This window comes from Bordetella muralis, from assembly GCF_965139205.1.
GTDB lineage: Bacteria > Pseudomonadota > Gammaproteobacteria > Burkholderiales > Burkholderiaceae_B > Bordetella_A > Bordetella_A muralis.
In genome coordinates, this window is record NZ_CBCSIU010000008.1 from 1 (window position 1) to 41848 (window position 41848).

40 protein-coding genes are annotated in these 41848 nt (G+C 59.7%); 23 read left to right on the forward strand and 17 right to left on the reverse strand.

All coding sequences use genetic code 11. The annotated features are described in order from the left end of the window. Window positions 1-490: 490 nt before the first annotated feature. Both ACNA0I_RS13175 and ACNA0I_RS13180 read right to left on the reverse strand, forming a co-directional pair. Entirely contained in the window at window positions 491-1087 is a 597-nt protein-coding gene (locus ACNA0I_RS13175; RefSeq protein WP_415806463.1) for a thiamine pyrophosphate-dependent enzyme, read from the reverse strand. Continuing rightward, a complete protein-coding gene (locus ACNA0I_RS13180; RefSeq protein WP_415806464.1) occupies window positions 1087-1623 on the reverse strand; it encodes a phosphonopyruvate decarboxylase in 537 nt (178 codons plus the stop codon). Before ACNA0I_RS13180 ends, ACNA0I_RS13175 begins: the two co-directional genes overlap by 1 nt. Before the next feature lie 113 nt (window positions 1624-1736). Between ACNA0I_RS13180 and ACNA0I_RS13185 the strand changes: the two genes are divergently transcribed. The 3 genes from ACNA0I_RS13185 (at window position 1737) to ACNA0I_RS13195 (ending at window position 3998) form a co-directional block, all read left to right on the forward strand. Continuing rightward, entirely contained in the window at window positions 1737-2666 is a 930-nt protein-coding gene (locus ACNA0I_RS13185) for a LysR family transcriptional regulator (protein ID WP_415806465.1), read from the forward strand. Between the two features lie 166 nt (window positions 2667-2832). Beyond that, the gene (locus ACNA0I_RS13190) at window positions 2833-3735 is read left to right on the forward strand and encodes a DnaJ C-terminal domain-containing protein (protein ID WP_415806466.1); all 903 of its coding nucleotides are present in this window, start codon (window positions 2833-2835) and stop codon (window positions 3733-3735) included. Further along, complete coding sequence (locus ACNA0I_RS13195; RefSeq protein ID WP_415806467.1) at window positions 3732-3998, forward strand: chaperone modulator CbpM; 267 nt, start codon at window positions 3732-3734, stop codon at window positions 3996-3998. The genes ACNA0I_RS13190 and ACNA0I_RS13195 overlap by 4 nt, the downstream gene beginning before the upstream one ends. On the opposite strand, the gene ACNA0I_RS13200 is transcribed toward ACNA0I_RS13195, so the two are convergent. Further along, window positions 3995-4765, reverse strand: a complete 771-nt coding sequence (locus ACNA0I_RS13200) for a ChbG/HpnK family deacetylase (protein WP_415806468.1) — start codon at window positions 4763-4765, stop codon at window positions 3995-3997. The two genes, ACNA0I_RS13195 and ACNA0I_RS13200, sit on opposite strands and share 4 nt — an antisense overlap. 78 nt (window positions 4766-4843) lie before the next feature. Here ACNA0I_RS13200 and ACNA0I_RS13205 point away from each other — a divergent pair, with 78 nt between their 5' ends. Beyond that, complete coding sequence (locus ACNA0I_RS13205) at window positions 4844-5239, forward strand: GtrA family protein (protein ID WP_415806469.1); 396 nt, start codon at window positions 4844-4846, stop codon at window positions 5237-5239. Here the strand turns inward: ACNA0I_RS13205 and ACNA0I_RS13210 are convergent. From ACNA0I_RS13210 to ACNA0I_RS13225, 4 genes are all read right to left on the reverse strand, one after another. Beyond that, a complete protein-coding gene (locus ACNA0I_RS13210) occupies window positions 5187-6782 on the reverse strand; it encodes an ArnT family glycosyltransferase (protein WP_415806470.1) in 1596 nt (531 codons plus the stop codon). The genes ACNA0I_RS13205 and ACNA0I_RS13210 overlap by 53 nt on opposite strands. Further along, window positions 6779-7837 carry a glycosyltransferase family 2 protein gene (locus tag ACNA0I_RS13215; RefSeq protein WP_415806471.1) on the reverse strand — a complete coding sequence of 353 codons (1059 nt, stop codon included), beginning with the start codon at window positions 7835-7837 and terminating at the stop codon, window positions 6779-6781. The genes ACNA0I_RS13210 and ACNA0I_RS13215 overlap by 4 nt, the downstream gene beginning before the upstream one ends. Window positions 7838-7945: 108 nt before the next feature. Continuing rightward, window positions 7946-9247 (reverse strand): sensor histidine kinase, encoded by a 1302-nt coding sequence (locus tag ACNA0I_RS13220; protein ID WP_415806472.1) that lies wholly within the window; start codon window positions 9245-9247, stop codon window positions 7946-7948. Next, the gene (locus ACNA0I_RS13225; protein WP_415806473.1) at window positions 9244-9954 is read right to left on the reverse strand and encodes a response regulator transcription factor; all 711 of its coding nucleotides are present in this window, start codon (window positions 9952-9954) and stop codon (window positions 9244-9246) included. Before ACNA0I_RS13225 ends, ACNA0I_RS13220 begins: the two co-directional genes overlap by 4 nt. Before the next feature lie 275 nt (window positions 9955-10229). On the opposite strand from ACNA0I_RS13225, the gene alaS reads away from it, so the two are divergent. The 5 genes from alaS to trmD all read left to right on the forward strand — a co-directional run bounded on the left by alaS (window position 10230) and on the right by trmD (window position 15037). Beyond that, window positions 10230-12851, forward strand: a complete 2622-nt coding sequence (alaS, locus tag ACNA0I_RS13230; protein WP_415806474.1) for an alanine--tRNA ligase — start codon at window positions 10230-10232, stop codon at window positions 12849-12851. Next, window positions 12838-13131: a sulfurtransferase TusA family protein gene (locus ACNA0I_RS13235; RefSeq protein ID WP_415806475.1), complete on the forward strand. Its 294-nt coding sequence runs from the start codon at window positions 12838-12840 to the stop codon at window positions 13129-13131. Before alaS ends, ACNA0I_RS13235 begins: the two co-directional genes overlap by 14 nt. 207 nt (window positions 13132-13338) lie before the next feature. Beyond that, entirely contained in the window at window positions 13339-13599 is a 261-nt protein-coding gene (gene rpsP / locus ACNA0I_RS13240; protein WP_094820518.1) for a 30S ribosomal protein S16, read from the forward strand. 44 nt (window positions 13600-13643) lie between these two features. Then, window positions 13644-14270, forward strand: coding sequence for a ribosome maturation factor RimM (gene rimM / locus ACNA0I_RS13245; protein WP_415806476.1), 627 nt, complete (start codon window positions 13644-13646; stop codon window positions 14268-14270). Beyond that, window positions 14270-15037 carry a tRNA (guanosine(37)-N1)-methyltransferase TrmD gene (trmD, locus tag ACNA0I_RS13250; protein ID WP_415806477.1) on the forward strand — a complete coding sequence of 256 codons (768 nt, stop codon included), beginning with the start codon at window positions 14270-14272 and terminating at the stop codon, window positions 15035-15037. The genes rimM and trmD overlap by 1 nt, the downstream gene beginning before the upstream one ends. A 40-nt stretch (window positions 15038-15077) precedes the next feature. Here the strand turns inward: trmD and ACNA0I_RS13255 are convergent, their stop codons facing one another. Beyond that, entirely contained in the window at window positions 15078-15959 is an 882-nt protein-coding gene (locus tag ACNA0I_RS13255; protein WP_415806478.1) for a LysR family transcriptional regulator, read from the reverse strand. A gap of 91 nt (window positions 15960-16050) precedes the next feature. Between ACNA0I_RS13255 and ACNA0I_RS13260 the strand changes: the two genes are divergently transcribed. Together ACNA0I_RS13260 and ACNA0I_RS13265 are read left to right on the forward strand one after the other, a co-directional pair. Continuing rightward, window positions 16051-16917: a TauD/TfdA dioxygenase family protein gene (locus ACNA0I_RS13260; RefSeq protein ID WP_415806479.1), complete on the forward strand. Its 867-nt coding sequence runs from the start codon at window positions 16051-16053 to the stop codon at window positions 16915-16917. Beyond that, window positions 16914-17912 carry a Bug family tripartite tricarboxylate transporter substrate binding protein gene (locus ACNA0I_RS13265; protein WP_415806480.1) on the forward strand — a complete coding sequence of 333 codons (999 nt, stop codon included), beginning with the start codon at window positions 16914-16916 and terminating at the stop codon, window positions 17910-17912. Before ACNA0I_RS13260 ends, ACNA0I_RS13265 begins: the two co-directional genes overlap by 4 nt. Window positions 17913-18019: 107 nt before the next feature. On the opposite strand, the gene ACNA0I_RS13270 is transcribed toward ACNA0I_RS13265, so the two are convergent. The 8 genes from ACNA0I_RS13270 to ACNA0I_RS13305 form a co-directional block, all read right to left on the reverse strand. Then, window positions 18020-18919 carry an SDR family NAD(P)-dependent oxidoreductase gene (locus ACNA0I_RS13270; protein WP_415806669.1) on the reverse strand — a complete coding sequence of 300 codons (900 nt, stop codon included), beginning with the start codon at window positions 18917-18919 and terminating at the stop codon, window positions 18020-18022. A gap of 93 nt (window positions 18920-19012) precedes the next feature. Then, window positions 19013-19954, reverse strand: coding sequence for a 3,5-dioxohexanoate:acetyl-CoA acetone transferase (gene kce, locus ACNA0I_RS13275; RefSeq protein WP_415806481.1), 942 nt, complete (start codon window positions 19952-19954; stop codon window positions 19013-19015). A gap of 14 nt (window positions 19955-19968) precedes the next feature. Further along, entirely contained in the window at window positions 19969-20691 is a 723-nt protein-coding gene (locus tag ACNA0I_RS13280) for an ABC transporter ATP-binding protein (protein ID WP_415806482.1), read from the reverse strand. After that, entirely contained in the window at window positions 20688-21443 is a 756-nt protein-coding gene (locus ACNA0I_RS13285) for an ABC transporter ATP-binding protein (RefSeq protein ID WP_415806483.1), read from the reverse strand. The genes ACNA0I_RS13280 and ACNA0I_RS13285 overlap by 4 nt, the downstream gene beginning before the upstream one ends. Further along, a complete protein-coding gene (locus ACNA0I_RS13290) occupies window positions 21440-22726 on the reverse strand; it encodes a branched-chain amino acid ABC transporter permease (RefSeq protein ID WP_415806484.1) in 1287 nt (428 codons plus the stop codon). The genes ACNA0I_RS13285 and ACNA0I_RS13290 overlap by 4 nt, the downstream gene beginning before the upstream one ends. 4 nt (window positions 22727-22730) lie before the next feature. Continuing rightward, the gene (locus ACNA0I_RS13295; protein WP_415806485.1) at window positions 22731-23672 is read right to left on the reverse strand and encodes a branched-chain amino acid ABC transporter permease; all 942 of its coding nucleotides are present in this window, start codon (window positions 23670-23672) and stop codon (window positions 22731-22733) included. A gap of 10 nt (window positions 23673-23682) precedes the next feature. Next, window positions 23683-24927, reverse strand: coding sequence for a branched-chain amino acid ABC transporter substrate-binding protein (locus ACNA0I_RS13300; protein WP_415806486.1), 1245 nt, complete (start codon window positions 24925-24927; stop codon window positions 23683-23685). 58 nt (window positions 24928-24985) lie between these two features. Continuing rightward, window positions 24986-25807 (reverse strand): SDR family oxidoreductase, encoded by an 822-nt coding sequence (locus ACNA0I_RS13305; protein ID WP_415806487.1) that lies wholly within the window; start codon window positions 25805-25807, stop codon window positions 24986-24988. A 133-nt stretch (window positions 25808-25940) separates the two neighbouring features. On the opposite strand from ACNA0I_RS13305, the gene ACNA0I_RS13310 reads away from it, so the two are divergent. After that, window positions 25941-28013, forward strand: a complete 2073-nt coding sequence (locus tag ACNA0I_RS13310; RefSeq protein ID WP_415806488.1) for a helix-turn-helix domain-containing protein — start codon at window positions 25941-25943, stop codon at window positions 28011-28013. Between the two features lie 4 nt (window positions 28014-28017). Here the strand turns inward: ACNA0I_RS13310 and ACNA0I_RS13315 are convergent, their stop codons facing one another. Next, entirely contained in the window at window positions 28018-30903 is a 2886-nt protein-coding gene (locus tag ACNA0I_RS13315; protein WP_415806490.1) for a valine--tRNA ligase, read from the reverse strand. Window positions 30904-31057: 154 nt separating this feature from the next. Between ACNA0I_RS13315 and ndk the strand changes: the two genes are divergently transcribed. The 11 genes from ndk (at window position 31058) to hflX (ending at window position 41768) form a co-directional block, all read left to right on the forward strand. Further along, window positions 31058-31483 (forward strand): nucleoside-diphosphate kinase, encoded by a 426-nt coding sequence (ndk, locus tag ACNA0I_RS13320; RefSeq protein ID WP_415806491.1) that lies wholly within the window; start codon window positions 31058-31060, stop codon window positions 31481-31483. A gap of 27 nt (window positions 31484-31510) precedes the next feature. Then, window positions 31511-32656, forward strand: a complete 1146-nt coding sequence (gene rlmN / locus ACNA0I_RS13325; RefSeq protein WP_415806492.1) for a dual-specificity RNA methyltransferase RlmN — start codon at window positions 31511-31513, stop codon at window positions 32654-32656. Beyond that, window positions 32653-33165 carry a helix-turn-helix domain-containing protein gene (locus tag ACNA0I_RS13330; protein ID WP_415806493.1) on the forward strand — a complete coding sequence of 171 codons (513 nt, stop codon included), beginning with the start codon at window positions 32653-32655 and terminating at the stop codon, window positions 33163-33165. The genes rlmN and ACNA0I_RS13330 overlap by 4 nt, the downstream gene beginning before the upstream one ends. A gap of 12 nt (window positions 33166-33177) precedes the next feature. Continuing rightward, window positions 33178-34464, forward strand: coding sequence for a flavodoxin-dependent (E)-4-hydroxy-3-methylbut-2-enyl-diphosphate synthase (ispG, locus tag ACNA0I_RS13335; protein ID WP_415806494.1), 1287 nt, complete (start codon window positions 33178-33180; stop codon window positions 34462-34464). Between the two features lie 59 nt (window positions 34465-34523). Continuing rightward, window positions 34524-35804, forward strand: coding sequence for a histidine--tRNA ligase (hisS, locus tag ACNA0I_RS13340; protein ID WP_415806495.1), 1281 nt, complete (start codon window positions 34524-34526; stop codon window positions 35802-35804). Between the two features lie 7 nt (window positions 35805-35811). After that, on the forward strand, window positions 35812-36450 hold the full coding sequence (locus ACNA0I_RS13345; RefSeq protein ID WP_415806496.1) for a YfgM family protein: 639 nt from the start codon (window positions 35812-35814) through the stop codon (window positions 36448-36450). A gap of 4 nt (window positions 36451-36454) precedes the next feature. After that, entirely contained in the window at window positions 36455-37603 is a 1149-nt protein-coding gene (gene bamB, locus ACNA0I_RS13350; protein WP_415806497.1) for an outer membrane protein assembly factor BamB, read from the forward strand. A gap of 21 nt (window positions 37604-37624) precedes the next feature. Next, on the forward strand, window positions 37625-38980 hold the full coding sequence (gene der / locus ACNA0I_RS13355) for a ribosome biogenesis GTPase Der (protein ID WP_415806498.1): 1356 nt from the start codon (window positions 37625-37627) through the stop codon (window positions 38978-38980). A 2-nt stretch (window positions 38981-38982) separates the two neighbouring features. Next, complete coding sequence (hisC, locus tag ACNA0I_RS13360) at window positions 38983-40053, forward strand: histidinol-phosphate transaminase (protein WP_415806499.1); 1071 nt, start codon at window positions 38983-38985, stop codon at window positions 40051-40053. Window positions 40054-40207: 154 nt separating this feature from the next. Then, the gene (hfq, locus tag ACNA0I_RS13365; RefSeq protein ID WP_012248943.1) at window positions 40208-40444 is read left to right on the forward strand and encodes an RNA chaperone Hfq; all 237 of its coding nucleotides are present in this window, start codon (window positions 40208-40210) and stop codon (window positions 40442-40444) included. Window positions 40445-40661: 217 nt separating this feature from the next. Beyond that, complete coding sequence (hflX, locus tag ACNA0I_RS13370) at window positions 40662-41768, forward strand: GTPase HflX (RefSeq protein ID WP_415806501.1); 1107 nt, start codon at window positions 40662-40664, stop codon at window positions 41766-41768. Window positions 41769-41848: the final 80 nt, after the last annotated feature.

The following is a 41848-nucleotide window of genomic DNA, read 5'->3' on the forward strand; positions in this document are numbered from 1 at the left end:
GTCCGCNCNTTCGNGNCTNCCTACGNNGTCCGCTCCACTCGGCTTTGAGGCGCCCTCNCGGCCCGATTGCCTCGGCTCGACTCGCAGTNANTCAAGCTCATCACATCGCTGGCACCAGCCTCTTGCTTGGCGTTTTTTTGTAGCACTGTTGGCAAAGAGGAAGATCTTGCAGGGCTGCCATTTTCGGGTGCCCTGCACCCCCGAAAATGGCGATCNGTCCGGGCATGCGGCGGGGTGGCGTGGTGCCAGGTTGGAAGATCTGCTTGGTTAGAGTCGATGCATGCGACGATGATGCATGGAACGTATGATGAGATGTAGAGCGTCATGACGCATAGAACGATGGTACGTAGAACGTCACTATGCGTAGGACATCGGGATACGCAGAGCGTGCGAAGAGGCGTCTCCCATCGTTGGATATCGCGAAATCGTCATTCGAAAGATCCCTTGCTTGTCCACTAGAACTCATCACCTCACCGGCCAGGGACAACAATCAGAACGGTTCTAATCCTAGTGCACCACGAAACCGGTTCTTGATAAATGGCCCATCTCTGGGCGGCAGCATACGCGGAGGCTCATTCGCCTCGATAAACACCTGCGCGAACGTGACCTCGTCGCGGGCTTGAACGCGGCGGATGACCTCATCGCAGCCCTCCAGACTGTCGGTAGAGAACGCGCCTCGGATACCAAAACCCTTGGCGACTGCGACCAGATCCGTACCCAGGCTGGAATGACTGCGCTGCATGCCGGTTTCACCGAAATGGCCGTTGTCCAGTACCACGATGGTGAGATTGCGCGCTTGCTTTGCTGCGATCGTGGCCAGGCTGCCTATGCCCATGAGCTGCTCGCCATCGCCCGTGATGACGACGACTGATTTGTCAGGTTGTGCCAGCGCCAGGCCTAATCCCAAAGGCGCTGCGCCACCCATGGCGCCCCACAGATAATAGTTGCTGTCGCGATCGCCAGCAGCATAGACGTCGTATGAGGCCGAACCCAGGCCCGTTACAACCAATGCATCGGGAACGCCCGCCAGCAGTCGCGCTACGAACTCCCGGCGTTGGACACCGGGTTTTTGTTGAGTCTGATTCATCAGTTGCGCTCCCATTTTTTTCGTCCGATCAGGTTCTGTCCCAATAGCACAGCGACTTTATCGCCTGCGCCAAAGGCGGCGTCGAATCCGGCACTGACAATCTCCTCTGCCTCTTCGGGACGGGAGACGCGCAGTACGTGTATGCCCATCAATTCCAGCGCGGCCTGTGTGGCTCTGCCCATCGGGCCTTGCCAGGGATTGAACTCCGCATATTCGCCACGCATGGTGACCAACGTGAAAAACGGAAAATCGGCCGCCTGCAGCAAGGAAAACATATTGACGCAGTTACCCACGCCGCTGCTTTGCATCAGCAACACCGCGCGCTGGCCGCCCAGCCAGGCGCCGCTGGCCAGCGCAACTCCTTCTTCTTCGGTCGTCAGCACGATGTCCTGGATATCCGGGTCGGCGATGGCGCTGCGTATGACGTGTGAATGGCCGGCATCTGGCACGTAGGCGATCTGCCGTACGCCGCCGTTCTTTAATACATTGAAAACGGCTTCCTGCCAGGAAGGCGTCGTAGTGGATGGTTGGTTCATTGGGGGAGATCCCTAGAGTTGAACGACGTAGAAATCATAAAATGTGATGGATGTGTAAATAAAATAGAAATTTGGCATGATCCAATCAAGATTCCTGATCGAGGCATAGCAAGATGGATTTGAAACAACTGCGCGCTTTCCTGACGGTTGTCGAAACCGGCAACGTGACGCGGGCGGCCGACGTGCTCAATCTGGTGCAGCCCGCCGTTTCGCGTCAGATCCGTTTGCTGGAGGAGGACATCGGCACGCCCTTGTTCGAGCGCGAGCGCCGCGGTATGGTCCTGACCGAGGCAGGCGAGGTACTGGTGGGCTATGCGCGCCGGGCATTGCTGGAGCTGGACCGGGCAAGGGTGGAAATCAACGGCGTGGGGCAGGGCATCAGTGGCCTGGTGACGCTGGGGCTGCTGCCCAGCAGCATCGACATGCTGTCCAGCCCATTGGCATCGGCAGTGGCGGCCGCTTATCCAGGCATACGCGTACGGATCGCCATGGGATACGCGGGGACGCTCCAGCGCTGGCTGGCATCGGGCGAGGTGGATGCTGCCTTGTTATATGGAGTGGAACGGTCGCCCGATATCGAGTCCACGCCACTGATCGAGGAGCCGCTCTGGGTCATCGGGCCGAAGCACAGTGCACTGCGTCCAGACCGTCCAGTTGCGCTGGCGGATCTGGTTGGCCAGAGACTGGTGCTGCCCAGTGCGCCGCATGGCATCCGCACGCTGATGGAGCATGCATGTGCTGTTGCGCACGTTACGCTCGATGTGTCGGTGGAAACCAACGCCTTGAGCGTCCAACGCAGCCTGGTATTGGGCGGGCATGGCTGGACGATTCTGCCGCCTATTGCCGTCGCAGACGACTTGCGCAGAAATCAATTGAGAGGTGCACCCTTGGCCGAGCCGGACATCACGCGCACGATCGTGCTGGGATTGCCGACCAATCGGCCCATTTCCCGCGCTGTTCAATGCACGGTGGACATATTGACCGACGAAGCGCGCAACGCAGTCGTTTCCGGAGCGTGGATAGAGGGGCGGTGGTTAGGGTGACAGGACACCGCCATATTCTTCAGGCCAGGACGCATGTAAACTAATTCCAGGTAACGACGGATGATGTCGTGGCTGCCGGGATGGGTTGGTGTACGGCAGCAGATTGGAACGGCCGACGGCAAGCTTGCATCGTGCCCGTGTCAATGCATAGCGCCTGGAGTGAACCTTGACTAATCCCTACGAAGTTCTCGGAGTAGCATCGACGGCATCACTCTCCGAGATCAAACATGCGTATCGCAGGCTGGCAAAGAAATACCATCCTGACCTGAACCCCGGCGATAAAGCCGCCGAGGAAAAGTTCAAGGCGATTGCGAGCGCCTATGCCTTGCTGGGCGACGATGACAAGCGCAAGCGTTATGACGCCGGCGAAATCGACGAGACGGGACAGGAACGTCCGCAGCATCACTACTACCGCGATTTTGCTTCGTCGGATCAAGCCCATCCCTACGCAGATGCGTCAGGCTTTGCAGACTTTATGCACGATGACGCCTTTGCGGAGATTCTCAGGCGTAGCCAAGAGGCGCAGCGCAATCGCCGTGGACGGGACATGCACTATCGTTTGGAGATTCATTTCGCCGAATCGATTACTGGGGCGAGCAAGCGATTGACCTTGCCTGGCGGCGACGTGCTGGACGTGACGATTCCGCCGGGGCTGCTGAGTGGGCAAGTGCTTCGGTTAAAGGGCAAGGGCGAGCCGGGTGCGGGCAGTGGTGGTCCGGGAGACGCGCTCATCGAGGTCGAGGTGCTGCCTGATGTGCGCTTTACGCGCAAGGGCGATGATATTTCGCTGGAGCTGCCCGTCTCCCTGTCCGAAGCCGTGCTAGGCGGCAGCGTGACGGTGCCTACTGCGACGGGCGATGTCGTGATGACCGTGCCCAAAGGCTCAAATACCGGAACCACGCTGCGCCTGAAGGGCAAGGGCGCTCCCCGTCGTGGTGGTGGATTCGGCGATCAGTTAGTCAAACTGAAAATTGTGCTGCCGAAATCGCCGGATCCGGATCTCGAGAGTTTCGTGTCGAATTGGACTCGGGGCAAGGACTTCAACCCCCGGGAGGAAGGGAAGTCATGAAGATGACCAAACAGGAGTTCCTGGTTTCTTGCGATCTGCCTGCGCCAACGTTGGAGCTGTATATAGAGCAACAATGGATCATCCCAGAGCAGTCCGCCGCAGGCATTACATTTTGCGAAATGGACATCGCACGCGCACATCTGATTCAGGATCTGAGAGTCAATATCGGCGCCAACGATGAGGGCATCGACATCATTCTGCATCTCATCGATCAGGTGCACGGGCTGCGTTATGCGCTGGCACAGGTTCAGAAGAAACCTTAATGCCACAACGGCCGATCAATCTGTACGCCATTCTGGCGCATCCATTGGCCCAGTTCAGGCCGGGCCAGTACGTTGAATTCCGCGGCGCGCTGGCTGCCTAGTTTATCCCCTGCGCCGGCAATCGCGGGATGGCACATCAAGAGATCGCCATCTCGGGCATTGCTTAGCCATTGGTGGAGCAATCCGGCGTAGTGACGCGGGCCGCCGTTCAGGCCGTACACTCCCAGCAAACGGCGGTTGGTACGCCAGCCCTCACGTTGTGCAGCGCGCGCAACGGCGCTGGCGCCCAGGGCTCCGATGACATGGGCTTTAGCGGATTCCTGGATGGGAATGCCTGCTTGCATACCGGGGGCGGTATATCGTAGCCATGGCCGATAACTGCCATACCGGTTTCGCAACAAGTGCAGCAAACGCGGCAGCACATGAGGCAACTGATGTACATGCTGATGCCCATCAACATAAGCGGGGGCGCGTCCCAATACCCGTTCGAAAGCGTCAAACTGGCGAGTCAGCTGTGCGTCTATCAGCTCATCACTCAAATAGCCCGCATAGGCACGGGTAACGAGCGCAGGCAACGGCAGGACTGCCAATTGGTCTCGATGACCAAATGACTCCGTCAGGTTCAGATGCAGGCCAACGTCGACATTCACGTCGCGCAATAGTGGTGCATTGGCAGAAAAGGTGGGCGCCTGTGTGAGGCAGCTGATGGCGCTGAGCCGCCCCAACTGCGCGAGTTGAAACATCCCCGCATCCACGCTCGAATTCATGCCAAAATCATCGCCACAAACGACGACGTGTTTCCAGCATCGCCCGTCATCCGTTCGACCATTCTCATTCAAGCCTTCATGCGAGCTTTGATTAAACAGATTGCCTGGTTTGTCGTCGTGGGCTGTGCCGCCGCCGCTACGCATTGGGCGGTCGCGGTGGCCTGCGTCGAAGGCTTGCATATGTCGCCACTCGCCGCCAATGCGGTGGGCTGGCTGATAGCGTTCGTTGTATCGTTCTCGGGTCATTATCGACTTACCTTTCGCCACGGGTCCTCACACTGGATGACGGCCGCGCGGCGCTTTTTTCTCATTTCTGCTTGCGGATTTCTGCTGAACGAGGCCTCGTATGCCTGGCTGCTGCATGCCACGTCATTGCGTTATGACGTATTACTTGCGTTGATCTTGATCGGGTTGGCCGTGCTTACTTTCCTGGCGAGCCGGCTGTGGGCGTTTCGCCGCAAAGCCGAGCTTTGAAATCTTGATCGATGTCGATTCGCCATACTGCGTAATGGCGGTCGGAAAACTTCGGTGTCAACCCTCGCAAAGCGGGATAATGCTGTGCGTCTTCGGGCTCGCCCCATATCCAGAACCGATTGCCTGGCGTCGCAGTACACAGACGCGACAGAAATGTCTCAGGCGATATCAGCAGACGTGCGGCCGCCTGCGGTGCAAATAGCCCAGCGTCATACAGCTCTTTGCGCCAGTTATCCCGCTGGGAGATCTTCGGGTTGCTCCAGTCGTCGACTACCCAGGCCGGTTGTGTCGCGCCTGTATAGATGCCCAGATCGAATGGATAGGAGTGCAGCGTCACCAAGGTATCGCTCGTCTGCATGTCCGCGGCGATCTGACGGCCTAGCGGTTCTGCGCTACGGCGCGGGTTGGCTACGAACACGCCCACCAGCACGACACATAATAAGAACGAGCCCGCCGCGCACCGGTAGAGCCACAGACGGGCTTGTCCGGTCGTGCTTTGGCTGATCGCGCGTTGTATCACTTCAGCCAGGATGACAGCCAGCGGGGGCAGTGCAGGCACGACGTAGCCAATGAGCTTTGAGCTGGGAATCGAGAAAAAGCCGAGTATCACGACAGTCCAGATCGCCATCAAACTGCGCAGTCCGGCGGGGTCCGGCATCTGCCAAAAATCTTTGCGCAGCATACCGCCACCCCATAGTGACCAAGGCAATATGAGGCCGACAGTGACAGGCAGGTAAAACCAGAACGGTTGCGCGTTATTGAATCCCGATTGCGCAAATCGTTCGAAATGCTGGTACACAAAGAAATAGTGAAAAAAGCCCGGAAATCGCGCCTGCATCATCCAAAACCAGGGGACGGCGACGAGTGCAAACATCAGCAGCGCGGGCGGCCAGAGCAGCACCCGAAAGCCGTGCCACCGCCGGCTCAGGATCAGCCAAAAGAAAATCGTGGCTCCGGGCAGGACCAGGCCGATCAATCCTTTAGCCAGTACAGCCAAACCAGCAAGCGCCGCGGCTGCCAATGACATCAGTCTGTAGGGACGCTGGGCTTGTGCGCGCAGCACACTGTCTGCCGCCGCCAGAACGGCCAACGTAATCAATCCGGCAACCAGCATGTCCGTGTTGGCAAACTGCGCACCACCATAAAAAAATGGGGTGGTGGCCAGGATTACGACAGCAATCGTCGCCGTCGCAGCATCCCGGTAACGCCGCACGAACGCATAAAGGCCCGACAACGCTGCCCAGGCGGCCAACCACGACGGCATGCGTGCTGCCCATTCGTTCAAGCCGAATAGCTTGAAGCCGACTTCCGTCAGCCAGTAGTACAGCGGAGGTTTATGGAAATACGGCATGCCATCCAACAGCGGCACGGCATGTGAGCCGCTGCGCAGCATTTCCCAGGCCACACCCGCGTAGCGGCCTTCATCCGGCAGGGTGAGTACGCGAGCCCATGACAGACCGGCCAGCCAGATCCCCAGGCCCAGGAGCAGCCACGCAGCGGGCGGCACCCAGGGATGGGTGCCAGTATTGTTGCGGGTCCTCATGGTTGCACCCGGGCGGAATTGGCATGGCGGGCGCGCCCACGGCGCTGACGTACGACAAAGAGCGGGCGGCCTTTCACTTCGTCAAAGATGCGAGCCACATACTCCCCGACGACACCCAGGGAAATCAGATTCACGCCGGCGAAGAACAACAGCGCAGTGACGATGGTCGTCCAGCCGGAGATATGGTTGCCGTTGACCAGATAGTCCAGGACCAGGTAACCGCCATAGGCAAACGACAACAGCGCAAAAACGCATCCCAGCAAGCTGACCATGCGCAATGGCCAGGTTGTAAACGCAGTCAGTCCGGTCAAGGCGAGACGGACCAAGCGCCAAGTGTTGTAGCGGCTCGCGCCATTGGCGCGTACGTCGGGCGTATAGGGCAGGGGTTCGCTACGGAATCCGACCCAGGCATACAACCCCTTCATAAAGCGGGTGCGTTCCGGCAAGGCCATCAGCGCCTCGATGACGCGCCGGTCCATCAACCGAAAATCGCCGGCGTGGGCGGGCACTTGTACGCCATGGGTGCCGCTGAGCAGGCGATAAAACCATTGGCTGCCTGTACGTTTGACCCACGATTCGTCGTCGCGATGTTCACGTACGGCATAGACCATGTCTGCGCCCGAGCGCCAGCGTTCGAGCATGGGACCGATCAGCGCAGTGGGGTGCTGTAGATCCGCATCCAGGCAAATGACGACGTCGCCGTCGGCCGCCTCGAATCCCGCAGACAAGGCCGCCTCTTTGCCGAAATTGCGCGACAGCTGCAGGTATCGCATACCGTCATGCGCCGTCCATTCGGTCATCAGGTCCTCGGTGCCGTCGGTGCTGCCATCGTCTATGACAATGATTTCCCACTGCGTCGACAGCGACTTCAGCTCCTGGCGCAATGCCGGCAGCAACAGGTGCAGGTTGTCGCACTCATTCAGGCAGGGGACGACGCAGCTGATGCGTGCGTCGTCAAATTTGTCGGCTCTGGACGAGGTGGTGATCAAGGGCGTCGCGATGGACGGCGTGGGCAAGACATGGGCTTGCGCGTTTAAACGAAATTCGAGGGCCATACAGGGGTACCCTGGCAGTGCAAGAGCGCCCAGTATGCGTGGCAGCTCGTCGAATTTTCGTTAAATGGGGTATGGAAAAACGTAAATGGGACAGTGGGATAGCGATGTTCAGTCAAATCTCAGCGTGAAACAGGTGCCCGACTGCGGGCCGCCGCGCTGCGATCTGACATCCAGTTCCCAGCCCTGCATGTCACACACTCGTTTAGCAATAGCCAGTCCCAATCCATGCCGCAGGCCACCATGATCCGCAGCCGGTGCAGACGCGTCCGCCAGCCGCCCGCTGTAATAGCGTTCGAATAAGAAAGGCAGCTCCGAGGTCTCGATTCCCCTTCCTGTGTCGCGCAACTCGATAGCACCATCGACCGTCAGCAACGCCGTCAGTGTGGCCGGCGCCGCGTGGTCTATGGCGTTGCGGACCAGATTGCGCAACACGGTCAGCAGGGCGTACCTATCGAGCATGCGCACCGTTTCGGGTGGGATGTGATTGCGAAACACGAGATCGCAAGCCTCTGCGATCGCTTCGAGTCCACGCCATGCGTCGTCCATGCAGCCATTCAGATCCACGGGTTCGGCTGGGCGAGGCTGGTCGCGGGCCATGGAATGTGCGCTCTCCAATGACGCGGCAATATGATCCACGTTGGCCACAATGCGCGTCAGGCGCTCCTTTGGGTCGGAGGACAGCGCCGTGTTGAGCAGCATGATTTCGCTATCGGAGCGAATCGCGGCCAGCGGCGTGCGGACTTCGTGGCTGAGGTTGGCCGCAAACTCGCGTTCGCGCGCGATCGAATGATCGACCTGGTTCTGAACACGATTGAACGCTTCAATAAGGCGGCCTGCTTCGTCATCGCGAGTGATGGCGATGTCTGGCGATCCGGGCGCCCAGTCTGATAAACGCGTCGTCAAGTCCAGCAGCGGGCCCACGGCCACGCCGGCAATCCGACGCGACAGCGCATAGGCGGCAATGATGCACAGCACGCCTACGCCCAGCACGATCAAGCCGAACTCACGCACGCGGGCTTCGTGCGCGGTAGCGTCATACAGCACATACAGCCGTCCGCGCGCGGTGTCTTCAACCATGACGTGCCAGGTTTCACCGTCGGGCTCCAACTCATGTAAGCCGGGGAGCAGGTCGCGCAGTGGTGCCGGCATGCCCTGGGGAATGTCATTATGGATCAGCCAAGCGCGAATCGAGCCTGTGAGTTCAGACGACTCTTGCGGCACCGCATAATTCGCATCGGATTCCAGGTGCTGGACGATGCGGTTGCCCTCAGAGGTCAGGATCTGTTCGACCAACCCGTCTTCCATCTGATCGAAGGCCAGGTAGGCCAGCAGTGCCAGGACGGCGACAAAAATAGAAACCACGCCCGTCAGCGCCCAGATGACACGCTGGGTGAGGGTGCCGCTTTTCATGCGCCTGCTCCGGGCTCGACCATCCGCCATCCCACGCCATGTATCGTTTCGATGCCATCAAAACCAGCGTCGGAAAGCGCTCGTCTGAGCAAATGCACCTGGCTGCGCAAGGCGTCGCTTGAGGGCGGGACATCGTTCCAGAGAATCGCCTCGAGTTCCTCTCTCGACACCACCTGGCCAGGGGTGCGTATCAGGGTTTCGACAATGAGGACTGATTTCGGTGTGAGGTGCAAGGCTTGGCCGGAAACCGATACCTCTCTGGTGCGTCCATCGAATTGCAGCGGACCGCACGTTTGTACGGCGTCGACGACTTTTCCCTTGGCACGGTGTATCAGCGCCAGCAGCCGAGCCTTGACTTCGGCCAATGCAAAAGGTTTGGTCAGGTAATCATCCGCGCCATGGCCAAAACCGGTCAGCTTGTCCTCCAGCGTATCGCGAGCCGTCAGCATCAACACGGGAATCGCCTTGCGCCATTCGCTGCGCAGCGTGTGCAGAACCTGGTAGCCGTCCTTGCCGGGCAGGCCGATATCGAGCACGACGGCGTCAAAATGCTGGCTCTGGAGCATACGCAATGCGGTCGTGCCATCATAGGCGACGTCCGGGGTAAAGCCGCTGAGCTCGAGGAATTGATACAGGTTTCCCGCGATGGTCAGATCGTCTTCGACGATCAGTACTTGGTAGTGCACATTGGCCGAAACGGTTTTCATGTGAGCTGATGCTGGCAGTGACGTGCGCGGTTAAAGGCAGGCGCTCCATGCGCCAAGGGCGTTGGTGACGGTTTGAGGATTATTGAGCATGAAGGGCCCGCCGTCGAATTTTCGTTGAATTTACCGAGGGAAGATCTCGCCGACATAGGGGGCCTGGGCACCGGCGGCGTGTCGGGACCCGCCGGTGCGTCTTGCGGCAGTCCGGGGGCCTCGGTGGCGTTGGGCAGACTAGCCTCTATAATTAAAGATTCGCCTTATTTCCGGTTCGTGCACGCATGAAATCCTCAGAGATTCGCCAGAAGTTCCTGCAATTTTTCCAGTCCAAGGGGCACACGATCGTGCCTTCGGCGTCGCTCGTGCCGGGCAATGACCCCACGCTGCTCTTTACCAATTCCGGGATGGTGCAGTTCAAGGACGTCTTTACCGGCAAGGAAAACCGTTCCTATTCGCGCGCGACCTCCTCGCAGCGCAGCGTGCGTGCCGGCGGCAAGCACAACGACCTGGAAAACGTCGGCTACACCGCCCGGCACCATACGTTCTTTGAAATGCTGGGCAATTTCAGCTTTGGCGACTATTTCAAGCGCGATGCCATCCAGTACGCCTGGGAATTGCTGACCACGGTATACAAGCTGCCGGCCGAAAAGCTCTGGGTCACCGTCTACCAAGAGGACGACGAGGCCTACGACATCTGGGCCAAAGAAATCGGCGTGCCGACCGAGCGCATTATCCGCATTGGTGACAACAAGGGTGCCCGCTACGCGTCGGACAACTTCTGGCAAATGGCCGATACCGGTCCGTGTGGACCGTGTTCCGAGATTTTCTACGACCACGGCCCCGAGATCTGGGGCGGCCCCCCGGGCTCGCCCGAAGAAGACGGTGACCGTTACATCGAGATCTGGAATCTCGTGTTCATGCAGTTCGAGCGCGACGTGGCCGGCAACATGAATCCGCTGCCCAAGCCGTGTGTCGATACGGGGATGGGCCTGGAGCGCATCGCCGCGGTGTTGCAGCATGTCCATTCCAACTACGAAATCGATTTATTCCGCCATCTGATCCAGGCGGCGGCGCGTGAGACCGGGGTGAGCGATCTCGCAGAGAACTCGCTCAAGGTGATCGCCGATCACATCCGTGCATGTGCTTTCTTGATCGTCGATGGCGTCATTCCCAGCAACGAGGGCCGTGGCTATGTGCTGCGCCGTATCGTGCGCCGCGCCTTGCGTCACGGTTACAAATTGGGTCAGACCAAGCCGTTCTTCTACAAATTGGTGCCGGATCTGGTTGCCGAGATGGGCGAAGCCTATCCCGAACTGGCTCAGGCCGCCGACCGCGTGGCACAGGTGCTCAAACAAGAAGAAGAGCGCTTTGGCGAAACTCTCGAACACGGCATGAAGATCCTGGACGGCGCCTTGGCGGGCGTGCCCGCTGGCGGGCAACTGGACGGCATGACGCTGTTCACGTTGTACGACACGTATGGCTTCCCGGTGGATTTGACGGCCGACATTTGCCGCGAACGCAATGTCGATGTCGATATGGCCGGTTTCGAGGCGGCGATGACGCGTCAGCGCGACCAGGCTCGCGCCGCCGGCAAGTTCAAAATGGCCGAGGGTCTGAGCTACGAGGGTGCAGAGACGCGCTTCGAGGGCTACGAAAAGCTTGAGCTGGATGACGTGAAGGTCACGGCGCTCTATGTGGACGGTACTCAGGTCGATCGCGTCCAGGCCGGCCAAAAGGCCGTCGTGGTGCTGGACGCCACGCCGTTTTACGCCGAGTCGGGCGGCCAGGTCGGTGATACCGGTCTGCTCGAAGGCGGTGGCGCCCGTTTTGCCGTGGCGGATACGCTCAAGATCCAGGCCGGTGTCTTTGGGCATCATGGCGAACTGGAGTCCGGCGCTTTGGCCGTTGGCGATACGCTCCTGGCTCGTGTGGATGCCGTGCGCCGCGCCCGTACCGTGCGCAACCACTCGGCGACGCACTTGATGCACAAGGCGCTGCGCCAGGTGCTCGGCGGGCATGTGCAACAGCGCGGCTCGCTGGTCGACCCGGACAAAACCCGTTTTGACTTTGCGCATGACGCGCCGATGTCCACCGAGCAAATTGCTCAGGTCGAGGCCATCGTCAACGCTGAGGTATTGGCCAACCAGCCGACGCAGGCTCAGGTGATGGCCTATGACGATGCCGTCAAGGGGGGCGCCATGGCGCTTTTCGGCGAAAAATATGGCGATACGGTACGCGTGCTGGATATAGGTTTTTCGCGCGAATTGTGTGGCGGTACGCACGTGAGCCGCACGGGCGATATCGGTTTGTTCAAGATCGTCGCCGAGGGCGGCGTCGCGGCTGGTGTGCGCCGGGTCGAGGCAATTACTGGCGACAACGCGTTGGTGTGGGTGCAGAACCAGCAGGCCCTGCTGCTGCGTGCGGCGGGCGTGTTGCGCAGCACGCCGGCTGATCTCCCCGAGCGTATCGCTCAGGTGCAGGATCAGGTCCGCGCGCTGGAAAAGGACCTCGAGCAGGCGCGCGGCAAACTGGCCGCCAGCGCGGGCAACGATCTGGCTGCCAAGGCCGTCGACATCAAGGGGGCCAAAGTGTTGGCCGCTAATGTCGGTGATGTGGACCCGAAAGCCTTGCGCGGGATGGTCGACAACCTCAAGGATCGTCTGAAATCTGCCATTGTGTTGCTGGCCAGCGCTGGCGCCGATGGGAAAATCAGTGTGGTGGGCGGTGTGACCGCGGATTTGACGGGCCGCGTCAAGGCCGGCGAACTGGTGGGCTTTGTGGCCAGCCAGGTTGGCGGCAAGGGCGGTGGCCGTCCTGATATGGCGATGGGTGGCGGGACCGATGCTCAGGCATTGCCGGCCGCGATCGCCAGTGTGGCAGGGTGGATCGATGAGCGCCTCTGAATTGCCGAATGCCGCTGGAGCGGCGGGGGCTCCCGCATCGCCGGAGAACCTGCCTGAGTTCCAGAGCGAGGTCGATGCCAGCGGGCTGACATGCCCGCTGCCCATCCTGCGCGCCAAGAAGGCCCTGGCGCAAATGGAGAGCGGGCAGGTGCTGCGCGTCACCACCACTGATCCAAAGGCCGTGCGCGATTTTCAGGCGTTTGCCAAACAAAGCGGCAATGGCTTGGTGGCTCAGCACGAGGCTCAGGGCTCGGTGTTGCATTTTTTACGACGCCGTTAGGCTGTCGCAGTGTCGGCTCGTGGATGGGTCATGAGCCGGATTTATACTGATTTCGCTGTCTGGCAGTAAAACGGTGATGACAGGTTTGTTTGTCTTTGACGAGCGGCTTTTCACACTATCGTTGCTGTGGCCAAGGTAAGGCTTGCTATGGCTTTCGAATTAATGCTAGAATCTTCCGTTTTTCACAACTAATTCAAGGGATTACCTATGGTGGTGATTCGCATGGCCCGCGGCGGCTCCAAGAAGCGTCCGTTCTACAACCTGGTAGCTACCGATTCGCGCAATCGTCGCGATGGCCGTTTCATTGAGCGCGTGGGTTTCTACAACCCCGTCGCCAGCGAAGGCTCGGAGCAACTGCGCATTGCGCTGGATCGCGTCCAATACTGGACCAACAGCGGTGCACAACTGTCGCCCGCCGTTGAGCGTCTGGTCAAAGACTACTCGGCCAAGGTTTCCGCTGCCGCCTAAGGGCTGGCAGGAAACCCTGTGCGTCGTTTTCGGCTGTAGTCCTGATGCCGTCTGATGCCATTACCCGCAACGTAGCGCCCGACGACTTAGTCGAGTTGGGCCGCATTACCGGGGCGTATGGTGTCAAGGGTTGGGTCAAGGTACAGCCGCATTCCGCACAGGCTGATGGTTTACGCCGGGCAAAGACCTGGTGGCTGACTCGCCTCGCCCCTGAAACGGCGCGAGGCGTTGTCACGTCTGTACCGGCCGCCCATCGAGTGCTGCAGGCCAGGCCCCAGGGCACGGCCGTGGTAGCGCAGCTCGATGGTGTTGCTGATCGTGATCAGGCCGAGGCCATGCGTGGCTACACCGTGCAGGTGCCGCGCAGTGAGTTTCCGGCGACTGCCGACGACGAGTATTACTGGGTCGATTTGATCGGTTGCGCATTCTATTCGGATGCGGAGGGCGAGCCTGCTCGCGTCGGTATCGTCGAGGATGTCATGGATAACGGCGCCCACGCGATCTTGCGTGTGGTGTTGCAACGTGCGCCCGCGCCTGGCGCAGAGCCTGAGCCCAGGCTCGATCCCAAGGGACGCCCGATGGAAATGCTGGTGCCTTTTGTCGCTGCGCATATCCTGGCGGTGGATCTTTCCGCGCGTCGTATCGACAGCAACTGGCCCACGGAAATCTGATGCGCTTTGACGTCGTCACGCTATTTCCGGATATGTTCGGAACCGTGCGCGACTTGGGCGTTACCGGCAGAGCACACGCGCAGGGGCTTTGGTCGCTGCGTGCCTGGAATCCTCGCGACTATACCCACGATGTGCATCGCACGGTCGATGATCGCCCTTATGGGGGTGGTCCGGGCATGGTGATGATGGCGGCCCCATTAGAGGCCGCTGTTGCTGCTGCGCAGTCGGATCGTGCAGCGCAGGGTTTTGGCGTCGCGCCGGTGGTGCTGTTGTCGCCGACGGGCCGTCGCTATGATCAGCAGGGCGCTCAGTCGCTCGCGGGCGGCGAGGGCGTTATTCTGATTTGCGGCCGGTACGAGGGTATTGATCAGCGGTTTATTGATCGCTGTGTGACGGATGAAATCTCGCTTGGCGATTTTGTATTGTCGGGCGGGGAAATTGCCGCGCTCGCGGTGATTGACGCTGCCGTGCGACTGGTGCCGGGCGTGCTGAATGATGGTGATTCCGCGCTTCAAGACTCTTTCAATGACACGTTGTCAGGGTTGCTTGATAGTCCGCATTACACGCGACCAGAGGTGTATGACGGCGAGAGCGTGCCGCCTGAATTATTGAGCGGCCATCATGCCAATATCGCGCGTTGGCGGCGGGAGCAATCCCTGAGCTTGACTGCACAGCGTCGCCCTGATTTGCTTGAACGGGCACGGGCTAATGGGTGGTTGACTCGCGCCGATGAAAAGTTTCTTGCGGCGTTGGCGGCTGCGGGGTAGGGGTCTCTGCTGCAAAGCACTAAAGCCTTGCCTTTCACGCCTACTCCCTTAATGCCTGAACGATCTGATCCGCACATGCTTGGGCTGCCGGACTGAGTCTCTTGCCGTTCACGGTGACAATGCAGATCTGCCGCGTGAGGATGCCTGGACGTATAGGCAAGACCTGGTAATCAACGTTCTCTTCCTTGGGTACGCATATCGTGGGCAAGATCGCGGCGCCGAGCCCCGCCTCTACCATGCTGATGACAGTTTGGTGATGGGTGAGTTCGATCTTGGGTCGATACCGCAGGCCCGCATTTCTAAAGACAAGTTCTACAGTGGCCCGCACCGCGGTGTCATGGGATAGCGCGAGCTGATCGATCTGGTTCAACGCCTTCAGCGTGATGTATTTCCGGTTGGTAGCCATGGTACGAGGCAGGATGGCGACGAATGGGTCATTGACGATGGCCTTGTGATCCAGATCGTATGAGTCCTCGTGCTGGGGGGCAACGGCGAAATCGGTGACACGCTCGCTCAGGTCCCTGTGAATCTGATTGATTGGACCTTCGTGCAGTTCCAGGGTGATATTCGGATATTTGTTTTTGAATTCACCTAGCACCGCAGGCAATTTCAAGCTGGAAATCGACGGGACTGTGCCAATCGATACGTGGCCACCACGCAGTTCCGATCTGTCTCCGAGTTCTCGTGAGACTTCCATCAACTCGCGAACCACCGTCTGACAGCGCGTATAAAACAGCTGCCCCTCGGTCGTCATGGAGACCTGGCGCGTCGTGCGATCAAAAAGCGGCACTCCCAGCTCGGTTTCGAGCTGCTGTATATGGGTGCTGATAGCGGCAGGCGAGCGATGCAGTTTGGTGCCCGCAGCGCTAAAGCTGCGCAGCTCCGCCACCGCAATAAAGCTCTCGATACGACGCAGATTCATAATTTTTAGAAAATCTGAATAATCTTTCTAATATTACCGATTATCAAAATCATCGGCGAGTGATTCAATGGCCCGCAAAAGGAGACAAAACATGGCCATTGAATGTAGACCCCTGTCATTCGCCTTGGGCGCCGAAATCCTGGGGCTGGATTTACATTTTCCGATTTCGGATAGCGATTGGGAAAGCGTGCATCAGGCTTTTCTGCAATATGGTGTGCTCTTGATTCGAGGTCAGTCTATTTCTCGCGAGCAGCACATCGCGTTCAGCCGCAGGTTCGGAGACCTGGATGAACACAAGTCCTTGCCTATGGACCGAAATGCCACGTTTCCAGAGCTGCTGATGGTGACAAACGACCAAAAGCCGGATGGCAGCCCCTCGAACTCCAGATACACAGGGCAGATGTGGCATTCCGACATGTCGTTCACTTTGGCCCCGGCGCTAGGGTCGCTTTTGCGTGCAGTCGAGGTTCCACCTGTCGGAGGGGATACGCTGTTTGCGAACATGTATGTCGCTTATGACGCACTATCAGAGCGGATGAAGCAGATGATCGAAGGGCTGAACGGCATTCATCATTCCGAGCGGAAAAATTCGGGGCTATCGACCTCTTGGGAAAAGGAAAATCAGCGTTTAAACCCGCCGGTCGCGCAGCCCGTCGTGCGCGTGCATCCCGAAACGGGCCGCAAGGCGTTGTACATTGGCGAAAAGGTCAAGTGCTTCGAGGGCATGACGCCAGAAGAAAGCAAACCATTGATCGACTTCTTGGTGGGCCACGCTACGCGACCGCATTTTGTGTACCGCCATAGCTGGCAGCCAAAGGACCTGTTGATCTGGGACAACCGTTGCACAGCACATCTGGCATTGGGCGACTATGACCCCCGATACCGGCGGCACTTGGAGCGAACCACTGTGCTGGGTACGCCTTCCGGCCATATTGCGGAAATCGGGGCGGCAGCATGAGATCCCCCTCCTGTACTCGACGAGCCCTGCTGCGTGCGTTAATTGCCGCCGGCATGATGGGGCAATCTATCGCATTGGCTTCCGGGCAAGGCAGCTTTCCGAACAAGCCTGTTCGCTTGATTGTGCCATTTGCGCCGGGAGGCTCCACGGACGTTTTGACGCGATTGATCGGTGCGCAGATGTCGACGCGATTAAAGGAACCCGTCACGGTGGAAAACCGGACGGGGGCGAGCGGCAATATTGCCGCCGACTATGTAGCGAAAGCGCCTCCCGACGGCTATACCTTGGTGATGGGCTCCATTGGTACGCATGCGACCAACTCGCTCATCTACCGCAACATGCCATACGACCCGGTAAATGATTTTGCTCCCATCGCGTTGGCGGGCGAAGTCACGCTCGTGCTGGTGGTCCATCCCGACCTGCAGGTGCAAAGCGTCAGCGAGTTGGTGCAATTACTGAAAAATCGTCCGGGCTCTATCAGCTATGCATCCGGAGGCGTAGGCGCCTCTCAGCATCTTGCCGCCGAGTTGTTCAAATATTCGACGCATACATCGATGCTGCACGTGCCTTATAAAGGCAGCGCGGGTGCGCTGGTGGACTTGGTCAGCGGGAGAGTGCCTGTGATGTTCGCGGACTTGCCGCTGGTATTGCCGCACATAGAAAACGGTGCCTTGCGCGCGCTGGCCGTTTGCGATCCCGTTCGCAATGCTGTGATTCCTCGGGTGCAAACCATGCAGGAAGCCGGTGTTGCTGATTACGTAGCGACGGCATGGTATGCGTTGTTCGCTCCAGCCCAAACACCGGCAGATCACCTGCAAATATTGCAGCGCAATGTGGCTGATATCTTGCAGGCCCCTGAAGTGATCAAGGCCATCCAGGATATTGGCGCCAAGCCTGGAGATGCTGTGGGCGAAAAGCTGCGCGCGTTTCAGTTAAAAGAGATTGCGCGTTGGAAAACGGTAGTCAAGGTCGCAGGGATCAGTATGGACAACTGATTCGCCTCACAGGTAATGGCCGCAAACAGGCGAGTGCCCGCACGGACCGCATGGTGCCGTCGAGTGGTAACCCTGCACTACACGCCGCGCGCTCGACGAAGCGGAGCTCAGGGCAGCCGCATGTCAAAACCAGCTTTAGCCAGTTCGAATTGGCATTGCTCAAACCCTGTGCTGGGTACCAGTTCGCCCGTGCGATCACGGATTTGGTCCATCTGGGCATGGATCAAGCCCGCCGCATCGTCGGCCGCATCGGTGAATATGCCCTGCGTCATCGTGATATTCGCGCTTTCGACGGCGCCGCCACCGGCTAACAGGATGCAGCGGGTGGGGGCATCGTCTCTCACCAATGCGGTCAGGGCGGGACTTACGGCCTCAGGGGCGAGGCGCGATAACGACTCGGGGGTCAGGATGCCCGCGGTCATGGCTGTGGCCGCGGTGGGGGCCAGGCAATTTACGCGTATGTCGTGCTTGGCGCCTTCGAGTGCCAGTGTCTGCATCAAGCCCACGAGCGCCATTTTTGCGGCACTGTAGTTGGCCTGGCCGAAATTGCCATAGAGGCCCGATGATGACGTAGTCATCACGATGCGTCCGTAGCGCTGCTCGCGCATGGTGTCCCACACCGCTTTGATGCAATGCACGCTGCCCATCAGATGCACATCTAGCACCAGACGGAAATCGTCGATCGACATCTTGGAAAAGCTCTTGTCTCGCAGAATGCCGGCGTTGTTGACCAGGATGTCGATGCGTTGCCATTGATCCACCACGCGGGCTGCCATGTCCTGCATGGCGGAAAAATCGGTCACGTCGCCGGCGATAGCGATGGCGGTTCCGCCTTCACTGACGATTTCGTCGACGACTAAACTGGCAGGCGATCCGGGGTGCGATCCGGCCACATCGTTGACGACGACGCGTGCGCCCTGGCGGGCGAGTTCCAATGCATGTGCCCGGCCCAGGCCACTGCCGGCTCCGGTGACGATGGCTACACGATCCAGCAGGTACTTTTTCATCATTTAACTCGAGAGACCTCGGCATTTACGCTGAGGGATAAAGGTGGGCAGCAAGGCTGCAGCATGGGTTGGTGTACAGAGTCCGGACAGGAATCAAAAAGCGACGGCGTCCCGGCCTTTCAGTCCCAGCATGGTGCGCGCCTCGTCCGGTGTGGCGACGTCGAGCGAAAGCTCATTGAGAATACGCCTGATTTTGCGCACTTGTTCGGCACATGAGGTGGCGAGCTGGCCTTTAGCCACGTAGAGGCTGTCTTCCAATCCCACGCGCACGTTGCCGCCCAGGATCGCGCCCATTGTGACCAGAGGCATTTGGTGTCGGCCTGCGCCTAGCACCGAGAAACGATAACCGTCGCGGCCAAACAGGCGGTCTGCGGTGGTTCTCAGGGTGACCAGGTTTTCCGGGTCAGGCCCCATGCCGCCCAGGATGCCGAATACGCCTTGGATGAATAAGGGTCCTTGTATCAAGCCTTCATCGACGAAATGCGCGAGGTTGTACAGATGACCCAAGTCATAACACTCGAACTCGAAGCGCGTGCCACACTCATCGCCCAACACTTTGAGGATGTGCCGGATATCGCGAAAGGTATTTCGAAAGATCAGGTCTTCCATGCCTTCGACATAAGGCTTTTCCCAGTCGTATTGCCATTGCGTAATACGCCGTGCAGCAGGATGGATCGAGAAATTCATGGAGCCCATATTCAGCGAGCACATCTCCGGCTTGGCGCGCAGCGGGTACGCCAGCCGTTCTTCCAGTGTCATGCGAGTGCTGCCGCCGGTGGTGATGTTGATCACGGCGTCGGTAGCGTCGCGTATGTGCGGAACAAACGCGTCGAATATGGCGGGGTCCGCCGTGGGACGGCCATCGACGGGATCGCGTGCATGCAGATGCAGGATGGCCGCACCCGCAGCCGCGGCCTCGATGGCCTGTTCGGCAATTTGCTCAGGCGTCAGTGGCAAGTGCGCCGACATGGTCGGCGTGTGGACCGATCCCGTGACTGCGCATGAAATGATGACTTTGTTCTGGCTGTTTTTCATTTTTTGCTCCGAAGTCAGACGGCCAGCCATTGCGACAGCAGCTCGTCGTTGGCGCTCAGTTCCTGCGGGCCGCCTTCGAATACGATGCGGCCGTGGCCCATGACGCAGACACGTGTAGAGACCTTTAGCGCGATAGTGAGCTTTTGTTCGACCAGCAGCACCGATACGCCTTTGCGATGCATGTCCTGTATGCATTCGCCGACCTGGGCGACGATTCGGGGTGCTAGCCCCTCGGTGGGCTCGTCGATCAATATGACGAGCGGGTTGCCCAGCAGCGACCGGCAAATGGTCAGCATTTGTTGTTCACCGCCGGACAGGCTGCCTGCCTTGGTGTTGCGCCGCTCCTTCAGGCGCGGGAAATAGTCGAACATTTGCTCCACCGTCCAGCGATGCGCGCCCGGCACCGCGGGTTGTTCGCCCATGCGCAAGTTTTCGTCCACGGTGAGATTCGCAAACACCTCACGCTCCTCTGGCACGTAGGCAATACCCGCGCGGCACATGGTGTAGGGGCGCGCACCTGTCAGGTCGCGGCCCTGCAGGCATATACGGCCAGAGGTTGGCGCCACCAGACCCATGATGGTCTTCATCGTGGTCGAGCGTCCAGCCCCATTGCGACCGACCAGACTGACGACCTCGTTCTGTCCAACCTGCAGATCCACGCCATGCAGCACGTGGCTCTTGCCGTAGTGGGCGTGCAGATTCTCTACATTGAGCAGTGTGGTAGCGGCGGTATTCATGAGCTTGCCTCGTCGCCCAGGTAGGCCTCGCGCACGCCTGCGTGGTTGCGGATTTCTTCGGGTGATCCGGTCGCGATGATCTGGCCATACACCACGACGCTGATGCGATCGCTTAACGAAAAAACGACGTCCATGTCGTGTTCGACGATCATGAGCGTGCGGCCAGCAGATATTTCGCGAATCAACTGCGAGGTGTATTGCGTCTCGTCGTGCGACATACCCGCCATGGGCTCGTCCAACAATATCAAGCGCGGATCGGACGCGAGCGTCATCGCGATCTCTAGTGAGCGCTGTTCTGAATAGGCCATTTCACCGGCGATCGCATCTGCCTTGGCACTCAGCCGTACCAGGCCTAATAGCCGTTCTGTTTCAGCGCGTATGCCGCGATCCCGATCGATGAAACGCCAGAACGCATACTGTGAACGGTGTGCACGCATGACTGCGAGACGCACGTTTTCGTAGGTGCTGAGTCGTGGAAAGATGTTGGTGATCTGGAACGAGCGCGCTAATCCGCGTCGATTGATGGCTTGCGGAGATTGACCAGCTATCTCGCGGCCCTCGAATTGAATCGCGCCAGCGCTCGGCGCCAATTGACCGGAGATCAAGTGAAACAGCGTGGATTTGCCCGCGCCGTTGGGGCCAATGATGGAATGCCGCTCGCCAGGGCGCACGCTCAGGTCGATGCCTCGAATGATGTCGGTGGAACCGAACGATTTGCGCAGACCATGCAGGGCCAGGATAGGTTCGCTCATGCTGCATCCTTGCTGGGGTGTATAGCGGCCGGTGAGGTTATGGCAGACTGGCTGTCGTCGATCGATAGCATTTGCAGTTGATGACGGCAGCGCCGGTAACACCAAAGGGCTGCTCCGAATAACAGTGCAGGAACGCACCAGGTCAACGGCGATCCAGGTCGCCACGGTTGATCTAGGAGCATGACTGCAGGCCATGCTGCGTCGGGATGGGCTTGCAATAGCGATCGGTATTCCTGCGAGAACAAGCGTTGCAGGAGTTCGATCGTGAATGTAACGCCCGCGGTAGCCAGCATGACGCAAACGATGCCTGTGAGAAAGAGCGGTAACACTCGGCCTAAACCGTGGCGCTCGCACAGACGTGCGGCAACGGAGATCAGGCCGCTCAACCCCGTCGGCATGAACATCATGACCAGTACAAACAGGATGCCCTGATAGAGCAACCAGGATCGGGTCAAATCCGAGATGGCATAGCCAAAGAACGTCATCAACGCCGCGCCAAAGGCAGGCCCCAGGAATACCTGCACGCCGCCTATGTAAGTGTTAAGCACCGCAGCGGCCGAGAGCGACGGATCGAACACCACATAGTTGGCCGATTCATTTGAGAGCACTTGCAGGCTGCCGGCAATGCCGGAAAACATGGCAGAAATTGCGAACACGAGGGTGCTCAGGCCGTGCACGTTGTAGCCCAGGAATTGCAACCGATGCCGGTTCTCGCGCAGTCCCAGTGTCAACCTGCCCAGTGGCGTGCGGGTGTACAAATAAAGCAAGGCCATGGCCAGCAGCACCCAGGCCAGGGTCAGGTAATACACCTGGGTGGTGGAGCCAAAATCCAACCCCATAGCGGGCATACGCATGGTCGAGATGCCTGCCTCGCCGCCGAATATCGTTTTCAGATGAGGCGCGAGCGAATGGACAAGTTCGGCGATGGCTAAGGTAATCATCGCGAAGTAGGTGCCACTGCGCTGTGTGGCAAACCAGCCCGCGATACCTCCGAAAATCAATCCGCCTCCCGCGCCGGCCAGAGGCATCAATGGTGTGGGCAACAGTCCCGCGCCGCCTATTGCGTTCATGGCGTGCACGGTAGCAAACGCACCCACGCCAAAATAGGCGGCATGTCCGAAAGACAGCATGCCCGCTTGCCCGCACAGCAGGTTATAGGCGCTGGCAAAAAGGGCGGCGATCAGCATCTGGATGGCGGCATTCAGCAGGCCCTGCGACAGCAGCATGGGCAATGCCACCAGCAGTAGAACGCCGGTCACGCAGCAGTAGAAAGTTTTTTTCATGACGTCAGCCCTTTTCACCCATGAGCCCACCGGGACGCACCAGCAGGATCAACAGCATGAGCGCGAACGGCAGCGTCGCAGCCAAACTGGACAGATTCAACGTCATCAGGCCTCCGACATTACGTGCCCATTCGCCAGCGCCAAACAGCGCAAACAGATCGGCCAGACTGCTGTCGATCGTCACTGCCAATGAGGTCATGATGCCTATCAGTAACGAGGCCAGCATGGCACCGACCAGTGATCCGAGGCCACCGACCACGACGACGACGAACACCATAACTCCCAGCTCCAGTGCCATGTTCGGATTGGTGGTGTAGAAGGCTCCCGCTACTGCGCCTGCCAGCCCGGCCAACGCTGCGCCGGCACCGAACACGCCCATGAATACCAGCGGTACGTTGTGCCCGAGCGCCTCGGCCATGCTGGGCCTGTGAATCGCCGAGCGCACCACGATGCCGACGCGTGTGCGTGTGAGCAACAGATAAATCACGATGAACATCGCGATGGCGATGCCGCCCATCAACAGACGATAGGCGGGATACTGCGTGCTGCCCACGCTAAAGGCGGCAAAGTCCAGCGACGGCGGCATGCGGTAATCCACCGGATAATTGCCATAAAACAGCTTGATCGATTCCGCGATGATGAATGACAGTCCGAACGTCAACAACAATTCGTGCGCATGTCCGTGACGATGCACTCGGCGCAGAAAGTAGCGTTCCACGATCACCCCGATCAGACCGACCAGCAGCGGTGACACGATCACGGCCAGCCAGAATCCCAGCATGCCTTGCAGCGTATAGGCAAAGTACGCGCCCAGCATATAGAACGACGCATGGGCAAAATTCAGCACACCCATCATGCCGAAAATCAGCGTCAATCCGGCGGACACCATGAACAGCAGTAATCCATAGACGACGCCGTTCATCAGCGAGAAAAGAATCTGTTCCATGGTCTGGCGCTCAACCGGGGCGCTTCATTTTGCAGCTGGGCTGCACCGGAGTAGAGGCTTGCTCGGCGTCGAGCAGCAGTACGGGTTTGAAACCCATGTCCGTGCCGTCGACCTTGTGTCTGGCGTCACGAGAAACGGTGGACACAACCATGGGCAATTGCGCCTGGTGATCCGATGCCCTCATGCTCATCTCGCCCATGGGTGTCGAAATGCGGGTCGTTTCCATCACCTTGGCCAATTCGTTCACATTCAGCGCGCCGTCTTTCGGCTGCGTGTGTTTGAGCGCCTCGGCGACCATCTTCATGCCAAAGACGGTTTGTGGTTCGACAAACACCGGTATATGACCGGTCTTGGCGCGATAGTCTTGCAGAAATTTCTCTGCGTCCTCGTTGCCCGCCTCGGCGTTGAAGGTGTGCGCGACAAAGCTGCCTTCGGCCAACTCGCCGGCATTGGCGAGATTGCCCGGCTGATCGAGATACACGGTACCGTAACGCGCCTTCAGTCCACCGGATTTCGATGCCTTCATGAGCAGCAGCAGATCATTGGACCAATTGCCGGTCATGACCGTGTCGGCGCCGGATGCGGCGATTTTTGCAACGTAGGGCGAAAAGTCCTGGATCTTGTTCACGTCATGCAACGTCTTGTCCACCACCGTGTATCCGCCGAGCTTCTGGTTGTCCAGGATCGCTTGCTGCATATCCTGGCCCCAGGAGTAGTTCTGGTTGATAGCATAGACCTTGGTCCCTAACGCATTCGCCTTCTTCATCCCCTCGACCAGCGATTTGGTGCGCACCTGTGCATTGCCGGCAAAACGGAAATGGTAGAAATTGCATTTCTCGCCGGTCAGTTCCAGTGCTTCGGCGCCCATGTTGATGTAGACCATCTCTTTGCCGGGATTGCGCAAGTTGTGCTTGCGTATGTCTTCGGTGATCTGGCCGCCGATTGCCGATGAGGCACCCTGCACCACGATCTGCACACCGTCTGCAGCGGCCGCTTTTAGCTTGTCCGCCGCGCCAGAAGGGCCTCCTTGATTGTCATACTCCAGCAACTGGACGGGCTCGCCGTTCCAGCCTCCTGCGGCGTTGATCTCGTCTATCACGTATCGTACGGCCGCTCGATACGACTGTCCCGATGACGCCTGCGGGCCGGACAGCGTTTCCACCAAGCCTATTTTGACCGGAGCCGCTGATGCGGTCGCGCCGCCGGCCGCGAGTGCGCAGGTCATGGCGATGCCGGGAAGGCTGAATTTGTTCATTTGTCTGTCTCCTTTTTTTAATGCTTCAGGACGAGCCGACTGTGTCGGCCTGGTGTGCTTATAGGTATTCCACGTTTCCATCCACGCTGATTGCTTGGCCAGTGATATTGCGCGCCGCAGGCGAGCACAGGAATAATGCCGTGGCCGCAATGTCGTCCGCAGTGACCATGCGGCGCAACGAGATCTTGTTCAAGTACTCGGCACGCATGGCGTCGACCGACACACCGGCGGCTGCAGCGCGCGCGCCGATCACACCGTCCATACGCTCGCCCTCGACGGTGCCGGGCAAAATGGCATTGACGCGCACGCCATGGGGGCCCAGTTCGATCGCCAGCGATTTTGTCAGCCCCACGATGGCCCACTTGGTCGACGCGTAGGGCGTGCGCAGGGCGTATCCCAATCGACCTGCCACAGAACTCATGGCAATCAGGCAGGGATTGCGCGTCGATTCCTTCAGTAGCGGCACCGCCTGGCTGGCGAAGTAGAAATGACTGTTCAGATTCACATCCACCGTGCGTTCCCAGTCACCGCGTTGCAGTTCTTCTACGGGGCCGGTGGGTCCGGCTATGCCGACGTTATTCACCAGTACGTCTAAGCCGCCCAGCGTATTTCGGACGTCGGCAAACACGGTTTCCACGTCCTTGGCGACCGAAGCGTCTGCCACGCTTGTCGTGATTTTTGGTGTTTCCGCGGTCAGCCTGTCCAGCGCCGCACGGTCGATATCGCAGACGTGCACATGACTTCCTATTTCACGGAATGCGTGGGCCACTGCGGCGCCGATGCCGGACGCCCCGGCTGTGACCAGCACGCGCAGGCCGGGCGTCGGTCGTAAAGTGTCGATTAGGCTTGTATGCACCGCTTGGCATCCTGTGATTGGCATATCGACAGTGTCACGGAGTCAGGCCATTATGGATATGTGTGATACCAATATAGAATCAGGGTTGTTGATGTGATATTCACACTGTGCTCGGCTGGAGCCGCGAGCATTATTGTCTTGAATAGGTCTGAACGCTATGCCCCAGTCCCCGGTTTCACGCAGGAAACGCGATGACGCGGGCGCGAACGCAGCGCAAGTCCCGGGCACAGAGACCGTGGCCGCCGATCTGGTCGGCCTGTTGCATGGCAACGCTCCGATCGAAGACTTCGCCTCGCATCTCGCCTCGCTGGAGGCGTTGCCCGATGGGCTGGTGCAAAAGAACAGATTGATCGAGCTGGCTCGCATGGCCATGGGTCTGCGCAGCCGGCTGGAGCAGCATGAACAGCGCGAGCGCGGCATGCTCGCCGTGATCGAGTCCGCGCAAGACATGGCCGCCCGGCTCGATTTGTCCGAGCTGCTCAAAGCCATCGTCACCCGTGCGCGCGACCTGCTGCGCGCGCATGTCTGCTGGCTGACGATCTACGACGCGCCGAGCGGTGAATTCCGGGTCGTGGTTTCCGAAGGCGCCATCATTGGGCGTACGGCAAAGATGACCGTGCAACGCAAGCTCGGCGTCGCCGGGGTGGTGATGTCCACGCGGCTGCCGTTTTCTACGCCGGACTATCTGCACGACAATCGATTCGCTCATGATCCTGAACTGGACGATATTTTTCGCGACGAGGGTGTGGCGGCGTTGGTGGGCGTCCCTCTGATCTGGGACGACAGTGTGATCGGTTTGTTGTTCGTGGCCGATCGCTACCATCGCACACACACGGCGTTGAATATTTCCGTCTTGTGCACGCTGGCCACGCATGCAGCCGTGGCCATCAACAACGCTCAGGCTTTTGCAGATGCCCAGTCGGCGCTGGAAAAGGCCGACATGGCCCGCGCTGAATTAGAGCGGCATGCGAGCGATGTCCAAAGCGCCGTTGAAGCGCATGAGCGCCTGACCTTGTTGCTGGCGCGAGGTGCGTCAATGGGCGAGCTGTGCCAAGCCATCGCACAGTTGCTCCAGGGCAGCATCCTGGTGTTGGACGAGATGCACCACGTCGTCGGGCGAGCGACAGCATCGGGCGATGTCAGCGCTGCGGCTGACGCCTACGAGCCGCACGGGCCGCACAGCGCTGCGCTGGCGCAGGCATTGCGAGACAGCCGGCGGGCGGGCCGTTCAACAATCGCTTACGAAAGCGGCGGCGAGTTGTGCCGGGTGACGGCGGTGATCGGTGGTGGAGGCACGCTCGGTTCAGTGTTGTTGTTCCGGCGCGAAGACATGCGCGATATTTCCATCCGGACCTTTGAGCGCAGTTCGAGTGTGATCGGTATCGTGCTGCTCTCGCAAGAGCGCATGGAGGCCAATCAGAGCCGCGATATTTCCGAGTTCATGCAGTCTTTGATTTCGCCCAGGCAGGGTGAGCCCGTGTTGGCGCGCGCCCGTGCCGAGCGTTTCGGCTTGAATATCTCGCAGCCTATGTCCTTGATGCTGGTCGAGTTGGACAAGCCCGTGTCAGGGCTGTTGGCGCGGCGCCTGCGTGCCCATTACGCTTGGCCGGAACTGGTGTTGGACGACATCGATGGCGTACTGGCCTTCGTGTGTGGCACGACGCGAGCTCAACAATTGCTGGACGCTTTTAGCGATTTCGCCCGCCGCGAACTCGGTGGCGCTTACCGGGGAGTCCTGTCGCGTCCGGCACACAGTGCGGCGGAAATGCCAGCCTTGTATGCCGCGTTGCGGCGCGCCCTGTCTGTCGTGGGCCGGCTGGGTATGGGTGGACGCATCGTCGGTCAAAACGAAATCGCGTTGTATTCCGTCCTGTTCGAGACGCAGGACAGCGCCAGTTTGAACAGGTTTCTCGATTCGGTGATAGGCCCAGTCATTGCCCATGATCGCAAACGCGGCTCGGAACTCGCCGCCACGCTGTTGAGTTACTTCGACAACAATCAGAATGCTACCGTGACCGCCGCGCGCCTTGGCATTCACGTCAACACCATGCGGCAACGGCTGGCCAGCGCCGAAGATCTTATTGGCTTTTTGGGTGACGCCAGCCGCGCGCTGGAAATCCATGTTGCCTTAAGGCTCTGGATTATCGGCGTGGCCGGTTCGAATTCGAGCCCGCCGGGCGCGCCAGATAGTGGACACGACCCGGCAAGCCCGGCAGAACTGCAGGGTTGACGCCTTAGTTCAGCTTTGCCCGCTGCTCGCGGACTTTATTCAACGTTTCGTTGAACTGCGCCAAGCGCGCCTTTTCCTGTTCAACGACTGCCGCCGGTGCGCGTTCGACAAAGCTGGCATTGCCCAGCTTGCCATTGGCTTTGGCGACTTCGCCTTCAAGACGGGCGACTTCCTTATCCAGGCGCGCACGTTCCGCCACCACGTCGATTTCAACGTGCAGCATCAGGCGGGCCGTGCCCACCACCTGCACCGGGGCGCCGGCATCAGGCAGCGTATCGACCACATCGACCTGGCTCAGCTTGGCCAGCGCGGCCAGGTAGGGGCCGTTGCGCTTGAGTGTAGCGGCGTCGCCCTGAGCCACCAGCGGAACGCGCTGCGCGGGTGATAGATTCATTTCGCCACGCAGTGCGCGCACCGCTTCGACCTGAGCCTTCAACTCGGCCACATCGGCCTCGGCTGCCGCATCGATGGCCTCTGCATTGCTGCGCGGGTAGGGCTGAACACTGACGCTGTCGTCGGTGCCTTCTGCGCGCTTGCCTGCCACCACCGAGACCTTTTGCCACAGCGCTTCGGTAATGAACGGAATGATCGGGTGGGCCAGACGCAGCACTGCCTCGAGCACTCGGATCAGCGTACGGCGCGTCCCCAGTTGTTGCGCGGGCGTGCCGTTCTGGATCTGCACCTTGGCCAGTTCCACGTACCAATCGCAGTATTCATCCCAGACATAGCGATAGAGCGCGTTGGCGACGTTGTCGAAACGGTAGTCGGCAAAACCGCGTTCGACTTCTGCTTCGAGAGCCTGCAACTGGCTGACAATCCAGCGATCGGCAAACGACAGCTCGGCAGGTTGATCGCCGGTCAGGTCGTGGCCCTCGGTGTTCATCAACACATAGCGGGTCGCATTCCACAGCTTGTTGCAGAAATTGCGATAGCCTTCGCAGCGCTTGAGGTCGAAATTGATGTTGCGGCCGAGCGTGGCGTACGCTGCCATGGTGAATCGCAGGGCATCGGTGCCGAACGACGGAATGCCATCGGGATACTGACGGCGCGTGGCCTTTTCGATCGAGCTGGCTTGCTTTGGATTCATCAATCCATAGGTGCGCTTGGCCACCAGGCCATCCAGGTCGATGCCGTCGATCAGGTCCACCGGATCGAGCGTGTTGCCCTTGGACTTGCTCATCTTCTGGCCGTCGGCATCACGGATCAGGCCGTGCACGTAGACGTGCTTGAACGGGATCTGACCCGTCATGTGCGTGGTCAACATGACCATGCGCGCGACCCAGAAGAAAATAATGTCAAAGCCCGTGACCAGCACACTGGAGGGCAGATAGCGTTGCAGGTCGGGGGTGTTTTCGGGCCAGCCCAGGGTGGTGAAGGGCACCAGGCCCGACGAGAACCACGTATCCAGTACGTCTGGGTCGCGGGTCAACGGACCCGTCACGCCAGCGGCGCGAGCTTGTTCCTGTGCATCAGCTTCCGAATGCGCGACGAAGACCTGGCCATCCTCGGCATACCAGGCCGGGATCTGGTGGCCCCACCAGAGCTGGCGCGAAATACACCAGTCCTGGATGTTGTTCAGCCACTGGTTGTAGATGGTGGTCCAGTTCTCCGGATAGAACTTGATCTGCCCATTGGCCACGACATCCAGGGCGACTTCGGTGATGCTCTTGCCGGGGTTCAGCGTGCCTTCGGGTGCGGGCTTGCTCATTGCCACGAACCACTGGTCGGTCAGCATGGGCTCGAGCACGACACCGGTACGGTCGCCCTTGGGCTGCATCATTTTGTGCGGTTCGACCTTGACCAGGTATTGCTCGGCTTCCAGTTGGGCCACGACCGCCTTGCGGGCCTCGTAGCGTTCCATGCCCTGGAACTGTGCCGGGCCGTTTTCGTTGATATGCGCGTCCAGCGTGAAAATCACAATCAACGGCAGATTGTGACGTTGCGCGCAGGCGTAGTCGTTGAAATCGTGTGCGCCGGTGATCTTGACGCAACCGGTGCCGAATGCCGGATCGACGAAATCGTCGGCGATGATCGGGATGTTGCGGTCGCACAGTGGCAGTTCGACCATCTTGCCCACCAGGTGCTGGTAGCGGGGATCGTCCGGGTGTACGCACAAGGCGCCGTCGGCCAGCATGGTCTCCGGACGCGTGGTGGCAATCGTCATGCCGCGCAGCGTGACCGTCTGGCCGTCCTTGTCCACAATGGTTTGCGGCCCGTCGACGAACGGGTACAGAATGTGCCACATGTGGCCGTCGACTTCCTCGGACTGGACCTCGAGGTCGGACACTGCGGTCAGCAGTTTCGGATCCCAGTTGACCAGGCGTTTGCCGCGATAGATCAGGCCCTGTTGGTACAGGCGGACAAAAGTCTCCACCACGCCGCGCGACATCCGGTCGTCCATGGTGAAGTATTCACGGGGCCAGTCAGCGGAGGCGCCCAGGCGGCGGACCTGGCCGGTGATGGTGTTGCCGGACTGCTCTTTCCATTCCCAGACTTTTTCGACGAATTTTTCGCGGCCCAGGTCGTGGCGCGAGACTTTTTCGGCGTCCAGGCGGCGTTCGACCACGATCTGGGTGGCAATACCGGCGTGGTCGGTACCGGGGATAAACACGGTGTCGTCGCCGCGCATGCGGTGATAGCGCACCAGCCCGTCCATGATGGTCTGGTTGAACGCGTGCCCCATGTGCAGCGTGCCTGTTACATTGGGTGGAGGAAACTGGATGACGTAGGGCTGGGCGTCTGTCCCCGTTTTAACGTGTTGGCCTGCCGCGAAATAGCCGCGGCGCTCCCATTCGGTGTACCACTGGGCCTCGAGCGCTGCGGGCTCAAAGCTCTTGGGCAGGTCGGCGGTATCGGTGTCAGACGGGATCGGGGCAGCGGCTTCGGTCATTACTGGGTTCCGGCAAAAGGCGAGGGCCTGGCCGATTGTTGGCCAAGCAAACCGTTCATTTTAAGATGTATTGCGGTCATGACGGCGTGTTAGAATGCCGGGTTACTGTAAACCCTACAGAAGTCCCTGTTTTTATTAGGAATTTGGAGTCTCCATGTCCGTCCAACGTACTCTCTCGATCATCAAGCCCGACGCCGTGGCCAAGAATGTCATCGGTCAGATCGTCGCCCGCTTCGAAAGCGCTGGCCTGAAAGTCATCGCCGCACGCCTGCAACAACTGTCGCGTGCCGACGCCGAGCGCTTCTACGCCGTGCACAAAGAACGCCCCTTCTTCAAGGACCTGGTTGACTTCATGGTCTCGGGCCCCGTGTTTGTGCAGGTCCTGGAAGGCGAAGACGCCATCCAGAAAAACCGCGACCTGATGGGCGCGACCGACCCCAAGAAAGCCGAGGCCGGCACCATCCGCGCCGATTTCGCTGACAGCATCGATGCCAACGCCGTGCACGGTTCCGACGCTCCCGAAACCGCCGCCGTCGAAGTCGCTTTCTTCTTCCCCGAAATCAACATCCACAGCCGTTGATCTGGGTTAGCATTACCTGAGTACGTCATGGAAACCGCCGAACGCGTCAATCTCCTGGGCCTCGATGCCGCCAAACTGTCCGATCTGGTCGGGCAGTGGGGGGGCAAGCCCTTTCGCGCCCGCCAATTGCAGCGTTGGGTGCATCAGCGTGGGGCTGACTCGTTCGACGCCATGACCGATCTGGCTCGCGAATTTCGCGGGCAGTTGGCAGAGCACTGCCTGATCCAGGCGCCGCCGGTCAATACCGAGCAGCGCTCCTCGGATGGCACACGCAAGTGGCTGTTCGACGTGGGGCAGGGCAACGCCATTGAGACCGTCTTCATCCCCGAAGACGACCGCGGCACGCTATGCGTGTCCAGCCAGGCAGGCTGTGCGGTCAATTGCCGTTTCTGTTCTACCGGTCACCAGGGGTTCAACCGCAACTTGCAGGCCAGCGAAATCATCGGCCAGTTGTGGTGGGCCAAGCGCATCCTCGAGGCCGATGCCGGTACGGCGCGCCTGGGCGGGGCGCGTGGTGATGACACGCGTGTGATCAGCAACGTCGTCATGATGGGCATGGGCGAGCCCCTGCTCAACTACGATCAGCTGTTGCCTGCGCTGCGCTTGATGCTGGATGACAATGCGTACGGCCTGTCGCGTCGTCGCGTGACCGTGTCCACGTCGGGCGTCGTTCCCATGATGGACCGGTTGGCAAAAGATTGTCCGGTGGCTTTGGCCGTATCGTTGCATGCCCCTACGGATGCCTTGCGCGATGAACTGGTGCCGCTGAATAAAAAATATCCGTTGGCCGAATTGCTGGCTGCGTGCGAACGCTATCTCGCCAGTGCGCCGCGTGATTTCATTACGTTCGAATACTGCATGCTGGATGGTGTGAATGACACCGACCAACATGCCAAGGCGCTCATTCAGGTGGCGCGGCAGGTCCGCTGCAAACTCAACCTGATTCCTTTTAATCCGTTTCCGGCCTCTGGTCTCAAGCGTTCGCCCTCGGCGCGGGTCAAGGTCTTTGCCCAGCGTCTGATGGATGCTGGTATTGTGACGACGGTACGCAAGACGCGTGGCGATGATATCGATGCGGCCTGCGGACAATTGGCTGGAGAGGTTCGCGATCGTACACGTGTCGCCCAGCGTAATGCTGGGCGGACCATACCCATTGCACAGGTGCAGGCATGACGCAGGAGCTCAACGCGGCGGCGCTTCCCAAGGAATCGGCAACTCCGGCCCAGCCAGCGAACGCAGGCGCGACGGCTACCGTTGGCCAGGCTCTGAAGGACTTGCGCGTCGCAAAGGGCTGGTCTCTAGAGGACGTGTCGAGCCGCATCAAGTTCGCCCCGCGCCAGATCCAGGCTCTGGAAGGCGAGCAATGGGACAAGTTGCCCAAGGGCGTTTCGCTGCGCGGGCTGGTCCGCAGCTATGCGCGCCTGCTCGATACCGACCCGGCGGCGATTGTGTCGTCAGTGGAAAGCCAAGTCGGTGTGCTGAGCTCGCCGGGTTCCGTTCACCGGGTATCGCGCACGATTCCTGTGGCCGTCAGCGGACACAGTGATAGCCGCAGTTCCGTGCCGTGGGGATGGATGCTGGTGATTGTCGTACTGTTGGCAGTGTTGGGCGGTTATGCTTTCTGGCAAGACTGGCTCCCTGCCGATTGGCTGCCATCCTGGCTGTCCGGCTCAAAACCGTAACTCAAGATACGCATGCAAGAGTTGTCTTTGCCCTGCCAAGATGCCCCGCCTCCCGAAGTCGGCGCAGCCTCACGCCGTCCGACTCGCTCGGTTGCCGTGAAATGGGGCGAGCGCGTTGTCCATATCGGGGGCCAGGCCCCGGTCGTGGTCCAGTCCATGACCAATACGGATACCGCGGATCCCATTGCAACGGCCATTCAGGTAAAAGAACTGGCGCTCGCCGGGTCCGAAATGGTGCGTATTACGGTCAACACGCCCGAGGCGGCCCGCGAGGTCATCGCTATCCGCGAGCAACTGGATCGCATGGGCGTATCGGTGCCGCTGGTGGGAGACTTCCACTACAACGGCCACAAGCTGTTGACCCAGTTTCCTGATTGCGCGCAAGCCCTGTCAAAGTACCGGATCAACCCCGGCAACATGGGCGGCGGCAAGCGTCGCGACGACAACTTTGCGCAAATGATCGAAGTCGCCTGCCGCTACGACAAGCCCGTGCGCATCGGGGTCAATTGGGGCAGCCTGGATCACGAGCTGATGGCGCGCAAAATGGACGAAAACAGCCGCCGCGCGCAGCCCTGGGAGGCCCAGGCCGTGATGCGCGATGCGCTCGTCGTGTCCGCAATCAGCAATGCCCAGCGCGCTGAGGAACTCGGCCTGCGTGGCGATGCCATCATCCTGTCGTGCAAAGTCAGCCACGTACAGGATTTGATCGCCGTTTATCGCGATTTGTCGGCGCGGTGCGACTACCCGTTGCACTTGGGCCTGACCGAAGCCGGCATGGGCAGCAAGGGCATTGTGGCTTCGACGGCTGCGTTAGGTGTCTTGCTGCAACAAGGCATCGGCGACACCATCCGTATTTCGCTCACCCCCGAGCCCGGCGGCGATCGTACGCGCGAGGTCGTGGTCGCGCAGGAAATTCTGCAAACCATGAATCTGCGTGCATTCACGCCGATGGTGGTGGCGTGCCCTGGGTGCGGCCGCACCAGCAGCACGTTTTTCCAAGAACTGGCCGACAGCATTCAGTCTTATTTGCGTCGCCAAATGCCGGTGTGGCGCGCCCGTTATCCCGGTGTCGAAAGTATGAACGTCGCGGTGATGGGCTGTGTGGTCAATGGCCCTGGTGAAAGCCGCCATGCGGATATCGGGATCAGTCTGCCGGGTACGGGCGAGGTGCCTGCCGCCCCGGTGTTCATCGACGGCGAACGGACCGTCACCCTCAAGGGTGATCGCATCGCCGAAGAATTCCAGACCATTGTCGAAGACTACGTCGCGCGCCGTTATGGCGCGCAGGCCACTCATTAAAAGAAAGGGCTGAGCCGTCAGGCGGATCGCATAGTGCGATTCGCTGCGGCATGATGAAGATGACGCAAGCGTTTCAGAAAGTCGCCGCTATCCGCGGCATGAATGACGTCCTGCCGGCCGATGGCGCCCGGTGGGAGCAATTCGAAGACATCGTGCGTGGCTGGTTGCGCAGCTACGGCTATCGCAATGTGCGCACGCCTGTGCTCGAGCATACGCGCCTGTTTACGCGCGGCATCGGCGAGGTCACTGACATCGTCGAAAAAGAGATGTACACCTTTACCGATGCGCTGAACGGCGAGTCGCTCACCATGCGTCCCGAGATGACCGCGGGCGTAGTGCGCGCCACGATCGAGCACAACCTGCTCTATGACCGGCCGCAGCGGGTGTACAGCATCGGCCCGGTGTTTCGGCATGAGCGTCCGCAACGCGGCCGTTATCGCCAGTTTCATCAAATCGACGTTGAAGCACTAGGTTTTGCCGGCCCGGATGTCGATGCCGAACTCATCATCATGTTGGCGCGTCTATGGAAACAGCTGGGGCTGACAGATGTGCGCCTGGAGCTCAATTCTCTGGGACAGCCCGCCGAGCGTGCCGCCCATCGTGCCGCATTGATCGCGCACTTGGAACAACATCGCGACGTGCTTGACGAGGATGGCCAGCGCCGCATGTATAGCAATCCGCTGCGCGTCCTGGACACGAAAAATCCGGCCATGCAGGCGATGGCTGACAGCGCGCCGCGATTGTTTGATTTTCTGGGCGACGAGTCGCGCGCCCATTTTGATGGCTTGTGCCAATTATTGGCGGATGCCGGCATTGAGTACCGTCTCAATCCTCGCTTGGTGCGCGGCCTCGACTACTACAACTCGACCGTTTTCGAATGGGTTACCGACCGCCTGGGCTCGCAGGGAACGGTTTGCGGCGGTGGCCGCTATGACGGTCTGATCGAGCTGCTGGGCGGCAAGCCCGCACCGGCCGTCGGCTTTGCGATTGGCATGGAGCGTCTGCTGGACCTCTGGGAACAAACCGCGCCCGCGGCTGCCACAACAGAATGTGACGTTTATGTCGTTCACCAGGGCGAGCAGGCCCAACGCCTGGCGGCGCGCGTGGGCGAGCAATTGCGCGATGCCGGCTTTTCCGTCATCGTGCATGCCGGATCGGCCAGTTTCAAGTCGCAATTCAAACGGGCCGATGCCAGTGGTGCCCGAGTTGCGGTTATTCTTGGCACCGACGAAGTCGCCTCGCAGACGGCCAGCGTCAAGTTCCTGCGTGCCGATGCCGCCAACGAGGCAGCTCAGCAGCAGGTCCAGCTGGACCGCTTGGCGGATGTTTTGAAATCCTAGGGTAAGCATGGCATACGATCTCGAAGAACAGGAACAACTCGACGCGCTCAAGGCGTGGTGGGCGCGCTATGGCACGTTGATCATGGCATTGGTGACCATCGCCGTGCTCGCATGGGGCGGCTGGTGGGGCTGGAAGGCCTATCAAAGCCATCGCGCAAATCAGGCGATGGGCTACTTCGAAGCCCTCGAAGACGCCGCCCGTCTGGGCAGTACCGATTCCGCGGTGCGCATCAAGGCCGCTATCTCGACCTTGCGCGACGATTACGCGGCCACGGGGTATGCCGCACGCGGCGCGCTGGTTGCTGCTCAGGCGCTCGCCCAACAAAAGGACCTGGATGGCGCGCGCCAGCAACTCGAATGGCTGGCCTCGCAGTCCAAGCATCCGGCTCTGCAGCCTGTGGCGCGTGAGCGTCTGGCAGGACTGCTGCTGGATCAGAAACAGTACGATGCCGCCTTGGCTCAATTGGACAATCCGCCGGCGGCATTTGCGACGCTTTATGCGGACCGCCGCGGCGATATCCTGGCCGCTCAAGGCAAGCCCGAGGAGGCTCGCAAGGCCTGGCAAACCGCTCTGGATGGACTGAGTGCTGCCGACCCTCTGCGTCAGGCCGTGCAACTGAAACTGGACGCTCTCAGCGGAGCATGAACGTATGACTATTTTCCGTTTTCACCGAGCTGTGCGTAGCGCCGCGCTTGCCGCGGGCTTGTTGGTTCTGGCCGGTTGCGCCAGTGATGACGCTCGTTACGAGCCCGCGCCATTGACTGAGTATTCAGCGGGGATGTCCGTTCGCTCGGTGTGGTCGACGTCTATCGGTAGCGGTTCGGGGCTGGGTTTCGTGCCCGCCGTAGTGGGTAATTCGGTCTATGCCGCAACGCCCGACGGTTCCGTTGCCAAGGTAGAGCTGTCGAGCGGAAAAATCCTCTGGAAAGCCGACGCCGACACCAAGCTCTCTGCAGGTCCGGGCAGTGATGGATCGACCACGGTCGTGGCGTCGCCGCTGGGCCAGATCATTGCGTTTGACGATACGGGCAAGGTCAAATGGAAGGCACAGGCCAGCAGTGACGTCGATATCGCGCCGGTGGTGGGATATGGCGCTGTGGTGGTTCGCAGCGGCGACTACCGGATTCAAGCCTACAACATCGAGACTGGCGAGCGCCTCTGGAGCCTGCAACGTCCTGGTCCCGCCTTGGCGCTGCGCAGCACTGCGCAGATGGTCATGGCCGAAGGCCTGGTCATTACTGGCTTGCCTGGCGGCAAGTTGCTGGCCATCAACGTGGGTAGCGGCAACGTTCAATGGGAAGGCACTGTAGCTACGCCGCGCGGATCGAGCGATCTCGAACGTTTGACCGACGTCGTCGGGGCGCCGCGTTTGGCCGGTCCTTTGCTCTGCGCAGTCGCATACCAAGGCCGTATCGTGTGCTTTAACGTCAGCCAGGGCGGCCGCCCCATGTGGGCTAAAGACTTCTCCAGCGCCAGTGGCATGACCTTGGATAGCCAGTTTGCTTATGCGCCGGACCAAAACAGTGTCATGAACGCCTTTGCGCTCGAGAACGGCAACAATGTCTGGAAACAGGCTGCGCTGAAAAACCGTAAGCTGACCGCGCCTGCCGCGTTGGGCGGGGCGGTTGCGGTGGGCGATCTGGACGGTTACGTGCATTTCCTGTCCAGCAGTGATGGCAGCTTGCTGGCGCGGCTATCGGTCGGGGGCGGCGCCATCCTCTCGCCTGTGCAGTCCACGTCTGCTGGCGTGCTGGTTCAAACCGGCAATGGCAATCTTGTGCTGCTTGGCACCAACTAATTTTCATCTTTTGGCTCAATCGTGTCCTTCAAGCCCGTCGTCGCTCTGGTCGGTCGCCCCAATGTGGGCAAGTCGACCCTCTTTAACCGCCTGACGCGTTCTCGCGCGGCGCTGGTTGCCGATTATTCCGGCTTGACGCGCGATCGCCATTACGGTGAGGGCAGGGTCGGGGACATCCCCTTCATCGTCATTGACACCGGTGGTTTCGAGCCGGTCGCGAAAACCGGCATTCTGCGTGAAATGGCGCGTCAGACGAGCCAGGCCATTGCCGAAGCCGATGTAGTGGTGTTCCTCGTCGATGCTCGCGCTGGCGTCAACGCGCACGATCACGAGATTGCCCAACTGTTGCGTAAATCCGGGCAACAACGCGTGGTGCTCGCGGTCAACAAGGCCGAAGGCATGGGCGTTGGCAACGCCACCAGCGAGTTTCACGAGCTGGGGCTGGGCACACCACATCCCATCTCGGCGGCTCATGGTGACGGGATCGTTGATCTGATCGAATTGGCATTGCAGGATCTGGTCGAGCCTGAGCCCGAAGCCGACCCGGCCGATGGGGAATTGCCCCCCGATCATCGCATCAAGCTCGCCATTGTCGGCCGGCCCAACGTGGGCAAGTCCACCTTGATCAATACTTTGATGGGCGAAGACCGCGTCATCGCGTTCGACATGCCGGGTACGACACGCGATGCGATCGAAATCGACTTCGAGCGTGACGGTCGTAAATACACCTTGATCGATACCGCTGGTCTGCGCCGCCGTGGCAAGGTCTTCGAAGCCGTAGAAAAATTTTCAGTCATCAAGACGCTGCAGGCCATCGAGGCCAGCAATGTGGTGCTCTTGGTGTTGGACGCTCAAACAGAGGTTTCGGAGCAAGACGCGCACATTGCCGGGTTTGTGCTGGAAACGGGCCGTGCGGTCGTTGTGGCGATCAACAAGTGGGATGGCCTGGATATCGATCAGCGCGAGCGTATTGAGCGTGAATACAACCGCAAGCTGCGATTCTTGTCCTTTGCGCCGACACACACCATTTCCGCCCTGAAAGGCCAGGGCATCAAGCCCTTGCTCAAATCCGTGGTGGGCGCGCACGCCGCAGCGTTTGCAAAATTATCGACGCCCAAGCTCACGCGTGAGTTGCAGGCCGCTGTGGAGCAGCAGCAGCCTCCACGCAAAGGGATTTTCCGGCCCAAGATGCGCTACGCCCACCAGGGCGGACAAAATCCCCCGCTGGTGGTGATCCACGGCAACGCGCTCGATGCCATTCCGGATTCCTATCGCCGCTATCTGGAAACCCGCTTTCGCGAGGCGTTCAAGCTCGCAGGCACGCCGCTGCGCATCGAATTCAAATCCTCGCATAATCCTTACACGCAGGAAAATTGAGCATGAGTCGCTTTTGGAGTTCCGTCGTCGGCGAACTCAGCCCGTACGTGCCGGGCGAGCAGCCCAAGTTACAGGATCTGGTCAAGCTCAATACGAATGAACATCCGCTAGGGCCTTCGCCCAAGGCGCTGCAGGCCATGCAGGCCGCCTGCAACGACAGCCTGAAACTCTACCCAGACCCAGGTTCGGAACGGCTGCGCCGCGCCGTTGCGGCCCATCATCAGGTGCAGCCCGATCAGGTCTTCGTAGGCAACGGGTCAGATGAAATTCTGGCGCATACCTTTCAGGCCCTGCTCAAGCATGACGGCCCGCTGCTGTTTCCAGATATCACGTACAGTTTTTATCCCGTGTATTGCGGGTTGTACCAGATCGCCTATCAGGCCGTACCGTTAAAAGAAGATTTCAGCATCGATGTGCAGGACTACTTGCCATCGGCAGGGCGGCAGGCGGGCGGGATCATTTTCCCGAATCCGAATGCCCCGACGGGCCGGGCGCTGCCGCTGTCGGATATCGAGCGTATCGTTGCGGCCAACCCCGATATCGTCGTCGTCATCGACGAGGCTTATGTCGATTTTGGGGCGGAATCTGCTGCAAGCCTTATTTCCCGTTATGAGAACCTGCTGGTTATCCAGACCTTGTCCAAATCCCGTTCGTTGGCGGGGTTGCGGGTCGGGTACGCAGTCGGTAGCCGGGTATTGATTGACGCGCTCGAGCGCGTCAAAAACAGCTTCAATTCCTATCCGATCGATCGTGTCGCCGAGGCGGGCGCCGTGGCCTCTATCGAAGACACGGACTATTTCGAACAGGCGTGCCAATTCGTGATTGCCACGCGCACGGCCCTGGTCAGTCAGTTACAGGCCCTCGGGTTCGAGGTCCTGCCGTCGGCGGCCAATTTCGTGTTTGCCCGGCATCCCGGGCATGATGGCGGCGCCTTGGCGGCCGCATTGCGCGAGCGCAGTATTATTGTGCGTCACTTCAAACAGGCCCGCATCGATCAGTTTTTACGTATTACCGTTGGAACTGAGTCGCAATGCGCGCGTCTGATAGAAACCCTCAAGACTATTTTGGTATGAGGGCGGGGCGAGGCGACTTGCCCCATTGTTAATAAATCAGACACCTTATGAAAGAATTTGCTCCGCAAGGCAAGTGGCACGGCCTCGGAAAACCTTGTAGAGTACACATTTCGGCGTCTGCCACCACTCAAAACAAACAAATGGAGCCTGGCCAATGAGCAATAAAGGGCAAACTCTGCAAGATCCGTTTTTAAACACGCTGCGTAAAGAACACGTACCTGTGTCGATCTATCTCGTAAACGGTATCAAACTTCAAGGGCAAATCGAGTCGTTCGACCAATATGTCGTCTTGCTGCGCAATACCGTGACGCAAATGGTGTACAAGCACGCCATTTCCACCGTCGTTCCCGCTCGCGCTGTCAACTTTCAGGTGGATGTTCCCGCTGAATAATCGTCAAGCTCCAGCTGTACCTTTTTTTGCCCGCCGCACGGATCGTGTCGGCGGGCATTTTCGCTGTGGTGGGGAACGTTTTCTTATCGCCCGGCATGCGTCCTCGGGGTATTCCAGCCGCAGGCGCAGCGTGCACGCCAGTGTGTCACTCGGTACTATCATTAAAAATGCGCCTATTTGGTGCATCGAACTGCAAGCGCAGCGTAGGGGGTAATGTATGCGTGCGCTAATCATCAGCGTTGACTTGGGCAATCCCGATTTCGTCGCGCATGCCGAAGAGTTCGCCATGCTCGCGCGTGGTGCGGGCGCCGAGATCGTCGGCACGGTCACATCGCGGCGCGATCGGCCCGACGCCAAATTTTTTATCGGATCAGGCAAGGTCCAAGAGGCCGTTGCCACCGCGGGCGCCTTGTTGGCGGACATTGTGCTGTTCGATCAGCCGTTATCGCCGGCACAACAACGTAACCTCGAGCGTGAATTCAATTTGCGAGTCGTCGACCGAGTCGCGCTTATTCTGGATATTTTTGCGCTGCGCGCCAAAAGCCACGAAGGCAAGCTGCAGGTCGAGTTGGCGCAGTTACAGCATCTGGTCACGCGCTTGACGCGAATGTGGACTCACTTGGAACGTCAGCGCGGCGGTATCGGTATGCGCGGGCCGGGCGAATCACAACTCGAAATGGACCGTCGCATGATCGGCGCCAAAGTCAAAATGCTGCGAGAGCGGCTCGATCGTGTCGAGCGTCAGCGTGTGACGCAGCGCCGCGCCCGGGCGCGAGGCGGAGCGCTTTCCGTCTCGTTGGTGGGCTATACCAACGCCGGCAAGTCCACGCTCTTCAATGCCCTGACGCGGGCAGGGGCCTACGCCGCTGACCAGTTGTTCGCTACGCTTGACACCACCACCCGCCGCATCTGGATCGAGGGTACCGGATCGGTAGTGTTGTCCGATACCGTCGGGTTCATTCGCGATTTGCCGCCGAATTTGATTGCCGCCTTCCGGGCAACGCTGGAGGAAACCATCCACGCCGACGTATTGCTGCACGTCGTCGATGCGGCCAGTCCGCAGCGTGATGAGCAGATAGCCGAGGTCAATAAAGTCCTGACCGAAATCGGCGCGGGATCCATTCCGACCATCATGGTGCACAACAAGATTGACCGGGCCGGTCTTGAGCCGCGGATTGAGCGCGACGCCCGTGGTACGATTGCGCGAGTGTTCGTAAGCGCTACCGAGCGCGCCGGTCTGGAAGCGTTGCGCGGGGCAATTGCGGAGATCGGTCAGATCGTGGGAAACAATGCCTCGAATTACCAAACTATTCAATCTGAATGACCCAGGCTGGGGTCGTGGCAACAACAATGGCTCCGAGCCGCCCAAAAAGCCAAAGGGCAACGGAGACAGTCCGCCAGACC

Excerpts from the sequence above, each read along its gene's own strand:
- hfq (WP_012248943.1), top strand. The coding sequence starts at position 40,208 with ATGAGCAATAAAGGGCAAACTCTGCAAGATCCGTTTTTAAACACGCTG.
- ACNA0I_RS13310 (WP_415806488.1), top strand. The coding sequence starts at position 25,941 with ATGCCCCAGTCCCCGGTTTCACGCAGGAAACGCGATGACGCGGGCGCG.
- ACNA0I_RS13235 (WP_415806475.1), top strand. The coding sequence starts at position 12,838 with ATGAGCGCCTCTGAATTGCCGAATGCCGCTGGAGCGGCGGGGGCTCCC.
- ACNA0I_RS13210 (WP_415806470.1), bottom strand. The coding sequence starts at position 6,782 with ATGAGGACCCGCAACAATACTGGCACCCATCCCTGGGTGCCGCCCGCT.
- ACNA0I_RS13330 (WP_415806493.1), top strand. The coding sequence starts at position 32,653 with ATGACGCAGGAGCTCAACGCGGCGGCGCTTCCCAAGGAATCGGCAACT.
- ACNA0I_RS13220 (WP_415806472.1), bottom strand. The coding sequence starts at position 9,247 with ATGAAAAGCGGCACCCTCACCCAGCGTGTCATCTGGGCGCTGACGGGC.
- alaS (WP_415806474.1), top strand. The coding sequence starts at position 10,230 with ATGAAATCCTCAGAGATTCGCCAGAAGTTCCTGCAATTTTTCCAGTCC.
- ACNA0I_RS13315 (WP_415806490.1), bottom strand. The coding sequence starts at position 30,903 with ATGACCGAAGCCGCTGCCCCGATCCCGTCTGACACCGATACCGCCGAC.
- hisS (WP_415806495.1), top strand. The coding sequence starts at position 34,524 with ATGACGCAAGCGTTTCAGAAAGTCGCCGCTATCCGCGGCATGAATGAC.
- ACNA0I_RS13215 (WP_415806471.1), bottom strand. The coding sequence starts at position 7,837 with ATGGCCCTCGAATTTCGTTTAAACGCGCAAGCCCATGTCTTGCCCACG.
- ACNA0I_RS13290 (WP_415806484.1), bottom strand. The coding sequence starts at position 22,726 with ATGAAAAAAACTTTCTACTGCTGCGTGACCGGCGTTCTACTGCTGGTG.
- ACNA0I_RS13300 (WP_415806486.1), bottom strand. The coding sequence starts at position 24,927 with ATGAACAAATTCAGCCTTCCCGGCATCGCCATGACCTGCGCACTCGCG.
- ACNA0I_RS13285 (WP_415806483.1), bottom strand. The coding sequence starts at position 21,443 with ATGAGCGAACCTATCCTGGCCCTGCATGGTCTGCGCAAATCGTTCGGT.
- ACNA0I_RS13345 (WP_415806496.1), top strand. The coding sequence starts at position 35,812 with ATGGCATACGATCTCGAAGAACAGGAACAACTCGACGCGCTCAAGGCG.
- ACNA0I_RS13255 (WP_415806478.1), bottom strand. The coding sequence starts at position 15,959 with ATGAATCTGCGTCGTATCGAGAGCTTTATTGCGGTGGCGGAGCTGCGC.
- ACNA0I_RS13175 (WP_415806463.1), bottom strand. The coding sequence starts at position 1,087 with ATGAATCAGACTCAACAAAAACCCGGTGTCCAACGCCGGGAGTTCGTA.
- ACNA0I_RS13185 (WP_415806465.1), top strand. The coding sequence starts at position 1,737 with ATGGATTTGAAACAACTGCGCGCTTTCCTGACGGTTGTCGAAACCGGC.
- ndk (WP_415806491.1), top strand. The coding sequence starts at position 31,058 with ATGTCCGTCCAACGTACTCTCTCGATCATCAAGCCCGACGCCGTGGCC.
- hisC (WP_415806499.1), top strand. The coding sequence starts at position 38,983 with ATGAGTCGCTTTTGGAGTTCCGTCGTCGGCGAACTCAGCCCGTACGTG.
- ACNA0I_RS13205 (WP_415806469.1), top strand. The coding sequence starts at position 4,844 with ATGCGAGCTTTGATTAAACAGATTGCCTGGTTTGTCGTCGTGGGCTGT.
- trmD (WP_415806477.1), top strand. The coding sequence starts at position 14,270 with ATGCGCTTTGACGTCGTCACGCTATTTCCGGATATGTTCGGAACCGTG.
- hflX (WP_415806501.1), top strand. The coding sequence starts at position 40,662 with ATGCGTGCGCTAATCATCAGCGTTGACTTGGGCAATCCCGATTTCGTC.
- ACNA0I_RS13180 (WP_415806464.1), bottom strand. The coding sequence starts at position 1,623 with ATGAACCAACCATCCACTACGACGCCTTCCTGGCAGGAAGCCGTTTTC.
- ACNA0I_RS13265 (WP_415806480.1), top strand. The coding sequence starts at position 16,914 with ATGAGATCCCCCTCCTGTACTCGACGAGCCCTGCTGCGTGCGTTAATT.
- rlmN (WP_415806492.1), top strand. The coding sequence starts at position 31,511 with ATGGAAACCGCCGAACGCGTCAATCTCCTGGGCCTCGATGCCGCCAAA.
- ACNA0I_RS13295 (WP_415806485.1), bottom strand. The coding sequence starts at position 23,672 with ATGGAACAGATTCTTTTCTCGCTGATGAACGGCGTCGTCTATGGATTA.
- ispG (WP_415806494.1), top strand. The coding sequence starts at position 33,178 with ATGCAAGAGTTGTCTTTGCCCTGCCAAGATGCCCCGCCTCCCGAAGTC.
- ACNA0I_RS13200 (WP_415806468.1), bottom strand. The coding sequence starts at position 4,765 with ATGAATTCGAGCGTGGATGCGGGGATGTTTCAACTCGCGCAGTTGGGG.
- ACNA0I_RS13280 (WP_415806482.1), bottom strand. The coding sequence starts at position 20,691 with ATGAATACCGCCGCTACCACACTGCTCAATGTAGAGAATCTGCACGCC.
- ACNA0I_RS13195 (WP_415806467.1), top strand. The coding sequence starts at position 3,732 with ATGAAGATGACCAAACAGGAGTTCCTGGTTTCTTGCGATCTGCCTGCG.
- kce (WP_415806481.1), bottom strand. The coding sequence starts at position 19,954 with ATGAAAAACAGCCAGAACAAAGTCATCATTTCATGCGCAGTCACGGGA.
- ACNA0I_RS13270 (WP_415806669.1), bottom strand. The coding sequence starts at position 18,919 with ATGAAAAAGTACCTGCTGGATCGTGTAGCCATCGTCACCGGAGCCGGC.
- ACNA0I_RS13305 (WP_415806487.1), bottom strand. The coding sequence starts at position 25,807 with ATGCCAATCACAGGATGCCAAGCGGTGCATACAAGCCTAATCGACACT.
- ACNA0I_RS13260 (WP_415806479.1), top strand. The coding sequence starts at position 16,051 with ATGGCCATTGAATGTAGACCCCTGTCATTCGCCTTGGGCGCCGAAATC.
- bamB (WP_415806497.1), top strand. The coding sequence starts at position 36,455 with ATGACTATTTTCCGTTTTCACCGAGCTGTGCGTAGCGCCGCGCTTGCC.
- rimM (WP_415806476.1), top strand. The coding sequence starts at position 13,644 with ATGCCGTCTGATGCCATTACCCGCAACGTAGCGCCCGACGACTTAGTC.
- ACNA0I_RS13225 (WP_415806473.1), bottom strand. The coding sequence starts at position 9,954 with ATGAAAACCGTTTCGGCCAATGTGCACTACCAAGTACTGATCGTCGAA.
- rpsP (WP_094820518.1), top strand. The coding sequence starts at position 13,339 with ATGGTGGTGATTCGCATGGCCCGCGGCGGCTCCAAGAAGCGTCCGTTC.